At 37.9% G+C, this 41,023-nt stretch carries 43 protein-coding genes, 1 pseudogene and 1 riboswitch; of the genes and pseudogenes, 18 read left to right on the top strand and 26 right to left on the bottom strand.

Annotated features, from left to right (window positions below):
- Nucleotides 1-113: 113 nt before the first annotated feature.
- From VP97_RS19185 to VP97_RS19175, 3 genes are all read right to left on the bottom strand, one after another.
- Complete coding sequence (locus tag VP97_RS19185; protein ID WP_050183767.1) at nt 114-818, bottom strand: DUF4386 domain-containing protein; 705 nt, start codon at nt 816-818, stop codon at nt 114-116.
- Between the two features lie 62 nt (nt 819-880).
- The gene (locus tag VP97_RS19180) at nt 881-1,105 is read right to left on the bottom strand and encodes a helix-turn-helix transcriptional regulator (RefSeq protein WP_050183766.1); all 225 of its coding nucleotides are present in this window, start codon (nt 1,103-1,105) and stop codon (nt 881-883) included.
- Between the two features lies 1 nt (nt 1,106).
- Entirely contained in the window at nt 1,107-1,553 is a 447-nt protein-coding gene (locus VP97_RS19175) for a hypothetical protein (RefSeq protein WP_050183765.1), read from the bottom strand.
- An 881-nt stretch (nt 1,554-2,434) separates the two neighbouring features.
- Between VP97_RS19175 and VP97_RS19165 the strand changes: the two genes are divergently transcribed.
- From VP97_RS19165 to VP97_RS19155, 3 genes are all read left to right on the top strand, one after another.
- Complete coding sequence (locus tag VP97_RS19165) at nt 2,435-2,749, top strand: ArsR/SmtB family transcription factor (protein ID WP_050183763.1); 315 nt, start codon at nt 2,435-2,437, stop codon at nt 2,747-2,749.
- 84 nt (nt 2,750-2,833) lie between these two features.
- A complete protein-coding gene (locus VP97_RS19160) occupies nt 2,834-3,262 on the top strand; it encodes a DMT family transporter (RefSeq protein WP_050183762.1) in 429 nt (142 codons plus the stop codon).
- A gap of 12 nt (nt 3,263-3,274) precedes the next feature.
- Nucleotides 3,275-3,748, top strand: a complete 474-nt coding sequence (locus VP97_RS19155) for a DMT family transporter (RefSeq protein WP_050183761.1) — start codon at nt 3,275-3,277, stop codon at nt 3,746-3,748.
- Between the two features lie 186 nt (nt 3,749-3,934).
- Here the strand turns inward: VP97_RS19155 and glnA are convergent, their stop codons facing one another.
- The 4 genes from glnA to VP97_RS19135 form a co-directional block, all read right to left on the bottom strand.
- Complete coding sequence (gene glnA / locus VP97_RS19150; protein ID WP_050183760.1) at nt 3,935-5,293, bottom strand: type I glutamate--ammonia ligase; 1,359 nt, start codon at nt 5,291-5,293, stop codon at nt 3,935-3,937.
- Nucleotides 5,294-5,720: 427 nt separating this feature from the next.
- The gene (locus tag VP97_RS19145; RefSeq protein ID WP_050183759.1) at nt 5,721-6,752 is read right to left on the bottom strand and encodes an FUSC family protein; all 1,032 of its coding nucleotides are present in this window, start codon (nt 6,750-6,752) and stop codon (nt 5,721-5,723) included.
- Between the two features lie 824 nt (nt 6,753-7,576).
- Nucleotides 7,577-8,800, bottom strand: coding sequence for a sensor histidine kinase (locus tag VP97_RS19140; protein WP_245629938.1), 1,224 nt, complete (start codon nt 8,798-8,800; stop codon nt 7,577-7,579).
- 386 nt (nt 8,801-9,186) lie between these two features.
- Complete coding sequence (locus VP97_RS19135) at nt 9,187-9,660, bottom strand: hypothetical protein (RefSeq protein WP_050183757.1); 474 nt, start codon at nt 9,658-9,660, stop codon at nt 9,187-9,189.
- A 390-nt stretch (nt 9,661-10,050) separates the two neighbouring features.
- On the opposite strand from VP97_RS19135, the gene mbcS reads away from it, so the two are divergent.
- Both mbcS and VP97_RS19125 read left to right on the top strand, forming a co-directional pair.
- Complete coding sequence (mbcS, locus tag VP97_RS19130) at nt 10,051-11,625, top strand: acyl-CoA synthetase MbcS (protein ID WP_050183756.1); 1,575 nt, start codon at nt 10,051-10,053, stop codon at nt 11,623-11,625.
- Nucleotides 11,626-12,611: 986 nt separating this feature from the next.
- On the top strand, nt 12,612-13,454 hold the full coding sequence (locus VP97_RS19125; protein WP_050183755.1) for an SDR family NAD(P)-dependent oxidoreductase: 843 nt from the start codon (nt 12,612-12,614) through the stop codon (nt 13,452-13,454).
- A 403-nt stretch (nt 13,455-13,857) separates the two neighbouring features.
- On the opposite strand, the gene VP97_RS19120 is transcribed toward VP97_RS19125, so the two are convergent.
- Nucleotides 13,858-14,742 (bottom strand): AraC family transcriptional regulator, encoded by an 885-nt coding sequence (locus VP97_RS19120; protein ID WP_050183754.1) that lies wholly within the window; start codon nt 14,740-14,742, stop codon nt 13,858-13,860.
- 118 nt (nt 14,743-14,860) lie between these two features.
- On the opposite strand from VP97_RS19120, the gene VP97_RS19115 reads away from it, so the two are divergent.
- Both VP97_RS19115 and VP97_RS19110 read left to right on the top strand, forming a co-directional pair.
- Nucleotides 14,861-15,802 (top strand): EamA family transporter, encoded by a 942-nt coding sequence (locus tag VP97_RS19115; RefSeq protein WP_050183753.1) that lies wholly within the window; start codon nt 14,861-14,863, stop codon nt 15,800-15,802.
- A 308-nt stretch (nt 15,803-16,110) separates the two neighbouring features.
- Nucleotides 16,111-16,494 carry a hypothetical protein gene (locus tag VP97_RS19110; protein WP_050183752.1) on the top strand — a complete coding sequence of 128 codons (384 nt, stop codon included), beginning with the start codon at nt 16,111-16,113 and terminating at the stop codon, nt 16,492-16,494.
- A gap of 284 nt (nt 16,495-16,778) precedes the next feature.
- Here VP97_RS19110 and VP97_RS19105 read toward each other — a convergent pair.
- Nucleotides 16,779-17,120, bottom strand: a pseudogene (locus tag VP97_RS19105) (Imm6 family immunity protein).
- Nucleotides 17,121-17,277: 157 nt separating this feature from the next.
- Nucleotides 17,278-17,712: an Rrf2 family transcriptional regulator gene (locus VP97_RS19100; protein WP_050183751.1), complete on the bottom strand. Its 435-nt coding sequence runs from the start codon at nt 17,710-17,712 to the stop codon at nt 17,278-17,280.
- Between the two features lie 202 nt (nt 17,713-17,914).
- Here VP97_RS19100 and VP97_RS19095 point away from each other — a divergent pair, with 202 nt between their 5' ends.
- Nucleotides 17,915-18,778 (top strand): SDR family oxidoreductase, encoded by an 864-nt coding sequence (locus tag VP97_RS19095; protein WP_050183750.1) that lies wholly within the window; start codon nt 17,915-17,917, stop codon nt 18,776-18,778.
- Nucleotides 18,779-18,986: 208 nt separating this feature from the next.
- Here VP97_RS19095 and VP97_RS19090 read toward each other — a convergent pair whose 3' ends face one another.
- The 7 genes from VP97_RS19090 to VP97_RS19065 all read right to left on the bottom strand — a co-directional run bounded on the left by VP97_RS19090 (nt 18,987) and on the right by VP97_RS19065 (nt 24,363).
- Complete coding sequence (locus VP97_RS19090; RefSeq protein WP_050183749.1) at nt 18,987-20,345, bottom strand: amino acid permease; 1,359 nt, start codon at nt 20,343-20,345, stop codon at nt 18,987-18,989.
- A 160-nt stretch (nt 20,346-20,505) separates the two neighbouring features.
- Nucleotides 20,506-20,586: riboswitch (glycine riboswitch) on the bottom strand.
- Nucleotides 20,587-20,968: 382 nt separating this feature from the next.
- A complete protein-coding gene (locus tag VP97_RS19085; protein ID WP_050183748.1) occupies nt 20,969-21,169 on the bottom strand; it encodes a hypothetical protein in 201 nt (66 codons plus the stop codon).
- Entirely contained in the window at nt 21,159-21,332 is a 174-nt protein-coding gene (locus VP97_RS24030) for a hypothetical protein (RefSeq protein WP_156153559.1), read from the bottom strand. The genes VP97_RS19085 and VP97_RS24030 overlap by 11 nt, the downstream gene beginning before the upstream one ends.
- A gap of 116 nt (nt 21,333-21,448) precedes the next feature.
- Nucleotides 21,449-21,847 carry a zinc ribbon domain-containing protein gene (locus tag VP97_RS23475; protein ID WP_172656813.1) on the bottom strand — a complete coding sequence of 133 codons (399 nt, stop codon included), beginning with the start codon at nt 21,845-21,847 and terminating at the stop codon, nt 21,449-21,451.
- 443 nt (nt 21,848-22,290) lie between these two features.
- Entirely contained in the window at nt 22,291-23,298 is a 1,008-nt protein-coding gene (locus VP97_RS19075; RefSeq protein ID WP_050183746.1) for an S-layer homology domain-containing protein, read from the bottom strand.
- Between the two features lie 189 nt (nt 23,299-23,487).
- On the bottom strand, nt 23,488-23,616 hold the full coding sequence (locus VP97_RS24795; RefSeq protein ID WP_281175121.1) for a hypothetical protein: 129 nt from the start codon (nt 23,614-23,616) through the stop codon (nt 23,488-23,490).
- Between the two features lie 489 nt (nt 23,617-24,105).
- Nucleotides 24,106-24,363 carry a hypothetical protein gene (locus VP97_RS19065; RefSeq protein WP_050183744.1) on the bottom strand — a complete coding sequence of 86 codons (258 nt, stop codon included), beginning with the start codon at nt 24,361-24,363 and terminating at the stop codon, nt 24,106-24,108.
- Between the two features lie 273 nt (nt 24,364-24,636).
- On the opposite strand from VP97_RS19065, the gene VP97_RS19060 reads away from it, so the two are divergent.
- The 4 genes from VP97_RS19060 to VP97_RS19045 all read left to right on the top strand — a co-directional run bounded on the left by VP97_RS19060 (nt 24,637) and on the right by VP97_RS19045 (nt 27,294).
- A complete protein-coding gene (locus tag VP97_RS19060) occupies nt 24,637-24,906 on the top strand; it encodes a hypothetical protein (RefSeq protein WP_050183743.1) in 270 nt (89 codons plus the stop codon).
- An 86-nt stretch (nt 24,907-24,992) separates the two neighbouring features.
- Nucleotides 24,993-26,273: an ATP-binding protein gene (locus tag VP97_RS19055; RefSeq protein ID WP_050183742.1), complete on the top strand. Its 1,281-nt coding sequence runs from the start codon at nt 24,993-24,995 to the stop codon at nt 26,271-26,273.
- A gap of 269 nt (nt 26,274-26,542) precedes the next feature.
- On the top strand, nt 26,543-26,746 hold the full coding sequence (locus tag VP97_RS19050) for a hypothetical protein (protein WP_050183741.1): 204 nt from the start codon (nt 26,543-26,545) through the stop codon (nt 26,744-26,746).
- 275 nt (nt 26,747-27,021) lie between these two features.
- Entirely contained in the window at nt 27,022-27,294 is a 273-nt protein-coding gene (locus VP97_RS19045) for a hypothetical protein (RefSeq protein ID WP_050183740.1), read from the top strand.
- A 263-nt stretch (nt 27,295-27,557) separates the two neighbouring features.
- Here VP97_RS19045 and VP97_RS19040 read toward each other — a convergent pair whose 3' ends face one another.
- Both VP97_RS19040 and azlC read right to left on the bottom strand, forming a co-directional pair.
- Entirely contained in the window at nt 27,558-27,890 is a 333-nt protein-coding gene (locus VP97_RS19040; protein WP_050183739.1) for a branched-chain amino acid transporter permease, read from the bottom strand.
- The gene (gene azlC / locus VP97_RS19035) at nt 27,887-28,597 is read right to left on the bottom strand and encodes an azaleucine resistance protein AzlC (RefSeq protein WP_050183738.1); all 711 of its coding nucleotides are present in this window, start codon (nt 28,595-28,597) and stop codon (nt 27,887-27,889) included. Before azlC ends, VP97_RS19040 begins: the two co-directional genes overlap by 4 nt.
- 239 nt (nt 28,598-28,836) lie before the next feature.
- Between azlC and VP97_RS19030 the strand changes: the two genes are divergently transcribed.
- Entirely contained in the window at nt 28,837-30,225 is a 1,389-nt protein-coding gene (locus VP97_RS19030; RefSeq protein ID WP_050183737.1) for an aminotransferase-like domain-containing protein, read from the top strand.
- 249 nt (nt 30,226-30,474) lie between these two features.
- On the opposite strand, the gene VP97_RS19025 is transcribed toward VP97_RS19030, so the two are convergent.
- The 6 genes from VP97_RS19025 to VP97_RS19005 all read right to left on the bottom strand — a co-directional run bounded on the left by VP97_RS19025 (nt 30,475) and on the right by VP97_RS19005 (nt 34,972).
- Complete coding sequence (locus tag VP97_RS19025) at nt 30,475-30,777, bottom strand: hypothetical protein (RefSeq protein WP_050183736.1); 303 nt, start codon at nt 30,775-30,777, stop codon at nt 30,475-30,477.
- A gap of 242 nt (nt 30,778-31,019) precedes the next feature.
- Nucleotides 31,020-31,196 (bottom strand): hypothetical protein, encoded by a 177-nt coding sequence (locus tag VP97_RS24025; RefSeq protein ID WP_156153557.1) that lies wholly within the window; start codon nt 31,194-31,196, stop codon nt 31,020-31,022.
- A gap of 16 nt (nt 31,197-31,212) precedes the next feature.
- Nucleotides 31,213-31,440, bottom strand: a complete 228-nt coding sequence (locus VP97_RS19020) for a hypothetical protein (RefSeq protein WP_156153556.1) — start codon at nt 31,438-31,440, stop codon at nt 31,213-31,215.
- Between the two features lie 515 nt (nt 31,441-31,955).
- The gene (locus tag VP97_RS19015; RefSeq protein ID WP_050183734.1) at nt 31,956-32,234 is read right to left on the bottom strand and encodes a hypothetical protein; all 279 of its coding nucleotides are present in this window, start codon (nt 32,232-32,234) and stop codon (nt 31,956-31,958) included.
- A complete protein-coding gene (locus tag VP97_RS19010; RefSeq protein ID WP_050183733.1) occupies nt 32,231-32,539 on the bottom strand; it encodes an IDEAL domain-containing protein in 309 nt (102 codons plus the stop codon). The genes VP97_RS19015 and VP97_RS19010 overlap by 4 nt, the downstream gene beginning before the upstream one ends.
- Nucleotides 32,540-33,844: 1,305 nt before the next feature.
- Nucleotides 33,845-34,972 carry an NAD(P)H-dependent flavin oxidoreductase gene (locus tag VP97_RS19005; RefSeq protein WP_082220454.1) on the bottom strand — a complete coding sequence of 376 codons (1,128 nt, stop codon included), beginning with the start codon at nt 34,970-34,972 and terminating at the stop codon, nt 33,845-33,847.
- A gap of 468 nt (nt 34,973-35,440) precedes the next feature.
- On the opposite strand from VP97_RS19005, the gene VP97_RS19000 reads away from it, so the two are divergent.
- Nucleotides 35,441-35,803 (top strand): VOC family protein, encoded by a 363-nt coding sequence (locus VP97_RS19000; RefSeq protein WP_050183731.1) that lies wholly within the window; start codon nt 35,441-35,443, stop codon nt 35,801-35,803.
- A 147-nt stretch (nt 35,804-35,950) separates the two neighbouring features.
- Here the strand turns inward: VP97_RS19000 and VP97_RS18995 are convergent, their stop codons facing one another.
- Entirely contained in the window at nt 35,951-36,844 is an 894-nt protein-coding gene (locus VP97_RS18995) for a sigma-70 RNA polymerase sigma factor region 4 domain-containing protein (RefSeq protein ID WP_050183730.1), read from the bottom strand.
- A gap of 255 nt (nt 36,845-37,099) precedes the next feature.
- On the opposite strand from VP97_RS18995, the gene VP97_RS24975 reads away from it, so the two are divergent.
- The 4 genes from VP97_RS24975 (at nt 37,100) to VP97_RS18975 (ending at nt 40,975) form a co-directional block, all read left to right on the top strand.
- On the top strand, nt 37,100-37,363 hold the full coding sequence (locus VP97_RS24975; protein WP_156153554.1) for a YqcI/YcgG family protein: 264 nt from the start codon (nt 37,100-37,102) through the stop codon (nt 37,361-37,363).
- Between the two features lie 73 nt (nt 37,364-37,436).
- A complete protein-coding gene (locus tag VP97_RS18985; protein ID WP_050183728.1) occupies nt 37,437-38,309 on the top strand; it encodes a YitT family protein in 873 nt (290 codons plus the stop codon).
- Between the two features lie 1,163 nt (nt 38,310-39,472).
- Nucleotides 39,473-40,018, top strand: a complete 546-nt coding sequence (locus VP97_RS18980; RefSeq protein ID WP_050183727.1) for a MerR family transcriptional regulator — start codon at nt 39,473-39,475, stop codon at nt 40,016-40,018.
- 288 nt (nt 40,019-40,306) lie between these two features.
- On the top strand, nt 40,307-40,975 hold the full coding sequence (locus VP97_RS18975; RefSeq protein ID WP_050183726.1) for a type 1 glutamine amidotransferase domain-containing protein: 669 nt from the start codon (nt 40,307-40,309) through the stop codon (nt 40,973-40,975).
- The last annotated feature ends 48 nt before the right edge of the window (nt 40,976-41,023 follow it).

Raw genomic sequence — 41,023 nt, 5'->3', positions numbered from 1 at the left:
AAAAAAAAAAAAAAAAAAACGCCTCAGACTCTTTTGATCTGAGGCGTTTCCAATGCAACACAAAATGCAATGTATGATTTGCTTTTCCAACTATCATACCTGTTCATTTACGTTTATTTCTTTTTTGCGGACATAGAAGCAAGTGCAGATTCATTGAAGCCTTTCACAATAAGCCATACAGCTAAAATCATTTCATTTGCAGCTACTGGCAGCGCCAAAATAGCACCCCAGACAGAAACTTGTTCAATGACATCAAACATGACTAACAGAGCACAAACAAAAACAAGAGCTGCCCCTGCCATCCCCAATATAGGTATAAATCTTGGTACGAGCCTGGATTTATAAAAGATATAACTGTACATCATTGTATTGATACCCAGCATAAAATTGGGGCCAAGCGAAAATGTCCAGTCGTGTATTGCTTTTAATACTATACCTGAAGCTTGAAAAGACGTGGTATTCGGCGCTCCCGCTGCGACAAACTCCCGGCTTAAAGTCAATAAAGACAGCACACTGATGATACCAACCGTAATGACAACCGCTTCAAGAAACCGGAAGCAAACATGCCAAAGAGCGATCGTTTCATTATACTTTCTTAAAAACGGAAACATAGTCGTTGCAGTTCCAACCGCCGACACCACCAGAATTAACTCCATCAACGCTCCCAATGTCACCTGGTTAGCGTGCTTGGCACCTTCAATCAAGTAATCGGAATCATTTAAAATGGGATCGTATAAAATAACACCCATAATCGCTGTAACGGCCGCAAGTATAAACAGTATACCTATGATCCTCGCTGCTTTCTTGTTTGAATTCATTTTTTCTTCCCTTCTTTCCATAAATTCATAAACAGTAAAGCAGAGACAGACGGTCACCATTTTTATGGTTTTATGTTGTCACCATAAAAAAATACTTCTTCTAGCGATAAGTTAAAGGCGCGTGCAATCCGAAAAGCCAGTTCTAGAGATGGAGAGTAGTTCCCCTTCTCTAGCGATACGATAGTCTGTCTCGTTACGCCCGCTAGGTCAGCCAATTGCTGCTGGGTCATTTCATTGTGATTGAATCGTAATTTTCGTATGTGATTGCCGACAAGATGCTTGCCCATATTAAAATCCTTTCCGATAATGATAAAGCTTGGTAAAGGAGCCGGTCACATCGGAAAGAAACCCTGAAATGATCAGGATGACAAACATCATTTGTGACGGCTGATAGATGATCAGTGATCCCATGGCCAGAAGAAAACCGATAATAAATATAAAAAAAGAATTTCGGTGTGCTTTCAGTTCAATGAACTTATCCAGTTCATCCGCAAATGCTGGCTCCTTTTCTTTAGTCGTTATTCTAAAGATAATGTTAAACATAATGCTGATTACAATGTGCGCGACTATGGAAACCAGTGTTAAAATAAGAACAAAAGAACCCCAATAACGTAAAGTTTCGCTCGACCCGAGTCCTCCCTCAGGATGCTGCGGGTACATGTACAAACAAAAAGAGCCGAAAATGAGAATAACGCTGATCAATGATACAATGCTTTTTTTTTCTTGATAAGTCATAAGTGATCACTCCTTGTATATCGACTTTTACATGATGTAAAGCATGCTTTACACGATGTAATATAGACTATGCATGAAGTCAATTAAAGATGACACTCAACAGGAAATGTACTGGCTTTTGTGGGGATGCAAGTAAGCTTAGCTGCATTCTGCGAGACGACTAATCTGTCTGATTGGCCCAGTAGACGGATGATAACCCCCGTTTAAGTGCACGCAAAAAAATGTAACATAGGCGAAAGCGAGAGCAGCCAAAAAACGCCCCCGACCTTTAGATTCCAGGGCGTTTCTCATGTAACTTATCTCTCTCTTCCTTGCATTGCTTTCCTTATTTTCATGAAAATTAACTTTGTATTGTCTGAAGACCATCACACAACTTTTCATTCACCTGCACCTTAAGCGTGTTGATTACGTCTGTTACTGTTCCATCTAAATTGGCGGCCTGCAATTTTGGCAAAATTCCTGTTCTCCATAGTTGTCAGGTATTTCTGTATAATACGCATATAACGCTTTTACTTCTTTACCATGCTCAATAGAAATGCGCATCTACCTCTGGGAGTTTTTCTTTTTCTTCTGCTGTATTTTGAACTGGATTTTTATCCGCTGTAATCTCACCCTTTTGTAGATGATTTATTTTAAACAATAATCAGACCCATAAAAGATAATATTATAAATAGAATATCCCTTAACAAAACCCTGGGTATTTAATATAGTTTCATCCTGAAATCGTAAAAATTGCGCCAGATTTGCCTAGCTCCTTTCGAATAGCTCCCCCCACATCGATCTATTTACTTGATAATAGGAAAAGCGACAGTACTGAATTAGGATAAGCTTTAAACACTTTCAATTGACATATCGAAAAAAAGCGATATACAATATGGACTATGGAATTAATTGATGTATTTAAGGCGTTATCAAATGAAACTCGACTTAACATTTTACAGTGGCTGAAGGAACCAGAGAAGCATTTCCCTAAACAAGGCGCTCATCTTCCGAAGGAGGTTAGTATCAAAGGGGGAGTATGTGTAGGAGATATTCAGGAAAAAGCTAAAGCTTCTCAATCTACGGTTTCCCACTACTTAAACATGATGCAGAAAGCCGGTCTGCTTGAATCCGTTCGCTATGGTCAGTGGACCTATTATCGGCGAAACGAGGATTTTATACGTCAGTTGGCTGAATATTTTCAAACGGAAATCTAATTTAGCTGATTTCTGTTTTTTCGGCACCTTATATCGATTTTTCTAGATATATATATAAATAAATTAATGAGGAGGATTTCTTTCATGCGTTATTTTGCCTATATACTTGCGTTATTAGCGGGAGCAGCACTTAGTTTTGAAGGAGCGATCTACGGCGAATTGGGAAAAACAATCGGACAGCTTGAAACCAGTTTTTATAACTTCTTTATGGGTTCCATTATCATGGGGTTACTATGGATATTCTTCGGGAAGGGTAAACTTTCACATACGGCTGAAGCCCCTAAATGGTCATTGCTTGGTGGACTCTTAGGAGTTGTTTATTTAACATCCATTGTAATTAGTGTTCCTTTTGTTGGTGTTGGGATCACCATGGTTGCAGTTATTATTGGTCAAATGGTCATGAGCATGATTATTGAACACTACGGCTGGCTTGGCAGCAAAAAACTTAAAATCAATAAAGAAAAAATATTTGCCGTTATTTCAATGATTATAGCGCTTGTTTTAGTTAACTAGGAGGTCTGAAAAATGGGAACATTTATGATTTTATTTACCTTTTTAGGCGGTATTACATTAAGTGCACAATCGTCTATCAATGGCACATTGAGTCGAAAAACCGGAACAATCGAAACAACATTTTTAACTTTTGCAACAGGGACTATGTTTCTTGCCATTTTTATTCTTTTTTTCGGCCAGGGAAATATTCTTGCATTACTAGAAGCACCTAAATGGCAATTAAGCGCTGCTTTTTTGGGGACTTTGTACTTGCTTTTAACGGTCATAGCTGTTCCAAGGATCGGAGTCATCGCAACCAATATTGCCGGAATCATCGGTCAGCTGGTCATTGGTATCGTGATTGACAATTTTGGCTGGTTTAATAGTTTAGTAATACCGTTAGATACAAAACGTGCTTTTTCCTTACTATTTATGATCATCGCACTTTATTTTATCTATAAAGGAAACAAGCGCTCCCGCGAAGAAATACCTGTCCAGCATCGTTAAATAATCCAAAAGCTGCAATCGATAAAAGTAGGTTGCAGTTTTTTTATAAGCTGCTTGTAACCTGCACTGCTAATCACGAAAGCGACTTACTGACTTACTACAATGGCAAAAAATAACCCTCCACTTTACCAAAAAGGTAGCATGAAGGGTTATTTTGAAAAAATTCAGGCTGCAGCCTGCTTTTTATTAGAATTTAGAATGGTAGTTTTGAATTTCCCATGAATGAACAGCTGTACGGTAGCTGTCCCATTCTGATTTTTTCATAGAAACATATTCGTTATATACGTGTTCCCCTAATGTTTTAACAGCAATATCGCCTGCTTCTAATGCTGCTACCGCTTCTTGTAAGCTGCCAGGAAGGCTTTCAATGCCAGCAGACGCTCTTTGTTCTTCCGTCATGTGGAAGATATCTTCGTTTACTGATGCTGGCGCTTCTAATTCTTTCTCAATTCCATCCAAGCCTGCAGAAGCAATGACTGCAAATGTTAAGTAAGGATTAGATGACGGATCTGGGCAGCGTAGTTCTACACGCGTTGCAAGACCTCTTTTCGCTGGAATACGAATAAGAGCTGAACGGTTAGAAGCAGACCAGGCAAGGTAGCATGGTGCTTCGTAGCCCGGAACTAAACGCTTGTAAGAGTTTACTAACGGGTTTGTTACGGCCACAAAGTTCTTCACATTTTCTAGTAAACCGGCAATAAAGTGGTATGCTTCTTTTGATAATTGCAACTCATCGGAAGAATCAAAAAATGCGTTTTCACCGTTTTTAAAGAATGACATATTTACGTGCATACCAGAACCGTTAATTCCAAACACTGGTTTCGGCATAAATGTAGCATGCAGTCCGAATTTTTGAGCAACTGTTTTAACGACCCATTTATACGTAGTCGCTTTGTCCGCCGCCCCTAATGCATCTGCGTACTTGAAGCTAAGTTCATGCTGACCTTGAGCAACTTCATGGTGCGATGCTTCAATAGTGAAGCCCATCGCTTTTAATGCACGATAAATTTCTAAACGCACACGCTCGCCAAGATCTTTTGGAGACGGTTCAAAGTAAGAACCGCTGTCTGATAATTCAGTCGTTGGGTTTCCATTTTCGTCTGCATTGAACAAGAAAAATTCTAGTTCGGGACCAACTGAAATTGAATAGCCCTGTTCGGCTGCACGATCCACTGTTTTCTTTAATACGTTACGAGTATCTCCTTCAAACAACGTACCATCTGGGTTTACTGCAGAGCAAAGGAAACGCGCTTCAGCGTAACCCTCTTCTTCTGTCCAGGGAAGAACTGCAAATGTATTTAGATCTGGTTGAAGATAAAGATCCGAGTTGTTGATGGCAGAAAAACCTTTAATAGACGAACCATCAAACATCATTTTGCCTTCTACTACATCCTCTAATTGTTCAACTGTAACCGTGACATGCTTTAGGATTCCTTCAATATCTACAAACTGTAAGTGTAATAATTCAACATTTTTTGTTTTGATTGTTTCTTTAATTTGTTCTAAAGCTGCTTCTGTTGTATTTGAAACAAGTAATTCTGTCATGTCATCTTTTCCTCCGTATTTGCGTTATGTAATATCACATCTGTTATTTTGATTGTAGTCCAGTCGACATGTTTTGACAAGGACTTTTTTGAATATTTATGCTAGTTTGAGTGTTAAATTTACCCTCCGAAGTTAAACAATTCAGTCTTTTATAAAAAAAATAGGGCCTATTAAAGAATAATCCTATATAATTTGAGTCAAGCTTTTTACATTCGCTGTTTAGTATCAGGAGAGAAATCCCGTTAAAAAAGCAGCGTAATGGGCTGCGGGCTGGCTGCTGCTTTTCGGAAAAGTTATGAAAAATCATTTATTCAACTTATATCATCTTCTTTTTAAATTAAAATGAAGAACAGCTGCTTCAATCACAGCTGTTCTTCCGCTTATTTCAAGTTGATTTTAATTAGACCAAACGTTTACTTCCTTTTCTTTAACTCTTTCTTACTTTGTAGTATTGATCAATTAACTGTTCCAGTCGCTGTAGATGAAACGAATATTCAACAATAGAAGAAGCAATGATTAATAACCGGAACTTTTGGTCTTTATTTTGCTTGTAAATATCCAGTGTTCGCTCAAAAAAAGCTGCACTTTTCTTCATCTCGTTTAGTTCATGATCGGTTTCCTGCTGCTTTATTTTCCCCTCATATTTCAGAAATAAATATTCATGATGCTTTATTAATTGTTCAATATGACTATCGAACAAACGGTCTTCTTCTTCACTTGTCCCGCTCTGGAAATAATGCTCTTCAATGTTCTCTAATATCTCTTCTCCCTGCTGCAGTGTTTTAAGCATCTGTTTAAACACCACAATTTCGCGCACATCAACCGGTTTTAATTTGGATAGTTTGGCACGCTCTTCATCAAAAATTTTATACAAATCCTCCAATTTCCGAATATCTCCCTGTAACTTTTCGCCTTGACTGTGAAAAGACGTTTCCGTTAATTCATTGGATACGGCCGTACGCAGCAGCAATGACATATTTTGAAAAACTGCTGTTGTTTTTTCAAGATAATTTTTCTTATAATTCGGTGGTACAATAAGCAGATTGACGACCAAAGCAGATCCAATCCCAACTAAAATAATCAAAAAGCGATTCAGTATAAAATCGATATTTTCATTGTCCGGGGTGCTCATAATAGCCAGTACTGTTACGAGCGTCAGCGGAATCGTGCTTTCCATTTTCATTTTCAAGCTTAATGAAATTACGAGCATCATCAACAGCCCGATGATAATAGGGTTGTCCCCTATAAAGTAAATAGAAAAAAGGGAGACCGCAGCGCCAATGGTATTTGTTATTACCTGATCCAACAGCTGCCGCCAGGATCGGTAAATCGATGGCTGAATCGTAAAAAGGGCTGCCACTGCTGCAAAAACAGCCGGTTCAAGTTGTAAGAAAAAACATATATATAAAGATAATGTGACGGCAATGCCTGTTTTAAAGACGCGTGGACCTAACGTCATCTTTCATCCCTCCTGTTTGCTTTTTGATTTAAACAAAAACACTTTCAATTGATTTTATTGGACTATTGCACCTGCTATAAACAAACCTTTTCAACAAATTCGAATGGTTTTGCACCGCGGTCTACTTAAAGCTGTATGTATCGCAAGCCTTGGATACTAACAGTTAAAAAACATCATACATTTCCCTGGAACAATACGCACATTTACAGCAGCTTTTACCTGTGTACATACTCCGTTCATCATAAAAAAATATCCAATTTAATTATCTATTTAGCCCCAAAATTGATGCGGCTTTAGTTGGCTCTTTCCTATAACCTTTTTTACCTCTGTTTATTCTCTACCGGCTCTCACTTTTTTATCTGGTTCTGTATATCTGTCTACAGGTGTATTTTCATCTACAACTGAATAAAACCCAATAAAAAGATCATCCTGTTATTTATAATGGTGGCGCTTCTTTCTCATAGAGAGGACGATATAATAGAGTCCATGTTTCGTTTTCTACAAACCTCAAAATAAAAAAAGTGTTCAACATTGTACTACTTGTGCAAGGTTTGACTATAATGTGCTTGGACTTAATACGGTTAGCTTCTCGTTGTTTTTTCCTGAACTTAACACTTTAACTTCTCCAACCAATAGATTCTCTTTTACAATGTTCCAGTTCCCTATTAACACTACAATCCAAAAAATTATCGTTCACGAAACAAAAACCTAAGGAATTTATTAATTCCTTAGGTTTTTGTTTCTATTCTGTATGCCAAACCTTCTTTTCATGTTTATGTTTATGTAAACGCGAAGATTTTACTACAAATTCATTTTTCGTTTTTTCAGTTACATACTGGGAGTTCAATTGTGAAACAGGTACCTTTCCCTCTCTCACTTTCCACCCTGATCTTTCCGTTTATTTCTTTTATAATGCTAAATGAAACCATCATACCAAGCCCGGTCCCTTTTGATTTTGTTGTAAAATACGGTTCACCGAGACGATTAATTTGTTCCTGTGTCATCCCTGTTCCTTCATCTCGGATAGTAATCTGTATAGTTGATGAATGCTGGATCATATCTATTTGCAGCTTTCCACCATCCGGCATTGATTCAATTCCATTTTTAATAATATTAACCAGGCACTGTTCGAACTTTTTTCTTTCTCCCAAGACAAAACCATATTCGTTTTTTTCGGAAGATACCTTTAATTGGGTATTATTCATATTCGCCAGGGGGGTAAGGATGTCGGCCACGCCTTGAATTTCCTCAAACACATTGAATTTTTCTTTTTTATCAATTTCCGGTCTCGCAAAGGTTAAATAATCATTGATGATTTCTGAAGCACGATCCATCTCCTGGATGGCAGTATCTACATAAAATTTTCGCACTTGTGGAGACAATTCTTCATCTGAAGAAAGCTGCATGAATCCTCTACTTACAGTAAGGGGATTCCGCACTTCATGAGAAATGCTTGCAGCAAGGTGACTGACCACTTCTAATTTCTCTGTTTTCATTAGTTTTTGCAATACCTCAAAATTATTTCTAATTCCTTCCCAGAGAAGTGTTGTAATGAACATGCCGGTAACATTGATCACAATGTATTGTACCCACATACGTGCTCCCATGTTGCTTTCAAATAGTTTTTCAGAAAAAAAGACTGACATCAGTACTGAAAGGAAAATCAATGAACAACTTGTTGTCAGTTTTTGTTTCAAGGACATTTTCATATAATATCTGGAAAAAAACAATACTAAAACAGCTAATAGCGAGATAGTTATAAGTGTTAAATAAAAGCCATTGCCGCCTATAAAATAACGAATAGCGAACAAGAAAAACAGTAGAATGAAGCCTAATTTATACCCGCCATATAAGATGCCCAAAATAAAAGGGATTCTGCGAAGATCCCAGCTAAATCCATCACCTATCCCAACAGGAAATAGCATACAGGAAACCATAGTAAGAACAGGAAAAATAGCAAATACCCACTCTTTTAAATTTTCAAAACGATAGGCATATTTTAATTGATATAAGGACTGCATTAAAAATAAAGGAAGGAGAATAATCAAGAAATTAATAAGCAGGTCTTTTGTTATGAGATCCATATCAACACCAAACTTTCGCTAACAGGCTTAAAGATCCAATATTAAACATAACAAAAAAAGGGCTTTCAATCTAGACCATGATAGATATAAATCTGAAGAAGCCATAAAAGCCGTTTCCTTGAGTCCTGCCGCTGCTGCACTGGTTAATATCTGTTTCTTTGTATAGTCTTTTTTCCATTTAATACAATATCTGCAGGATTCTCTTTCCCCGGAATAGAACTATAGGCATCTAAATGTTCTTCATATATGTTTGGCAACAACCGCTTTTCTTTCAGCATATAAACGAGACGAACACTGTTTTATTTGAAAAAGGAAATCTATTTGATTAGTAAAAGCTTATATATGAACGCTTATGACCAGTCTGCATATTCTTCAAAAATACATTCTCCGAAAATCTCAATCCTGGTATCTGGTTTACTTCCATCATAATACGATATATCTGTCGTAACGCCTGTCCAATGAATATCAAAAATTCCATTTCCTTTGTATGTCAATTTCAAGGTATTTCTATCAACGTCTTGATGTTCAAAATAATAGAGTCTTGCTGTCCAGTCTTTTCTGTTTTTATCATACCCTTTGGAAATCACAAATTCTTGCTCTCCAAAATTTTTGAGATGAAAGCGACCCACATAAACGGTTACCTCTGCGCTCGGATTCATTCCGCAATCTGCTGTATCTGGGAGTGGTTGAAGCGGCTCCCGCTCTGTTTCAACTTCCAGCCATACCATTATTTCATTTTCATCTTTTTTTACTGCATACATGTTAGCCTCAGAAATCCTGTATTTCTCCACTCCATTAAAACGGTTAAGAGTAAAAACTCCCATGAGACGCTCCACCTCAATCTTTCATAATAAAATAACAAGCTCTTGTTTTATTTATAGATTTCAAAAGTTTGAATAACTATTGAAAGCCTTTTGTTTATTTTATCATAATCGCCACTTTTCAAATTCCCATTCAAGTCAAGCAGGCCCCTGCTTATATTTTCACATGATTATGTCAACCCTTTTCTTTAGATAGGGTTTGTTTTTAAAGCATTGTATTATTCGAGAACGACTGTCTCCCAGCTGCTCGTTTCTTCCAGGCAGAGGGGGCCAAATAAAAAAATAGCTTAACACTTTATATTTTTTGGATTCAATTCATTAGCGCCAGGTCTTAAAACTAGATATACTATTCTATAGTTTAGATAACATTAAACGAATTGAGGTCCTTTACACATGTACGATTACAAAACCACATTAACTGCTCCAGAACACTACAATATTACGCAGGAGATTGAGCAGCACGCTTCTGATAAGCCGGCTCTCATTTATCGGAATGAATCTGGAGCAGTTCAAACGATTACCTACAACGAGCTGATTCAAAAATCAAATAAGCTTGCCAACGGTTTGTACCAGCTGGGTCTGCAAAAGGGCGACCGCGTCATGGTGGTTACTACCCGCTTAATTGAATCTTATATCATCTATATGGCTTGTTTAAAAGCGGGATTCGTTATTATCCCTTCTTCTGAATTATTGCGCGCAAAGGATATCGCTTACCGGCTAAACCATTCTGAAGCGAGAGCCGTTATTTCTTATACGGATTTTACGGGTGAGATTGATGCTATTGAGGAAAATCTTCCGCATCTTGAACATAAAGTTTCTTTTGGAGGAACAAATACTGGATGGGCGGAGCTTGATCAAATCATAGCTTCTGCTTCTGAAGATTTTAACAATCAAATCACAAAACGGGATGACCTTGCTTTTCTGGCTTATACTTCCGGCACAACAGGGAACCCAAAAGGGGTTGCTCATACACACAGCTGGGGTTATGCCCACATTCGTATCGCTGCGAAAGAATGGCTCAATATTAGAAAAGAGGACACGGTGTGGGCAACTGCTGCTCCCGGCTGGCAAAAGTGGGTATGGTCACCCTTCCTTTCAGTTTTAGGTTCAGGCGCAACCGGATTTGTTTATCAGGGACGTTTTACCCCTGCAAAGTACTTAGAGCTTCTTCAGGATCAAAAAATCAATGTACTGTGCTGTACGCCTACTGAATACCGGATGATGGCCAAAACAGAAGGATTAAACCAATACGACCTTTCGAACTTAAGAAGTGCTGTTTCTGCCGGAGAAGCACTTAATATGGAAGTAATTGATGTATTTAAAAATACCTTTAACATTCAAATAAGGGACGGCTACGGGCAGACGGAAAGTACGCTTTTAATCGGAACGCTGCAGGGTGCAGAACATAAAGCGGGCTCAATGGGCAAGCCAATTCTGAATGCTACGATTGAAATCGTTGATGAGGATGGGGTTCCCGTTCAAACAGGCGAGATTGGCAATATCGCCATTCGTAAAGAGCTGCCAGCGCTCTTTAAAATGTATTATAAAGATCCCGAGAAAACGGAGAATTCCTATACAGGAGATTATTTTTTAACCGGAGACCGTGCCAGCAGGGATGAAGAAGGCTTTTACTGGTTCCAGGGAAGAAGCGATGATGTTATTATCAGTTCCGGCTATACAATCGGCCCATTTGAAATTGAAGACGCCTTAATGAAACATCCGGCTGTATTGGAATGTGCGGCTGTCGCAAGCCCGGATGAAATTAGAGGGAATGTCGTGAAAGCTTTTATTGTATTACAAAATGGAGTTGAAGGTTCCGCTGACCTTGTGAAGGAATTGCAGAGCTTTGTTAAGCAAATAACAGCACCTTATAAGTACCCAAGACTTATCGAATTTGTTGACCACCTGCCGAAAACGGATTCTGGAAAAATTAAGCGCATCGATTTAAGAAATCATGGAATTCAGTGATAATCCAAGAAATTAAAATGTAATTTGATATCCAACTGCCACTCAGTTGTTAGAAGTAGAACACAGTAGGTAAACCATTTTTTGATTATATCGAATCAGAATTTTCACATGCTGTTCAGCAAAGATTACATGATGGTTAAAAAAGATTCGATGAGAAATAACTCTTCGTCTCCTATCGACTATAGATATGAACGATCTACTCTTTACAGCTTGTTAAAAAAGGGATAATACTTAAGTAATTACTCGGTATTGTCCCTTTTTTATTTTTCTTCGTATATAAACTAAAAATTAGTCCAATGACGTTAAGTAATGCTATCCTCTCTAGAATAACATCTGTTTCCGAAGCTGGCTGCCCGGGCTGAATTGCCTGTCAGTCTTTTAAAAGCAGTAACTGTTTATTAATGGAAGCTTGTTACATTATCGGCTTTTCTTGTTCTCCGTACAGGCAAACTAAATCACTAACAAACATATACACATATACATATCTATTTGTATTTTAGTATTCAGATATACAAACGATTAAAAGATGTCGTGTGACCTGCTTTGTGGTGTAACAGGAAGTCCCTGTTTTAAAATTCAAGTCATGTTTTCAACAAGATAAAGTAACGTTTATTGATCCTTCTGTATTCGCTAATGACGTTAGCGTCCCATTTAACGTGTGGTTTTATCCTCAAATGCTTATGCATTCAATGAAGAAACAAACAGCATGCCAAAGTCAGGTACATAAATAATCTCAAGTTTGTTTATTAAAAGTGCTAGAGCTGCTAACGGATTTTGGGTAAAACAGTTCACATCAATAAAATGACCAATAGAAGGGTAAAGAAAAGTATTGGACTAAGACCCAATACTTTTTTTCATCGTTTAAGACACAGCAACCGTCCTTTCCGATTCGTTCTACACAAACATTTGTTTATTCTTCTTCACCTGGTGTTTGTACCAATTTGCACCATAAATTTATCAATTCTAATATTGAAAGGAAGAAGTAAATGGTTAAAAATAATAAAATAGCATTGATAACAGGAGCTAATTCTGGTATTGGGCTGGAACTGACAAAAAAAATATTATCAAAAGGCTGGGAAGTAGCTGCCTTGAACCGATCCGACTTCCCAGGCAATGATCCGCTTATCCTACAAGCGCTTAAAACAAGGCATTTAAGAATATACAAAGCAGATTTAGCCGACTTTTCCAGTCTCAGAGGCGCACTTGGCCACCTTAAAATCAGTGAATCTCACATCGATTTACTGTTCAACAATGCAGGGGTTTATTTCAATGAATACAAATATTCCAAACAAAAACGTGAGATGCATTTCGAGATGAATACACTGGTGCCTTATATTATATTAATGGAGCTTAAAGAACTATTGGTAAAGGGCAAGATAAAAACGGTCATTAATACTTCTTCAAACACTTTACTGGTTTTAAAGAACTTGAACCTGGATACATTAATGAAACCGGGAGCGACTCGTTTTAGAAAAATTATTGGTCCTTACGCACACAGTAAGCTGGCTCTCTCTCTTTGGACAAAAAAAATTGCTTCAGACCTATGGACGGAAGGGATAAAACTTCGCAGTGTGTGCCCTGGTCCAAGCAGAACGAAATTGACCACAGGTAAAGGGCTACCACTTTTTATGCGACCCATCAGGAATTTGATTTTTGCGCCTACCAGTAAAGGAGCTTCCCGTTTATACGATGCTGCCTTTAATTTCGAAGACAAAGCTACTGGCATTTTTATAAACAAAGGCAAAGAAACCAGGATAAAGTTTCGAGAGCATGAAGAGTTAGTGCTAGCGAAGCTAAACGACATTTACAATAGTGAGTTTGTTGTTTAATCTTTTTACTAAATTAAAAATTTGCAGCTGCATATTGCACGCTAAAGCTGCTCAAAACAATAAAATGAAAGAGACTTTCTCTATTGGATGCAATCACGTTTTTATACCAGTCAAATAACTTTTTCTTTCTCATGTCCCATTGCCGTAATCCTAATGATTAAACGTATGAGCATCTGCCACAATGCCCTGGATTTTTAAAATCCAGGGCATTCCAGTGTTCCTGTTTAGATAAAGTTTATTCAAGATAGAACTGATACTGTTTTTGTTTAAGGTTATTGATTATAGTTAACACAAATCAGTGGAAGCAATGAGATTCAAAACAGCCTCTCTCCAGCATTACCTTAACCCTATATATGATTTATGCATCTGCATATGCATCTACAGTAGATTAAAACCTATAAATCTATCTATTTTTAAGTTTTTTGTATGCTAATGGTGTCATGTTGACAGACTTCCGGAACTTATCGATAAAATAGCTTGTACTATTGAATCCTACTTGATAGGCAACATCTGTGACATTGGAATCGGGCTGTTGCAGCAGGAGCAAGCTTTTTTGAATGCGATAATCTGTTACATAAGTCAATGGTGTTTTTTTTAACATTCGCTTGAAATATCGACAGCATTCTGAACGGCTTAATTGACCAGCCCTTGCGATATCATCCAACATGATTTTCTCAGTATAATGCAGATGGATCCAGTTTAACATTTGTTTTAATCGCTGACTCTTCAGCATTTCTGTTTGTTCATACTCTAGTTGAAAGCCATTAATGATCAGGTTTTTCCAAATGAGCGTTAGCTGTATGGTGATTTCGATTTCGTAGAACGGTGACTCTTCTTGAATCAATTGATTGATTTTGATAATGGCATCCAAAATGTTTCTTTCCCAAAGTTCCTTTGTATCCAAGTATAAGTAAGGTAAATTTGTCGCCTGGACATAAGGATTTACATAGGTCATATAAAGTTCTTGTGACATGACAAACTGCGGAGAAATATTTAAACAAATATAAACACAACCGGAATGATTTTTTTCTTCCGCCATATGAAGGCAGCCGCTATTAATGAATATCCCCTTACCTTCCCGAACCACTACCTTTTCTTCATTTATTTGAAATAGGGCTTCTCCTTTTATAATGAAAACAAATTGAATTTCATCATGCCAGTGAAGCGGTATATATCCATTCATATTTTGGCTGATCGTTGTTTCATAACAGGCCACTGGTAATACAACGGTACGATGTTCTGTTAATTCCTTTAAATTCTGGTCAATTTTAAAATCTTTTATTTGCATATTATCACCTCAATATATTTATATTTTTTCATTCAATTCAAGTATTATTTAAGGAGTTCTTCACTTATTATGACAATATCATAATACTATTTTTGCATTTAAAGGTGGAGAGCCAGACATGAATAGAAGTAAAGGATTATTTCTCGTTATGACAGGAGCGACTTTCTGGGGTATTGGAGGCACTGTTGCACAAAAGCTTTTTCATCAATACGCTATTGATATAAATTGGCTTGTAACAATCCGATTACTTATAGCGGGTTTTTTACTCCTGGCCGTTCAATTTTCAGGAAAAGACTCTTCTCAAATATTTAGTGTATGGAAAAACAAAAGAACTGCTGTTCCGCTGATGATCTTTGGATTAGTGGGTATGCTTGCGGTTCAATACACATACATGGCATCCATTAAACATGGGAATGCGGCTGTTGCAACGCTATTGCAATACCTTGCACCTGTCATGATTATTATTTATTCCACCTTGCGCAAACAATCCGTTTTCACAAGAAAGGATTTACTAACGGTTTCGCTCGCTTTAGCTGGCTGCTTTTTCTTGTTAACCAACGGCTCAATCTCTCAATTATCTGTATCAATAACGGCAATCGTTTGGGGTGTTTTATCTGGAATCGCGTTAGCTTTTTATACGTTATATGCCGTTCCTTTATTAAAGCAATATGATTCCCTTGTCATTGTTGGCTGGGCTATGGTGATTGGTGGTTTCGCTTTAAGCTTTATCCATTCACCTTTGCAAATGGACTTTAAAAACTTAACAGTAGACGCTTATGTATCCTTAATCTTTGTTATTGTATTTGGTACAATGATTGCTTTTTGGTTTTATATCGAAAGTTTACAAAGTCTGTCTCCTAAAGAATCGAGCCTTTTTGGCAGCATTGAACCACTCGCGGCTGTTCTAACAACAGTTTTTTGGTTAAAAGAACCCTTTGGGCTTTTTCAGTGGATTGGCGCGAGCTGTATTATTGGCATGATTGTTTTATTGGCCTTGCATAAAGATTCTTTGAAAACTACTCACCCGTTAAAGATGAAAAAGCTTCTCAGGTTTAGATAATTTGGTTCTACTCCGAATACAGTAAGTTACTCAATAATTCGTCCATATCGCAAAAAATGTCCAGTATATATCAGATTATCCAAATTTCAAGTTCAAGGGCTTCTTGTGAGCAAACTCCCTATTATAGCAATAGTCGTCCATCGTTATGACCTATGCTTGAGCAATGGTTAACGAAAACTGTTAAGTCATAATGACTAATTGATGAATAATCGTTTGGCTAGATAGAGTCAACTGTGTTACATTTCAAATGTAACTGAGTGAATACGATTTTATGGGTATGCAGTTTACGTAAATCAGGAGGAAAAAGTATGGGAATGGGATACTTTCAAGTGCGTACGGTTGACAGGCTGAGGAATATATACAGTGTCATTGTTGAATATACAGGAACAAGGGAGACCTTACTGTCTTTGCCGATCTCCGTATCGAAATTAATCTGGCAATACAATAACACTCGCACTTTTTCAACACGTGTATTTTCCAAAAGAAAAAGACCATTGTTTTTTCTTGATATAGAAGAAACGGAGAAAATAAGCAAGGAGCTAGTGAAGGATAAACATACAGCTTTATACGAGTTAGATGATTTACTCGCTGATGGAATATATATTGAATTTAAGGATCGGAAAGAACAGGAGTTATTTATATTAGAAGCACCCCATGTTTTGAACAGATGGGCTGCCCTTCATAGAGTTTGAAAAATATAATGGACTGTGGAGCTGGCTGCATTTTCGTGCAGCTCAATTTTTCTAGCCCTTTCTTTAGAGCAGGTGTCGAGCCTGCTCTAAAAGCTGGTGCCCGTTCGCTAATCTGACTACATTATACAATAAAATATGTTGCACAATAAAATGAGGCAACTGTAAATATAATCCGTATCCTTACAGGTCACTCTGGTTTTCCATATTTATATCGAACGAGTAGTTTTCTAATAAATATGCTCTTATATTGTTCATCGTTTCAATCTTAAAAAGTCCAAATTCAATCACATTTCAACTAATATTTTTAACGTTTCCTCATCAATTATTTCTATCACTTGAGGAACAACTTTACGTCCTTCTTTTTTGTACGCTTGAAAAGCTATGTATGACACAGCATCTAAAACTAAATATCATGCATATTGTTTTTGTACATCTTTTTCCCTGTTAGCAAATTCAGCTACATCTACATAATCCTCGCTGTCTATGCAGCTGCATAAATTGTCTGCGTTCACTTTTTCACCTTCAAGCCATTTCCAGCAGTACTCTATTGCTTCTTTACCGGTCTTATATCCAGGTTCACCTACTCCAATTAAAGTAAACAGCTCTTCAGCTATGACTAATCCCACAGCGACCCTGGCATCTATATGGAGATTATTAATAAAGTCTATCACCAGGCATCACGTAAGAGAGTATGATTAAATAATGCTCTCTTACCAGACTGTTGAAAAACAAATTTGTTATAGATAAAAAATGAAAATGAGACATTCCTTTGGAATGCCTCTTCTAACAGATATTTTCTTTAGTAGCAATGTCTCTCACAACATCTTCTAAAGTAACATTTCTTAAAACCTTTTCCATTGCCAATTGTGCTGCTGTGAATAATGGTTCAATTGTATTTTGGATGTTCCTGCCTACGGGACAATCTGGATGTGGACTTTCATGTATGCTAAACAACTCTTTCTCCTGTACAACATTTACTGCCTTATATACATCGAACAAAGTGATACAAGATAATTCCTTTGCAAGTTTAGCACCTGCAATTCCTGGGTGCACCTCTATCAAGCCAGCTTTTTTTAGCATTCCCATTAGTTTTCTTATAACGGCTGGGTTCGTGTTAACACTCGTAGCTAAAAATTCAGAAGATGTTACTCCTTCATTATTTAATTCAATTAAAGCCAATATATGAATTCCTACCGCAAATCGGCTGCTGATGGACATGTTCAGTTACCACCCCTGTTAACTAATCCTTATATTATTTTATTTCTTCATCATGTAATTGTTTCGATTACAAGTTTATTATACCAAAATACGAACAAAATAATACATATCATTTCACATGTTGACAAACCGATTACATGTAACTAAGATTAATACATGTAATCGATATTGTTACAGATGAAACTTAACTGGAGGAATATTAATGAAAATTTTAGTAACTGGAGCAACAGGAAAATTAGGTTCAAAGGTTGTAGAATCATTATTGAAATTAGTACCTGCAGGTAATCTGGTGGTGAGTGTCCGAAATCCAGAAAAAGCAGAAGGGCTTCGTAATCGTGGAGTGGAAGTTCGTCAAGGAGATTTCGACCGTCCGGAAACATTAGATAATGCTTTTAAAGGGATTGACCGATTATTAATTATTTCTGCCGATGGTGACAATGAAACAAGAATCCAGCAGCATGCTAATGCTGTCCAAGCAGCTGAACGTGCAGGGGTAAAATTTATTGCTTACACAAGTTTAGCCAATGCAACAGAAAGCAAAAATTTAATGGCTCCACCTCATGTTGCGACAGAGGCAGCCATTATTAAAACGGGCATCCCCTATTCTTTCTTACGTAACAATTGGTATTTGGAAAACGAAGCTGGAAGCATTCAAGGTGCTATTGCAGGAGCTCCATGGGTGACTTCTGCTGGAGAAGGTAAAGTAGGATGGGCTCTGCAGCAAGATTACGCAGATGCAGCGGCAGCAGTTCTTGTTGGAAACGGGCACGAAAATACGGTATATGAACTTTCCGGTCCTCTTTTAACTCAAGAAAAATTGGCATCTGCTCTTGGAGATGTATTGGGTAAAGAGATACCTGTCCAACAAGTTAGTGACGAAAAATATGAAGAAATCATGAAAGGCTTAGGTTTACCTGATTTTGTGCTTCCAATTGTAGTAGGAATTCAAGAAAGCATTCGGAACGGTTCACTAGAAGTTAAAAGCAATGATTTTGAGAAAGTTCTCGGTCGTCCAGTTACTCCAATTAACGAAGCCCTCAACCAGCTTGTTCATGTAATTTCATAAACAAAATAAAATGTATTAAAAAGGAGTTTGGGACAAAACCCAGTAACTAAGTGAAAGAGGTCCGGGCGATGGGTTATACATTCACCCGGACCTCTTGTTTTATTTAACATTTTTTAATTTGGATAAGAATGGGCGTTTTTCACTAATTTCTGGAAGGCTATAACCCATTATAAAAGAGATCAGGCACCCATTTATTGTTGATGTATACTCAGATTTTGCCGTGTTTCTCCTTGTTTCTTTTATTCCAGTATAAGATAAATAATAAAATAAACCATAAAGGAGTCAGCAATAAGGCCGGTCGCGTTTCCTCAGAAACCATCATAATCATGAGAATTATCGCAAACAACGCCAGGACAACGTAATTGATAAATGGTGTGAATGGTGCTTTAAATGTTGATTTCGACTGCAATTGCGGATGTTTTTTCTTATACCTTACATGGCAAACAAGAATCACACCCCAGACCCAAATAAAACAAATGGCACTAATTGTTGTTACAATTCCAAAAGCTTGTTCCGGTATAAGCTTGCTTAAAAGAGCTCCTACCGATACGACAATTGTCGATGTTAATAATGCGTTACTTGGCACATGATTTTTATTTAGTTTTGCAAAATTGGCCGGGCCCTGATTATTATTGCTTAAATTGTACAGAATCCGGCTTGTTGAAAACATTCCACTGTTACAAGCAGAAGCAGCTGATGTCAATACGACAAAGTTAATAATTCCTGCGGCAACGGGAATACCGATCAAACTAAACGTTTTAACAAAAGGACTTTCTGCAGCATTTAATTCCGTCCATGGGTTAATGCATAGCAGGACGATCAATGCGCCAACGTAGAAGAAAAGAATCCTCAAAGGAATTTTATTAATAGCTGATGGAATGTTTTTCTCCGGGTTAGATGTTTCTGATGCCGAAACACCGACTAATTCCACACCGACATAGGCGAATACAACCATTTGGAATGATAATAAGAAACCTGACATTCCATTTGGAAAAAATCCTCCGTGCTCCCAGAGGTTTTGAACCGTTACCGACCCTGCATCGGTTTCGTATCCCATCACCAGCAAAATAATGCCAATGCCGATTAATGCGAGAATCGTAATAACCTTTATTAAAGCAAACCAGAATTCCAATTCTCCAAAAAGCTTTACCGTTAATAAATTGAGTCCTAATAAAATGATTAAGCAGACCACCGCTGGTATCCATTGCGGAATATCGAACCAATATTGTACATACACGCCAACAGCAATTACATCAGCCATCGCCGTCATAATCCAACAAAACCAATACGTCCATCCTGTTACAAACGATGCCCATGGTCCAATGTAGTCTTCGGCAATATCTGTTAAAGATTGATAACCCGCTTTAGATAACAGAAGTTCTCCCAACGCTCTCATCACAAAGAAAAGAGCAATACCGACGATTAAATAAGCAAAGATGATCGAGGGGCCAGCCATTTGGATCGCTTTACCAGACCCTAAAAATAAGCCAGTACCAATGGTGCCGCCAATTGCAATAAGTTGAACATGACGGTTTGATAAATCCCTCTTTAATTCTCGTTGTTCCAAACCTACTTCCTCCTTACGATCAATGAAACCTTGCATGTGAAACGATGAGCAATAAATGAAGCCATAAAAAAAGAGACTGGATGCTCTCCAATCTCGTGGTCATAAGAATAACAAATAATACTTGTTGCACTAACTATTGTCAGCATAACAAATAAATATTCAGTACTCTTCTGTCCTTTTGCCTGAGATTGTGAACCCTTCGGCGCCGCAGAATTCCCGCGGTCTCTCCAGAAGCTGCTCCTGCTATAGTGTGACCCACAGCAATCATAGCCCTTATTTATTCAATTTTTGATAGGTACAATTGTTTCGGATAGTTTTTAATTCTAGTAGTAGTTAAATCTTTTGTCAATAGCAAAAATAAATTTTATACTTTTTCTCATTTCGTATAACCCTCGCGACTTAGAAATATGAGGCAAATTTGCAAAGATTGTTCAGCTTGCAGTTAAATACAATTCCAAACCGCCTTACCGCCCTTTTGCAAAATAAAAACCGTTCATGATCAACGGTTTTGTTAATAGCGACTATTGCAATCCTCTGTCCTTTTCTAACAATTCTACCAAGTTATCGGGCTCATCATCTATCATTATTTTTGACATCCAGCCCAACAATTTGAGCATGATCTTTTAATAATTCTTCGGTATGATAGCGGCTTCTAATGTGACCAACGTTCCTCCGTCCTCTTCAGACAAAATATACCTTGAATAGTTTTCTCCTTCTTTTGTATAGCCTTTCACAGTTGTGCTATAAGGTGCATGAAAACTAACCAGCTCCGTATCAACAGGAAGCTGTTTTTTTCCAACTTTAGATACACTTTTATATTTCACGCCAGGTATACCATGCATTCTTATCTTCTTCAGAATCATAAATATTCTCGACAAATAAGGAATTCCATTCTTTAATTTTTTCATCATCTGTTAAGTAAGCAAAAACTTCTTCGATCGGGGCCTCAATTACCTTAAAAATTGTAAATACAACCATTTCCTGCAATGGACTTTATCCTCATTTCGTCTATAATGTTTACCAATTTTGACTTCTCCCACGGCTAAAGCCGCAAGCCCTTCACCTTGCGGTGAGACGGGTGGGATTCTTTAAAAGAAGTTTGGTCAGATGACCCTTATTCTTAGTAGGCGAGCCAAACGCCCTCTAGCTTGTAGGATTTCACAATCCGCCAAGTTACTTTTACGTAGAATATTTAAAGCTCCATTAATGTCAGCGTTTAGTTCGTATTCGGAAGCAGTACGATACAGACCGCGTTTAATACGTTTTCCGCTGAAAATATATTTTTCTTTTTCGTCCGGATTCCAGCAAGGTATTGTGTCATTATCAAAAAAAGACGCTTTACTTGTGTAGGATTCTTCCTGTTCTTTGTATTCAATTCCGTAACGCTCACAAAGATTAGACAGTTGCTCCCGCAGGTTCCCAAACGGAATTTGAACAAACTGCTGGTTATTTTTTTTTGCCGATATTGATCGAACGTTTAAAATCTTTGTTGTAACCCACAACAAGACGACCTATTTTGTTTTCCAGGCAGTAGTTAACAATGAATCGTGCGCTTTTTTTAATATAGTCGTTTATTTGGCGGGTTCTCTTTACTGTTATAGAATCCATTTGTTTCGTATATTTCTTTCCCTGCTTCATGGCAATGGTATGAAAATGAAATAGTATAGTAGTCAAAATGACCATCCTTTTGTGCTGCTGACTCCACTCTTCATATCATTTCAAGTGCATACCTGACTGCATCAACGGGATCGTTATTTTTATCCAGATAACGGCTTTTTACTACACCTTCATCTCGCTTCGGATATTCTGGTCCTGCCGCCTTACATCACCGCCAGCTTCCTTTGTTTGTTTTGAAGCAAAGAAAAAAGCACCCGCCAGCATTAGTGAGTGCATCCTTCTTTTTACGATATTTGTAAATATGAAAATGATAAACTAAAAAATTTATTCAGTACGTAATGGTGAACTCTGCTACACCGAATGTATTCTTGATTCTGTATTCTCCTGCTGTTATTAGTGTTCTAAACCTATCAAACGAAACATTCACTTTCATGGTTTCGCCAGCTCCTATTTGTGGCACATCAGTAGGATACATGATTCCGTGATTCTCTCTTATCTCCAGCCATTTATCTCCTTGTTTCTTCTCTAGTATATATTGGTATCTGTATCCGTAGGGGAAATCTTCTTTATTAACAATTGTCAGGCTTATACCTGTATCAGATGATAAACTATAGCTTTCCTTGTCTGCTTTCATTGTTATCCCGTCTGGTGGAGAAGGGCGGTCACCGCCAGAAGATGGCGATAAAGCCGGATCACTCAGACGGGCTACCATGATCGCAAGCTCGCCTCGTTTTACCGGGTCATTTGTGCCAAACCGGTCAGACGTTTTTCCATGAGTAATGCCTGTAGCCACTAGTTTGTTGATGGCCTCCGCGTACCGCCCTGTTGCGTCTGTAAAATGATGTGCCGGCTCGGTTGGTGATACCAACACATCCGCATAAGCTCTTGAGAGAATAATTGCAGCTTCTCCTCTTGTGATCGTATCATTGGATCCAAAAACAGTTTCTGTTTTTCCATTTACTACTTTATTAAATTGGAGATAGCCAATCGCCTGTTTGGCGCGGCCTGGAACATCTTTAAATGTCAACCACTTCTCCGGTATAGGGCGCTGCTCTTTTCTAAAACCCATACCGCGTGCAGCGACCACTCCAGCATCCACACGCTTGATCGTCTGGCTCCATCCGAATTGATCCGTACTAACCCCATTTAGAAACTTGTTTTGATAAAGAGCTAAAACGCTTTCCATGTGACCTTTAGGAACATCAGTAAACGGGAATTCAGCTGTAGGTTTTGCATAAATCGGCATGAAGTCTGCCGCCTCTGCTGGCGGGCTAATTGAAGTAAATACCGCTCCTGCAAGTGCAGCCGTAGCTATAATACGAGGTACCTTTTTCATTAATATTTCTCCCCCACTCTTTTTAACAGATTTTCTCATTAATTGATATGCCCTACAGTATAACAGAAAGGCCACTTGGTCTGGTACTACAGCTTCAACCAATTTCGAATCCAGCGTGTAAGTCCCTGTTCGATGAGCCCTGCGTCTTGCATCAGGATGTCGCCCGGACACCGTCCATTGAATCGCAAACTACACTTCGCTGATCATGCTGTTAATGAGCGTCTTATCCTGAATATCCTGTTCTAACAATTCCTTTTTGGCTTTAATAGCAGTTTTTATTTCCTTTAGCGCACGGAACTCATGAATAAGCTTTTGCATGTGGAACCCTCCCATATTTGTAGGCGCTACCTTTTCCGCATCGTAATGTTTTATGTTTTGCTCATCAAATCGTACAAATCCCATTCAGTGAGCTTTTCTGGCACCGGTATTGGATTCACTTTCTCCCACTGCCGCAGCTGCTATTTCATTGTTTTCATCTTCAAAGCTCCTTTTAGCCAATAAAAAAGAACACCAAACGAACGCCGCATGTGCGTTTATTCAGTGTCCTCAAGGTTTCCAGTAAACATATTTGATTAATTACAATACACTATTCTTTTGATTTTTATATAAAAATTGTTTTATGCTTTCCGCGAAGTTATTGCATATTATATAAAGATTTATCTACGTAAAACAAGTGCTCCCATATTGCATGGTGCTTATCAAAGGTTTGGAATGTAGCACAATAGCACTTATTAAAAGGCTGTCTGTCATTCATATATTCGTGCGTGAGAAACCAAAGGATTTAAATAAAGAGATATTTTATATAGTTTACTTTTCTTTTTTTTCACATTTCTTTTTCATCATTTTTTTCATCTCTTTTTTCATCATCTTCTTCATCATTTTCTTCATCATTTTCTTCATCATCTTTTTTTCCCACTTGTCTTTGTCTTTGTGGTTTTTAGGGCCATCGCCTTTGTAATGTTTGTCTTTGTGGTTTTTGTGGTCATCGCCTTTGTGATGTTTGTCTTTGTGGTTTTTGTGGTCATCACCTTTGTGGTGTTTATCCTTGTTTTTATTCTCTTCCATATAATATCCCCCCTTTCTTGTTTTACTACTATTAGACTATGAAAAAGCGCTGGATTTGTTTATAGACTTTGCCTAAAACTCAAGTTATATATGATCTTTTTTTTTGATCTCTTTTGTTTTACATTTTTCTACCTTACCTCTATCCCTTTATCGGGTTTTAACGTAAAGCTAACAAAATAAAAACCCTGGAACTACGAGATCAGTTCCTTAAAAGTGCGCGAGAAAAAAAACAATTATCGCAAATTGAAGCCACGAAAATTTTAGAGATTTCTAATGGAACACTTTCTGGTTATAAAAGGAACTGATCTGGATACCGGAATGCTCGAAAAAACGGCTGATTTGTATGATGTTTCAATTGATTATCTCCTCAGCAGATCAAACACAGAAAAATATGAAGTTAATGATGAAAAAGAGATGATTGCTTTTTTCAAGAATCCAGAGCTAAATTTTTTCTTTTGGGCTTTCCTTCAGTTTCAAAAAATATCTTGTCGTGATTTGTCGATCAAATTATGTAGAGTTCCCTCTTTTTTTGTAGGAAAATGAAAAAGAATACCTACCTCGAATAATTTGATTTTATCGAAAATTAAAAAAAATTATATATATTGGTTTTTTAAATTGGAGCTGGTTAATTGAGTACCTTGTTTGATAATATTCAGACCTTTTTGTTAAATGTTTTCTTACTTTATTTTTGTTACTCTGTTTATTTTAAATTCATTGAAAAAAAATCGAATAAATTAACAAATGTAGCTATGATTGCCCTTATCTCCGGGATTGCGATTATTTTATGTATGACATTCCCCGTTATGCTCCCGAACGGTTATACAGCTGATTTCCGTCAATTTCCCCTTATTTTAGGCGCACTGTATGGAGGGCGTAGAGTTGCTGTTTTTTTACTATTTGTCCTGCTGTCTTATCGCTTTTATCTAGATATTCCTAGTTTTGAACAAGCTTTTTTCATTTATTCTCTGTTCATTTTTTTATTGTGTTACATTATTCCCCGGTTTAATAAGACCATTAACATTCAAAAGAAAGTTTTACTTGCTGTATTAGCATTTCTCTTAGGAACTATTGCTAGACTAACGATGCTCTTCTTGTTTTTACCAGAATACATCAATCTGTATTACTTTGGATTATTTATTTCTTCCGCCATCCTTCAATCTTTAGGTGTCATGCTGTTTGTATTCTTTATTGAAAGAGCAAGAAAAGAGGCAGTTTTAGCGAAAGAAATTAGCAAGCTTGAAAAGCTAAAAACAGTCAGTACATTAGCAGCAAGTATATCCCATGAAGTACGAAACCCGCTGACTGTCACGAAAGGGTTTCTTCAATTGCTGGATGATTCAGATCTTCGGGATCAGGACAAGAAACACTACATAAGCACAGCCTTAGAGGCAATAGAAAAAGCCGAGTCTATCATCACTGATTACCTTACATTTGCAAAGCCATCATTAGAAAATACAAAGATATTAAATTTACATCAAGAGCTAATACATATCAAAGGTTTTGTTGAATCTTATGCCGTTATGAATAATGTAGAAATTGAAATGAGTTTAGAGGAAAACATATATATTGCTAGTGAAAAGGAAAAACTTCATCAGTGCCTTATCAATATTATAAAAAATGGAATCGAAGCAATGCCTCAAGGCGGAAAACTAACAATTGAGCTAAAGTATTTTAAAAGCAATGCCACAATCAATATAACAGACACAGGAGTTGGCATGAATGAGGAACAACTTGAGCGTTTAGGCAGCCCTTTCTTTACCACAAAAGACCTGGGCACCGGTCTGGGCTCAATGGTTGTCTACAGTATTGTAAAAGCTATGGGCGGCGAGATATATGTTGATAGTGCTCCAGGAAAAGGCACAAGTTTTACTGTCATTCTTTCAACTGCTGAGGAGGCAGAAATAAATTGAAATTTAGTCAATAAAAGACCTGCTATTTAAGTGCAGGTCTTTTACTTTCCCACTCATTTCATGCTTACCTCTTTATAGTATATTATGCTATACATTCTCATAATGGTACATTGGAAAAGAAGTGTCCCTTATAGCTTATAACGAAATTGCAAGAAATGTGATTTTTTAGTTAATCACACGCTTAGTTAGTATATCAACAATTCACGGTTTTATTCTGAATAATTGACTATAGAATGCGTATCCTATTCCTGCTTAGGAGGTGAAACTTTATGACGAATCAAAACAATAATCAAAACCAAAACAATAACAAAGGCATTGCAAAGAGCATTAAGAACACGGCAGGATCTGCATTCGAAACGATGCACAATGCTTTAGAAACAACAGAAAACGTTGCTATGAACACAGTTGATGCAGCTAAAAACGCTACAAACAATTTAACCGGCAACAACAAAAACAACCGAAACAATCGGTAATGAATGAAAGATGAAACGCATTTATTTCGCGTTTTTTCATTATTTCTACACTGAGTATCAGCAGCCACAAAATGCCCTGGACTCAAAGATCCAGGGCATTTCTGGTGATATATAATGTTATTATCCCTTCTTTTTTAACCTTCTTGTTCTTTTTTAAAAAGGACCGGCTTTCCAAAATTCACTCCATTCTTTCCTGATTGCTCTATGAATAAAAAAGCAAGGGCTTTTCCATAGTAAAGGCGTACTGTTATTTCATACGACAAGGAGGGTTTGCTATGGTAGACCATACAGACATGAGCTGGAAAAATAAAAATGTGATTACTCAATTGCACAATTCTGTAGATAACGTAGCGCTGACTGTAGAAAAAGCTCAATCGCACCCTACCCGGCAATTGATTCAACAAGCACAAAATGCGATTGAACATGCGGACAACGCTCTCAATGATGCACTACAAAACAGTGAACATCAAGAGCCTGTTGACCGGCTTCAAGAACAGCTCAGTCAAAATAAAGAACGTCTGCAGCAGCTTCGTCCTGCAGAAGATTAATTAAAATCTGTATGTATTTATGTGCAGCATATGGTTTTCATACTTGAAACAGGTGACAGAACGCCCTTTTTTATGATGAATACTTACTTACAGTAACATTTGCTGCTTCATGTAAAGAAACCACAATTTCCTGCAAAAAAAGAACCAAACCTTGAATTAAGGTTTGGTTCTTCTGTCAAGCTGACAGGTTATATTATTCCATTTATAAAAAGAAGGAGTATTATTCAAAATAAAAAGAGCGTCAGAATTTTTCTTCCTTTTTATTAAAAAACGAGCTGTACCAACAACATATAGACGATGGTGCCGCCTGCCATTGATAAAAGCATCTGTCTTTTCCAAAAGTGGAGTGCGGCAACCACTGCTACGGCTATCAATTCAGGAACACCATGACTACCGGATAATAAATTCACATCCTTAAAGCAGTAAATCACCAGAAGCCCAAGTACTGCTGAGGGTAAGACTTTACCAAGATACTGAATATACTTTGGCGTCGGTTTACCTGACGGGAAAAGAATGAATGGCAGAAACCTTGTGAGCATGGTTCCCAAAACAACCATAGCGACTGTGATGATCTGCTGTGCTACACTCATTGTCATGCCGCTGCCTCCATTTTCTCTAAAGGTTTTCTCAGAACACTAAGAACACCTAAAATTGCCATCATAGCAGGAATAATAAAATCGCTGCCGCCAAAAATCATCAAACTGACAGCAGAGAGACCAAGCCCTGCAAGAGCACTATGGTGCTTTTTCTCTTTCATCCACTGTTCAATAAAAATAACCACAAAAAGAGCCGTCATTACAAATTCCAATCCCTCTGTATTAAATTGCACAAGTGATCCGAAGACACCACCAATCGCTGCGCCCATGACCCAATACAACTGGTTAAGCAGTGTGACAAAAAACATAAACCAGCCCTTGTCTATTTCTTTTGGAGCATCCACTGTGTAATTAATAGAAAACGATTCATCACACAGCCCATAAATCAAATAAAACTTCTTTTTCCCAGTTCCTTTGTATCGATCCAGCATGGAAAGACCATAAAATAAATGCCTTGCATTTACCATCAAAGTTAAAAACAGCGCATTCATCGGATTAAACCCGGCAAGCAAAAGATTGGCTGCCACAAACTCCATTGATCCTGCAAAGATGAATAAACTCATCAAGATCGGATAAACAGCACTGAATCCCAGTGAATTCATATAAATGCCATAAGCAATTCCTAAAAACAAAAAGCCTGCAAAAATAGGAATCGTATAGGGAACAGCCGCAAGAAAAGCATCCCACACCTGGTCTCTTTTTTTCATATCGCTCACTTCCTTATAGACCGAATTTTATTTTAATGTAACATAGAAAATCCATACAAAAAATAAGAGAATTGTATGCATTACAATTCTCTTTAACCAAAATAAAAAACCGTTATCTTGATAATATAACGGTTTTGAGCCCTGCTTTCTTTGCTTTTTATCTTACTGGTTCTCTGTGAGAGTTCCATACAATTCATGATATGATTGTATGGAATGAACACATAAGGGTGGAGGATCGCATGCCGGTAAACTCATTTGAACATTATCCCATGTCTTGGAAACCAGATAAACGAGCATTAAAGCGGCCTTTTTATCAGTCTATTGCCTCTCTTCTTGAGCAGGATATCGTAAATGGCTTTTTAGCATCAGGAACCAAGCTGCCTCCTCAGCGGGAGCTGGCAGATTTTCTTGATTTAAATTTCACGACGATTACCCGCGCCTATACTTTATGCGAGCGAAAGGGATTGATTTACGCAGTTATGGGAAGCGGCACTTTTGTTTCACCTAATGCGGCCCGTTCTATTGCTATTTCAGCAAATGAAACCACGAGCTGGATTGATCTTGGTTTTGTTGCTTCTTTTGAACAGACCAATGAGATTGTAGCAGAAGCCATACAGAAAGTTACGGAGAAAAAGTATTTGAATCAGCTGCTGAACTATAATGATCCAACGGGTATTCCGCATCAAAAAACCGCCGGGCTTAACTGGATGGAACCATTCGGTATTCGTGCAGACCAGGAGCATACCACAATTGTGTCCGGCGCACAGAATGCACTGGCCATCACATTAACAGCCCTGTTTGAGCCAGGCCATCGTATTGCAACCGATTTGTATACTTTTTCAAACTTTATCGAGCTGGCCAAAATGCTTCATATTCAGCTCATTCCTATTCCTGGAGATGAATGTGGGATGCTGCCACATGAATTGGAAAAACAGTGCAGCCAGGTAGACATTCACGGTATTTTCCTTATGCCTTCCTGCGGCAATCCGACTACTGTGATGATTTCAGACTTTCGGAAGCGTGAGTTAGCAGAGGTGATCCGCAGATATAGTTTAATTTTAATTGAAGACGACGTCCATGCATTTCTGACGGCTGGAATCATTTCTGATTACGAGCAGCCTATGTTTAATTTGGTTCCAGAACAGAGCGTTTATATTTGTGGTACCTCCAAGTCCATATGTTCAGGATTAAGAGTTGCTTATATGGTTTACGGGGACCCTCTACGCAAAAAAATATTGCAGGCCATTTTTAACGTTAATGTAAAAACATCTTCTTTAGATGCAGAGGTGGTGACAGAGCTTATTTTATCCGGCAAGGCTCAAGAAATCGTCTCCCATAAAAAACAGCTTGCGCAATCAACCAATGATCTATATTTGGAGTATTTTCCATTACAAAAGAATGTTGGTCATCCACTTAGTTTTTATCGCTGGCTTCCCATTGAAGGACGTACCGATGGATTACAGCTGGAAACAGATTTGAAGAAGCATGGGGTTCGGGTTTTTCATTCCGATCGTTTTCTTAGCGGGCAGACGACCCCTGAGAAGTATCTGCGTATTGCGCTTTCTTCTACAAATTCATTAGAAGAGTTGAAAATGGGGCTCAATATACTAAAACAGTATACTGAATGATTCGAAACCTACTTAAATCAATTCAGTATACTGCACTGCTTATATGACGTTTTTGACGCTGGCTTTCGATTTTAGCAGCACTGTCAGCTTTATTAAGGGGAAAGTAGTTGAGTTTTAATGGTTTAGAATGGTTCATATTTTTGCTCAATAAGGACATGTTGCTCGTTAAAAACAAGGATCATTTCTTTTGAAAGAAAGTTTGACATAAATGCTTGCTTCGTGCCAATAAGAAAAGAAAAAAGCAACCTTTTAGACGGTTGCTTCCTTTATTTCATATTTTAAAGGCCTTATAACCTCTTTTTTGTTAGGCGTCTCTTCACCCTGCCGGTAATACTGCGGCAATGGTGTTAATTCTCCAGTAATAAACAGCTTTTCCCGTTCCCTGGACAGAGCTACTGTATCAGGTTTAATGCCAAGCATTTCTAAGATGTTTTCTGTGTCTTCCTCTTTTAAATAAATTTCTTCATATGAATGCTCCGGGTTGCTTATATTGATAAAGTCTACGACTTCAAAACCCTTTTCCACTAAATCTTTTACTATATCTTTCTTCACCAAACCATCTCCTTTCCTTACAATAAATTCGATAGCAGGACATCATTTCCTGCAACGTGAATGACTAATCCGTTGTATGATTGTTCAGGCGCGGTGAACATAAAGGAAACAAAACGGAAAAATGATTTATTTCATTTTTACTTCAACGGCTGCTTTCATCTTCAATACCCCTTTTTCCGACAAATAAAAAAGACACGAAACAAACGCCATCTGCGTTTATTCAGTGCCCTGGTTTTTCAAGCTTATTCAAAATCTCCTTTTGAATGCACTATCTGTTTTCCTCTTGAAGAGAATCTGTTACCTACACGCTTGTCCGCTTCTCTTACATACGCTGGGCGCTTCGCTTCAAACTTCTTGCAGTATGCTTTCATCTCCTCTGGAGTCCATTGCTGCTCAATTATTGGTCCACGGTGTGCCATTCTTATTTTCCTCCTGTCAATTTTTTAAACCATTGCTTGCCCCCGTTACTAACGTCAGATCAATTAGGGCTCCCCTGCCACAATGCTTGTCCTCAAGATCACTGATTGGTTCCAGCTGCTCTTTTGTAAAAAATACCGGGTGCCCGTTTTCTAAATTGAAATTTCCCGCTTTTGACCTGTGTCCCCTTTGCGATTTCGATTTTATTTCCATAAAATCTGCTTTGCACCATGAAACTGACATCACTGATGATGATCCTGCGACCCATTTTTACTTTTCTTTATTCACCTGCTCTTCTCAAAATGTTCACCTCCAGTTACTTACTTTCTTTATTTCTTCTTTTTCATAAATTTATTCATTTTAAGAAGGGTAGGTATTGTCGTACTATCATCCTTTAAATGGGATACGATCGACTTTGCTGTCAGGATCATCTCAGCTACGTTAGGGGGGATTTTCATCCCATTATAAAACCCTGTGGCCTCCTGTCGGTTATCGTCCCTAACCGCGGATACGGTGCTACTCAGCACATCAATCCCAGCAGTCGTTTTTATCTCTACAAGAGCACCCCGGCCTGTTAAAATCGTAGTGTTGCTACTTTTTAAAGAGCCGGGAAGTTGCTCTCATTTTTTAAATTTTTCATTTGAATACTTCGTATACGTGTATAAAGAACACTGGAATTGGAAACGCTGTTATTAGACCCACATCCAACTCCTATAACTCGTAACCTTGCCGGCAGTCAGGTTCCAACCTGGCTGTCTTTTTTATGCAATTTCCTGTCGTTTCTTCGCTTTCCCTGAGCCGGCCAGGTAGAAATGGAGGATAACGATACAAATATCCTCCCCAGTTACACTCTGATTTACATACCGCTCGTATTGCTGCTTGTTCGATCGTGTCAGACAAAGATCATTTCTTTTTTCACTGCTTTTCGTAGAACAAAGAGCATCGCCCTGTTCTGCTTCTTTACTATGACGGCCGCTTTGACTCAAACCTTTCATACAATAGGCTTTTACTCCTTCTGATGCCCATCGATGTTCAATCACTTTTCAGCGGTATGCCCCTTTTTTACTCCTCCCGTTAATTCTTCAAACCATTTCTTATCCTTTGTCGCAAGTGCTAGATCAATGAGCGTTGTTTTGTCCTGTATATCATCCAGCAGTGTACCAAGGGGCTCTAGACGATGCTCTTCAAACAGTAACTTCGTTGGCGTTCCCCATTTCATTTTATTGTTTATAATTCTTCCTACTATCGCCAGCTCAACTTGACTGCGATGATTACTGATGCGACTGACATATCCGATGACTGTAAAGTCTCCAATTTTGGCTATTTTCCACTCTCCGATCTCCAAGGCTGTCTCCCCCTTTTGAATAAGCAAAAACATAAAAATGTATTAGGGGTGAAAAGACGGTAAACTCATGGATTTTCCTGCAATACATGCAAATTTTCAGACCTCTGTTATAGTGGTTTCTGCTGTCCTGGTTCTAATGCTGCTCCAAAATCTTTTTATTTCCTACACCATTCGTTCCATCAACAGTTATGGTATGGTAATCCGCTTACTAATTTCAATTTTTATAAGCTACAGAGGTCATTTAGTTGCTGGCTTGTTTATGGGATGATTTTATGCTTCAAAAGCCGCAGTTCTGACACTTCTTTTAAAACAACGATTCTGTCCTATCTGAAAAAAGTGAGACATGAGTAATATGCGTAACTTCACTGTTCAACAAACTATATTTCACTTGCTCCAGAGCAGCCACATATCATACATTTACCCAGATATCCTTTTGCACATATCAGAAGTTTTTGAAGTAACGATTGGTAATTGCAAGCGTTACTGTTTTCATCCAATCATGCACCTCAAACTTCTACTGTTTCACCTTACAACTGTTCAATATTATCCCATTAAACATAAGGTCACCACTTCGCTTCCACTCCCCCTATTTATATTCTATTACCGCTGCTCCCTGCCCGCTCCCCTGCTCTAGAAGCCTTTTTCATGGGCCATTTTTATTTTCGTCAATAAATTTTATGGATGTTCATATTGATTTCTTAGAACAAAGTCAGCTGCCTAACCTGTACACTCGGTACTCTGAAACTTTTAAACCAATGGACTGGCTAGCAGCCCCATGCAGCTTTTACTTGAACGGCTTATCATTGCTTCAAAATAACGAATAAAGTGACCCGGGTAATAAATACTAAAGGTTTTAATACTTTACACTTGATCAATTTGAATTTCAGGAGTATGATTCTTTCATTACCTAGAAAATTAGAAATGGAGGAGATAAAATGCATTGGCTGCGTTTAATCCCTATCGCCTTTTTCTCTTTATCAGCTTTTTCGCTGCTTACATTCCAGGCTGAAGGAATTATACATTCTATTCAAGAATTTATGGCGTTTTATAAACAGAAGTCTTAACGACTTTTATAAAAATCCCTTAAGAGGGATTTTTTTTATTTTCTCTATCCACTATAAACCGTTTCGTTTACTTATCGACAATAAATAAGCAAGCAGGAAAAAGGCTCATGATCAGGACGGAGTCATCATGAGCCTTTTATGATTTTTAGCGTACAAATTGAGAAATAAATTTTTATTATAAAGAAATATAGTTAAACTAAATCGTTAAGTAAAATAAAAAACCAGTAAAGAGCTGCGTCAATTACGATACAGTTATATTTATTTTTTGGACTTCAGTTATCATATCCTTCATTAATCTTTCAACCGTTTGATTTTTGGCCAGCCTTGGACTCTGACCAGACCAGAGTGACATAAAGTCTTGATTGTTTTGCTCGCTGCCTGCTTTTCTAATCACTTGAGTTAATAGGTTTTGAACAGGAAAATCGGGCACCAGCAACTCGTGCTCCTGCATATCTAAAATAAATTTATTTTTAATGCCTCTTGCCCATTTACCAGAAAAAGCCCGCGTAAATGTCACCTGGTCTTCGGCCCCCTTCAAAATAGCTTCCTTATGCACTTTATGGGCCCCGCTTTCCACGCAGGTTAGAAAAGCTGTACCCATTTGTACACCCTGCGCACCTAAACAGAGGGAAGCCATTAATCCTCTCCCATCCATAATGCCTCCAGCGGCAATAACCGGAATGCTTACATGGTCTACAGCCTGCGGAATAAGTGACATTAAGCCAACTAAACTCTCCTGATGCTCATCTATAAAGTTACCGCGGTGACCGCCCGCTTCACTGCCCTGCACAACCACCATATCCATTCCCAATTTTTCATTTTCAACCGCTTCTCTAACTGTCGTAGCTGTCCCTATAAGCGTGATGTTATGCTGTTTTAATTTGGCTATCACTTCCTTGGAAGGAACACCAAATGTAAAGGAACAAATGGGAACTTTTTCTTCAATGACAACCTTCACCTGCTCCATAAAGCTTTCAAAAATAGTGTTGAATTCGGGAATATCAAAGCTGTCTGCAGGCTCTACATTTAATTGCTCACGAATTGAGTGTAATAGCTGATCAGCGGATTTGACCGCATCCTCCGTGATGTGAAATTCGTTGGGTACAAATAAATTGATGCCAAAAGGTTTTGATGTTAACTGCTTGATTTCTTTAATTTGTTCTTTTGTTTGAGCAGGCGTCAGATAGCCCGCCCCAATCATTCCCAGTCCTCCAGCACTGGAAACCTCGGCCACTAATTTCGAAGTAGTAATTCCGCCTGCCATAGGAGCTTGTATTATCGGATACTGAATGTTCAAACGTTTTGTCAATTCATTATGTAACATAACTTCCACCCCGTCGTGTTTATTTTGTCCAGCTATGATTCTCATTAAAAGAAAATTACTTGCAGTTAAAAGATATCATTATTTCTGCTCGAGCACCTAATGTATAGGTGACTGTGTTCCGTTGGACTTTCTCTCAACCTGAACCACCGATAAAAAACCTGCTCTGACTAATATAACGCCTATAGCTTTTACCTATCAAAAAAGCAAGCCAATGTTGTAGCAAGCACAGCAATTCTCGCGAATATAGCCCCATACAAATTAAAGTCTAAAGTCAACGTGAGAGCTGAAAATGCCATATCGAAGGCCTGCAGGGTCATAGTCATTATTAAGAATTTGACGGATCCTTATTTTTAAGAGTCAGGATCCGTCTGGATGTTTTTATTGAAAGAAAGGAAGACCACTATGCAGGTACTTTGATTATTCTTTATCCAACTCAAGATTCCGTTAGCTTCATATAGCTTCATAAGAAAATCCTTGATATGATACAAGGGAGCTAAAAATGGAGGTTTTATCATGATTCAAAAAATTGCAACAGTTGCTGTTTATGTAGAGGACCAACAAAAAGCAAAAACGTTTTGGTCAGAAAAAATAGGGTTTGAAGTAGTGGCTAACCATCCAATGGGGCCAAATTCCTTTTGGCTTGAGGTAGCACCAAAAGGAGCTGATAGTCATTTAGTTATCTATCCCAAAACAATGATAAAGGGTTCAGAAAATATGAAAGCATCTATTGTTTTTCAATGTGATGACATTATAAGTACATACGAAAAGTTGAAAGCAAATGGTGTTGAGTTTTTAGGTGAACCACAAAAAATGCAATGGGGTACATTTGTTCAGTTCAAAGATGAAGACGGGAATGAGTTTTTGTTAAAACAATAATTTTTTACTTCGCAGGTTCAAACAACTAACGAACCTGCTTTTTTCGTTTTTCTTCCACTAACCTTTACGATTTATTGATTAAACTACCGGCCGGTTTACCCACAAATGTAAATCGAATACATCTCCTATGTTAATACAGCTTTTCAGTTAGCTTACTTTTTTTGCTCTTCTCAATCGCTCCAAACGTCTTTGAACACCTCTTGCAGAACGACCCATGATTTCTCCAATTTGTTTTTGTGTATACCCTTTCGAATAATACATTTGCCAAAGCCTTGCGTCCTCTTCAGCAGTCCAATTGCGATTTTCTTTTTGCAGGTGATTCATAAAGTTGCAATGTCTTTGCTGCTGGACCCATTCCGGCTCAGGAATCAAAGTATTATTAGAAACACGAGACCAGTTGATCCGTTCTTTATTTTCTTCCGCCCATTTCCAAAACGGCTGGACTTCGATCATAGTAAATATGCGTGTTTTAATCACTGCCTCGTAACAGGGCATATCATACTTTTGAATCCAGTTGTAAACAGTATGAACATCTACTTTGAGTTCAGCGGCCAAATCATAAGTCGTGAGATCACCATTGTTAGACCTGCCACCATAAATGCCAAGACGGTTCAGCCTTCCTTCTACGGCTCCTGGTGTTCTTTTAAGTTTTTTGGCAATAAAAGAAATAGGCTGTTTCCCGTATCGCTGAATCATGTAGTCATCTTCCTCTGCTGTCCACCTGCGCAGAGGATTCTTTCTTTGCAGCTTGAGAACTTTAATGCGAGTAGCAATAGAGTTTACAGGTCTGCCCAGCCGCTCAGCAATCTCCACGTTTTTCATATTATTTAGATTTTCCGCAAGAAATAAATCCTCTTCCTTACACCAGGACTTTCGCTGACGCGTTTTTTCAGTACGAAGCTTTAACCTTATTACCCGCTTGTTCACAGACTCTTTGCTGCGGCCGCCTAAATGGTGTCCAATTGCTTCTAGCGTCATTTTACAAAGATTCTCTTTTAAAAAATGATCTTCTTCTTCTGTCCAGAATTTTGATTTACTCATCACTATCACCTCGGTTAAAAACATAAACTTTTCCTATAAAACGGAATACTTTACAGCTATCAGTATTTCCTTTGAAAAAGGTATTTAAAATGGTTTGTTATTGGATGAACAATAGAAACATTAGTTCTATTATAGCACAAACGTTCGTTTATTCAACTATTTTTGTATGTTTTCATTATTTAATAGCCTAGGTCCTTACATAAATAGTCTTATGTATAATCAAATTGTTCACGGGTAAAAAAATTCTTAGCTAAAATGGAGGATAAAGAAAAAACCTTTCCCTGCATTCCCGCAATGACAGGATTCACTCAAAATCAGCTGATATACAGTTTCCAGGGGGCTTACTCTGTCAAAGCATTAAGGAGTTATACGGGAATTTCAAAGGCTATTGGTAACTACACATCTTTGATTAACTTTCTTGAAACGCCAGAAAACATGAAGGAAACGTATACAGAGAACTTAACGCTCATAAGGTGTAGAATCTCACCTGCTCTAGCTTTGGAGGTGCCAAATTTATAGGACTTAGCCATGAATTATGCTTGTTATTTATGGTAAGCTTAAAGATGACAAAAGATTTGAAAAGAGGAATTAGATGAGTAAAGTTAAAAAGTATAAGCCCAACAAACTTAAAATGATGATGCGAGGATTATTAGTCATCCTTGGGGGAATTATAGCCGCATACGGACTAGAAACAGTATTAATCCCAAACAACGTATCGGATGGGGGCGTGACAGGTCTTAGTATCGTAGGTTCACAACTATTTGGATTGCCATTAGGTGTGCTGATTGCAGTTCTTAACATTCCTTTTATCTGGTTAGGATATAAACAAATTGGAAGAAGCTTTGCCATTTTTTCAATTATCGGAATCGCTTCACTGGCTGTTGGTACAGTTCTTATGCACCATACTCCCGCTATTATTGAAGGCGATACGTTATTAGTTACAGTTGTGGGTGGTATTATCCTTGGTTTTGGAATGGGATTAGCCTTACGTAATGGCGGTGCATTGGATGGAATTGATATGCTTGCCGTACTGCTTTCTCGAAAATTACCGTTTGGAACCAGTGATCTTATACTTTTCTTAAACATTTTTGTATTTATTATCGTTTCCACTGTATTTGGCCTGCAAGGGGCTATTCTTTCGGCCATTGCTTACTTTATTGCTTCTAAAGTTATACATATTGTAGAAGAAGGTCTAAGCGGCTCTAAAACCTTCCAAATTATCACCATTGAATCTGACTTAATGGTAGAAACTATACGTGACCGCTTAGGCCGTAGTGCCACTTATAAAGAAGCGTACGGTGGTTTTTCCCATGAAAAATTCAAAGAAATCACATGTGTCATTAACCGCCTGGAAGAAACCAAGCTAAAGGAAATCATCAATGAGATTGACCCAGGAGCTTTTGTGACTGTGTATGACGTAGCAGAAGTTAAGGGTGGTAATTTTAAAAAGAATGATATTCACTAAATATAAAAGCCGTAAAATTTTTATTGAATTTTTCAACAAAAGCATCCTTTTATCAATATATTTTGTTAAAGGGATTGATTCCATAAAGTAAGACAAACGAAAACATCTCTACGTTGAAAAACGGTCATGTACGGACCTTAAAAATCAACTGAGAGGTGTTTTTTGTAGATATGAGAGTTAAAGGAAGATGAAGGTTATACAACTGAGATTGGTGGATTGACCATTAAAAAAGTGATGAACGAATTAAAAAAAGAATTTCTTTTAAAGAGCCGGCATTGACAAGGCAGTGAATGTTAAATAACTGGCTTTGCAATTAATAATTGATAGTCCGAACCAATCATTCAATCCAAAAAGCCCCGTTCTTTAGAAAGAAGGACGCGTTTTATTTACCCATTTACCCTGTATAATGTACTGTATGTTGCTTTATTAAAAATGTTAGCGCTATACGAAAGCGAGCCCCCGACCTTTATGAAGACCAGGGGCTCGTTTATTATTTTCTAGGTACTGGACAAGCCAGTATTATTATAAAAGTTTAAAGTAATAAAAAAATACAATTCGACCTTCCCTCGTACTGGCCCCACCTACGCCATATACATTGATAGCCACTCTTGCTATCCTACCCAATTATTATATTCTTTTATTACTCTACTTTGCTATACCCTAAATAACAAAGGATAAATCCATTTATTGCGCTTTTTTTACTTTTTAAATATAACATTGTTTTATCTTTATCTCTCCAAAAATTGTTTATAAAAATAAGCCTGGGAATCTAAACATTGCAACACCAGCAAAAGCACGGTGAATTGATAAGTAACTTCCAATGGTAAGAGGATTCAGGAAGAATCAGATCATAAAGGCAGCAAAGTACATGACAAACAACATGATAATTAATTAAATAAAATGGGATAAGCGGCTCCCCATTCTGTGAAAAGCGATAAGTGGTTACCTACTTATTTTTAAGAATTTTAATATGTTCTAAAACCTCTAACCAAACGACAAATTTAGTTAAAGGACATTCTCTGCATACACCGAACTTAACACATATATGAAAGAACGTACCTGAAAAGCTAGTTGAGATTCATGACATACCTTTAGAAGAGCAGTGTACCAGACTTGTTATTAGGCACGTGCGTTGAAACCTATCTTGAAAGGATGATGGAATCATGACTCAAACAAAAGAACAATGTATGGAAACTCCAACGGAACATGTAGAGGAAATGCGTTTAACTGTAAAAGAAGCTGCTAAACAGATCAACGAGAGTCCCGGTGTCGTCCGTAACTGGCTAAGAGAGCTGAAGCCTTATATTCCTACAGTTCAGGGAGAAAATGGCTATAACTATTTTGATGAACCTGCTTTACAAAGGCTGCTGCTCATCCGTAAACTAAACCGCGAACAAAATTACTCCCTTAAACAAATTGAATATTACTTTGCTACAGGGGAAACACAAATAAAACCTGAACTTGTACAGGAAGAGCCCTCAAGTGGAATTCGAAAAGATTTGGCGGTCATTATGGAACGTATGGAACGACAGGAGCAGTTTAACCAAGCACTCGTTACAAAATTAGACGAGCAGCAACAGTATATTAAGGATTCGCTAAATAAGCGGGATCAGCTTCTTCTGGAATCTTTAAAAAATACGCAGGAAGCTAAAAAAGCAGAAATAAAAAAGAAGCGTTTTTTCAAATGGTTTTCTAAAGAAAACGAATAAGGCGCTGCCCCTGCTATACACATATTATTTTTCAATGGTTCGCCCGCTCAAAAAAGCGCTGTCCTTCAATCAGAAGGACAGCGCTTTTTTATCACGTTTGTTCACATAGCCACTTTTTACTGTAACTACAAAAGCGGTTTAAAAGCCGGAGCAGAAATTCTATACTATTAAGCTATTGAATTCCTTCGCTGTTTCTTTTCCCATCATATACTTTGAAAAATTGTTTAAAAAGACGTAGAAAGGATAACTTGTTTATGGAGAGTATGACAACAAAAGGAGGAACTACTTTTGGCTAAAGTGTTAGCAGTACTATCAAGCGGGTTTAAAGATGCAAAAAATAATTATGAAACCGGATGGTGGGGAGAAGAATTATTTGCCCCGATGGAGCTGCTTGAAAAAGCGGGGCACCAAGTAGACTTAGCTTCTCCATTAGGCGGCAAACCCGACATTGACAAACATAGCTTAGCGAAAGAATATGATCCTGAAGGGAAATATAAAACGTTATATGAATCTGGAAAAGCGGACCATACAACGGCTCTATCTGAAATAAACCCCGATAAATATGATGCTGTGCTCATCGTAGGAGGCCATGGTGCTATGTATGATCTGGCTAAAAGTGAAGAGCTACACCAAATTATTAACTTCATTTACGATAACGGAAATATTGTGTCTGCCGTATGCCACGGACCCGCTCCTTTAATTTGGACAAAGCGCTCTGACGGCAAAAGCATTATTTCCGGCTTACGTGTTACTGGATATCCGGAAGCGATGGAACCAGAAGGTCTCCCAAATATTCTGCCGTACAGCCTTGAAGGAGAAATGAGAAAGATTGCGGATTATACATCAGAAGAAAAAGTAGTATGGGGAAATGAACAGCTGCTGACCGGACGCGATCCCTTTTCTTCTGAAGCATTGGGTGAAGAGTTGGTTAAAGCTCTTGAAAAAAGAAACAAATAAAGGCTTTAACAGAAAATACAAAAAGAGGACAGCTTCCGCTGTCCTCTC

The organism is Domibacillus robiginosus (assembly GCF_000966195.1).
Lineage (GTDB): Bacteria > Bacillota > Bacilli > Bacillales > Domibacillaceae > Domibacillus > Domibacillus robiginosus.
The sequence above is the reverse complement of the archived record's forward strand: the minus strand, read 5'-3'. Positions and strand labels throughout refer to the sequence as shown.

Excerpts from the sequence above, each read along its gene's own strand:
- VP97_RS18985 (WP_050183728.1), top strand. The coding sequence starts at position 37,437 with ATGAGTAAAGTTAAAAAGTATAAGCCCAACAAACTTAAAATGATGATG.
- VP97_RS19065 (WP_050183744.1), bottom strand. The coding sequence starts at position 24,363 with ATGGAAGAGAATAAAAACAAGGATAAACACCACAAAGGTGATGACCAC.
- VP97_RS19040 (WP_050183739.1), bottom strand. The coding sequence starts at position 27,890 with ATGACAATGAGTGTAGCACAGCAGATCATCACAGTCGCTATGGTTGTT.
- VP97_RS19000 (WP_050183731.1), top strand. The coding sequence starts at position 35,441 with ATGATTCAAAAAATTGCAACAGTTGCTGTTTATGTAGAGGACCAACAA.
- VP97_RS19060 (WP_050183743.1), top strand. The coding sequence starts at position 24,637 with ATGGAACACTTTCTGGTTATAAAAGGAACTGATCTGGATACCGGAATG.
- glnA (WP_050183760.1), bottom strand. The coding sequence starts at position 5,293 with ATGACAGAATTACTTGTTTCAAATACAACAGAAGCAGCTTTAGAACAA.
- VP97_RS19030 (WP_050183737.1), top strand. The coding sequence starts at position 28,837 with ATGCCGGTAAACTCATTTGAACATTATCCCATGTCTTGGAAACCAGAT.
- VP97_RS19005 (WP_082220454.1), bottom strand. The coding sequence starts at position 34,972 with ATGAGAATCATAGCTGGACAAAATAAACACGACGGGGTGGAAGTTATG.
- VP97_RS19110 (WP_050183752.1), top strand. The coding sequence starts at position 16,111 with ATGGGAATGGGATACTTTCAAGTGCGTACGGTTGACAGGCTGAGGAAT.
- VP97_RS19160 (WP_050183762.1), top strand. The coding sequence starts at position 2,834 with ATGCGTTATTTTGCCTATATACTTGCGTTATTAGCGGGAGCAGCACTT.
- VP97_RS19155 (WP_050183761.1), top strand. The coding sequence starts at position 3,275 with ATGGGAACATTTATGATTTTATTTACCTTTTTAGGCGGTATTACATTA.
- mbcS (WP_050183756.1), top strand. The coding sequence starts at position 10,051 with ATGTACGATTACAAAACCACATTAACTGCTCCAGAACACTACAATATT.
- VP97_RS24975 (WP_156153554.1), top strand. The coding sequence starts at position 37,100 with ATGGAGGATAAAGAAAAAACCTTTCCCTGCATTCCCGCAATGACAGGA.
- VP97_RS19050 (WP_050183741.1), top strand. The coding sequence starts at position 26,543 with ATGACGAATCAAAACAATAATCAAAACCAAAACAATAACAAAGGCATT.
- VP97_RS19075 (WP_050183746.1), bottom strand. The coding sequence starts at position 23,298 with ATGAAAAAGGTACCTCGTATTATAGCTACGGCTGCACTTGCAGGAGCG.
- VP97_RS19095 (WP_050183750.1), top strand. The coding sequence starts at position 17,915 with ATGAAAATTTTAGTAACTGGAGCAACAGGAAAATTAGGTTCAAAGGTT.
- VP97_RS19115 (WP_050183753.1), top strand. The coding sequence starts at position 14,861 with ATGAATAGAAGTAAAGGATTATTTCTCGTTATGACAGGAGCGACTTTC.
- VP97_RS19045 (WP_050183740.1), top strand. The coding sequence starts at position 27,022 with ATGGTAGACCATACAGACATGAGCTGGAAAAATAAAAATGTGATTACT.
- VP97_RS19185 (WP_050183767.1), bottom strand. The coding sequence starts at position 818 with ATGAATTCAAACAAGAAAGCAGCGAGGATCATAGGTATACTGTTTATA.
- VP97_RS19125 (WP_050183755.1), top strand. The coding sequence starts at position 12,612 with ATGGTTAAAAATAATAAAATAGCATTGATAACAGGAGCTAATTCTGGT.
- VP97_RS24795 (WP_281175121.1), bottom strand. The coding sequence starts at position 23,616 with ATGCAAAAGCTTATTCATGAGTTCCGTGCGCTAAAGGAAATAAAAACT.
- VP97_RS18980 (WP_050183727.1), top strand. The coding sequence starts at position 39,473 with ATGACTCAAACAAAAGAACAATGTATGGAAACTCCAACGGAACATGTA.
- VP97_RS19120 (WP_050183754.1), bottom strand. The coding sequence starts at position 14,742 with ATGCAAATAAAAGATTTTAAAATTGACCAGAATTTAAAGGAATTAACA.
- VP97_RS19165 (WP_050183763.1), top strand. The coding sequence starts at position 2,435 with ATGGAATTAATTGATGTATTTAAGGCGTTATCAAATGAAACTCGACTT.
- azlC (WP_050183738.1), bottom strand. The coding sequence starts at position 28,597 with ATGAAAAAAAGAGACCAGGTGTGGGATGCTTTTCTTGCGGCTGTTCCC.
- VP97_RS24025 (WP_156153557.1), bottom strand. The coding sequence starts at position 31,196 with ATGGCACACCGTGGACCAATAATTGAGCAGCAATGGACTCCAGAGGAG.
- VP97_RS18995 (WP_050183730.1), bottom strand. The coding sequence starts at position 36,844 with ATGAGTAAATCAAAATTCTGGACAGAAGAAGAAGATCATTTTTTAAAA.
- VP97_RS19180 (WP_050183766.1), bottom strand. The coding sequence starts at position 1,105 with ATGGGCAAGCATCTTGTCGGCAATCACATACGAAAATTACGATTCAAT.
- VP97_RS19100 (WP_050183751.1), bottom strand. The coding sequence starts at position 17,712 with ATGTCCATCAGCAGCCGATTTGCGGTAGGAATTCATATATTGGCTTTA.
- VP97_RS19175 (WP_050183765.1), bottom strand. The coding sequence starts at position 1,553 with ATGACTTATCAAGAAAAAAAAAGCATTGTATCATTGATCAGCGTTATT.
- VP97_RS19135 (WP_050183757.1), bottom strand. The coding sequence starts at position 9,660 with ATGGGAGTTTTTACTCTTAACCGTTTTAATGGAGTGGAGAAATACAGG.
- VP97_RS19145 (WP_050183759.1), bottom strand. The coding sequence starts at position 6,752 with ATGACGTTAGGTCCACGCGTCTTTAAAACAGGCATTGCCGTCACATTA.